53 protein-coding genes, 1 tRNA gene and 2 pseudogenes (1 of these 56 running past the window's edge) are annotated in these 57,671 nt (G+C 44.7%); 28 read left to right on the top strand and 28 right to left on the bottom strand.

Going from position 1 to position 57,671, the window contains the following annotated elements:
* Positions 1–129: 129 nt before the first annotated feature.
* The 3 genes and pseudogenes from RID09_RS10745 to RID09_RS10755 form a co-directional block, all read right to left on the bottom strand.
* Positions 130–339 (bottom strand): high light inducible protein, encoded by a 210-nt coding sequence (locus RID09_RS10745; protein ID WP_446335939.1) that lies wholly within the window; start codon positions 337–339, stop codon positions 130–132.
* Positions 340–661: 322 nt separating this feature from the next.
* The gene (locus RID09_RS10750; protein WP_446335940.1) at positions 662–2,650 is read right to left on the bottom strand and encodes an adenylate/guanylate cyclase domain-containing protein; all 1,989 of its coding nucleotides are present in this window, start codon (positions 2,648–2,650) and stop codon (positions 662–664) included.
* 679 nt (positions 2,651–3,329) lie between these two features.
* Positions 3,330–4,061, bottom strand: a pseudogene (locus tag RID09_RS10755) (RNA-guided endonuclease InsQ/TnpB family protein); the annotation flags it as partial.
* Positions 4,062–4,367: 306 nt separating this feature from the next.
* Here RID09_RS10755 and RID09_RS10760 point away from each other — a divergent pair.
* The 7 genes from RID09_RS10760 to RID09_RS10790 all read left to right on the top strand — a co-directional run bounded on the left by RID09_RS10760 (position 4,368) and on the right by RID09_RS10790 (position 12,898).
* Positions 4,368–5,570 (top strand): argininosuccinate synthase, encoded by a 1,203-nt coding sequence (locus RID09_RS10760; RefSeq protein WP_446335941.1) that lies wholly within the window; start codon positions 4,368–4,370, stop codon positions 5,568–5,570.
* Between the two features lie 241 nt (positions 5,571–5,811).
* A complete protein-coding gene (locus RID09_RS10765; protein ID WP_446335942.1) occupies positions 5,812–6,786 on the top strand; it encodes a M48 family metallopeptidase in 975 nt (324 codons plus the stop codon).
* 327 nt (positions 6,787–7,113) lie between these two features.
* On the top strand, positions 7,114–8,448 hold the full coding sequence (locus RID09_RS10770; RefSeq protein ID WP_446335943.1) for a hypothetical protein: 1,335 nt from the start codon (positions 7,114–7,116) through the stop codon (positions 8,446–8,448).
* A gap of 392 nt (positions 8,449–8,840) precedes the next feature.
* The gene (locus tag RID09_RS10775; RefSeq protein WP_446335944.1) at positions 8,841–9,110 is read left to right on the top strand and encodes a DUF6658 family protein; all 270 of its coding nucleotides are present in this window, start codon (positions 8,841–8,843) and stop codon (positions 9,108–9,110) included.
* A 214-nt stretch (positions 9,111–9,324) separates the two neighbouring features.
* A complete protein-coding gene (locus tag RID09_RS10780; protein WP_446335945.1) occupies positions 9,325–10,029 on the top strand; it encodes a hypothetical protein in 705 nt (234 codons plus the stop codon).
* A 154-nt stretch (positions 10,030–10,183) separates the two neighbouring features.
* Complete coding sequence (locus tag RID09_RS10785) at positions 10,184–11,089, top strand: pentapeptide repeat-containing protein (protein WP_446335946.1); 906 nt, start codon at positions 10,184–10,186, stop codon at positions 11,087–11,089.
* 210 nt (positions 11,090–11,299) lie between these two features.
* Positions 11,300–12,898, top strand: a complete 1,599-nt coding sequence (locus tag RID09_RS10790) for an AAA family ATPase (protein WP_446335947.1) — start codon at positions 11,300–11,302, stop codon at positions 12,896–12,898.
* On the opposite strand, the gene RID09_RS10795 is transcribed toward RID09_RS10790, so the two are convergent.
* The 5 genes and pseudogenes from RID09_RS10795 to RID09_RS10815 form a co-directional block, all read right to left on the bottom strand.
* Positions 12,895–13,500 (bottom strand): hypothetical protein, encoded by a 606-nt coding sequence (locus tag RID09_RS10795; protein WP_446335948.1) that lies wholly within the window; start codon positions 13,498–13,500, stop codon positions 12,895–12,897. The two genes, RID09_RS10790 and RID09_RS10795, sit on opposite strands and share 4 nt — an antisense overlap.
* A 147-nt stretch (positions 13,501–13,647) precedes the next feature.
* Entirely contained in the window at positions 13,648–14,334 is a 687-nt protein-coding gene (locus RID09_RS10800; protein WP_446335949.1) for a Uma2 family endonuclease, read from the bottom strand.
* Positions 14,335–14,733: 399 nt separating this feature from the next.
* Positions 14,734–15,375, bottom strand: coding sequence for a type I restriction endonuclease (locus tag RID09_RS10805; RefSeq protein WP_446335950.1), 642 nt, complete (start codon positions 15,373–15,375; stop codon positions 14,734–14,736).
* 307 nt (positions 15,376–15,682) lie between these two features.
* A complete protein-coding gene (locus tag RID09_RS10810) occupies positions 15,683–17,428 on the bottom strand; it encodes a mechanosensitive ion channel (protein WP_446335951.1) in 1,746 nt (581 codons plus the stop codon).
* Positions 17,429–18,212: 784 nt separating this feature from the next.
* Positions 18,213–19,512, bottom strand: a pseudogene (locus tag RID09_RS10815) (RNA-guided endonuclease InsQ/TnpB family protein).
* A 184-nt stretch (positions 19,513–19,696) separates the two neighbouring features.
* On the opposite strand from RID09_RS10815, the gene RID09_RS10820 reads away from it, so the two are divergent.
* From RID09_RS10820 to RID09_RS10830, 3 genes are all read left to right on the top strand, one after another.
* Positions 19,697–20,155 (top strand): SRPBCC family protein, encoded by a 459-nt coding sequence (locus RID09_RS10820; protein WP_446335952.1) that lies wholly within the window; start codon positions 19,697–19,699, stop codon positions 20,153–20,155.
* Positions 20,156–20,226: 71 nt separating this feature from the next.
* Positions 20,227–22,014 carry an SLC13 family permease gene (locus RID09_RS10825; protein ID WP_446335953.1) on the top strand — a complete coding sequence of 596 codons (1,788 nt, stop codon included), beginning with the start codon at positions 20,227–20,229 and terminating at the stop codon, positions 22,012–22,014.
* Between the two features lie 101 nt (positions 22,015–22,115).
* The gene (locus tag RID09_RS10830; RefSeq protein ID WP_446335954.1) at positions 22,116–23,168 is read left to right on the top strand and encodes a D-alanine--D-alanine ligase family protein; all 1,053 of its coding nucleotides are present in this window, start codon (positions 22,116–22,118) and stop codon (positions 23,166–23,168) included.
* 159 nt (positions 23,169–23,327) lie between these two features.
* On the opposite strand, the gene RID09_RS10835 is transcribed toward RID09_RS10830, so the two are convergent.
* From RID09_RS10835 to RID09_RS10845, 3 genes are all read right to left on the bottom strand, one after another.
* Positions 23,328–23,672: a hypothetical protein gene (locus tag RID09_RS10835; RefSeq protein ID WP_446335955.1), complete on the bottom strand. Its 345-nt coding sequence runs from the start codon at positions 23,670–23,672 to the stop codon at positions 23,328–23,330.
* Between the two features lie 195 nt (positions 23,673–23,867).
* The gene (locus tag RID09_RS10840) at positions 23,868–24,365 is read right to left on the bottom strand and encodes a helix-turn-helix domain-containing protein (RefSeq protein WP_446335956.1); all 498 of its coding nucleotides are present in this window, start codon (positions 24,363–24,365) and stop codon (positions 23,868–23,870) included.
* A 267-nt stretch (positions 24,366–24,632) separates the two neighbouring features.
* Complete coding sequence (locus RID09_RS10845) at positions 24,633–24,761, bottom strand: hypothetical protein (RefSeq protein WP_446335957.1); 129 nt, start codon at positions 24,759–24,761, stop codon at positions 24,633–24,635.
* Between the two features lie 15 nt (positions 24,762–24,776).
* Between RID09_RS10845 and RID09_RS10850 the strand changes: the two genes are divergently transcribed.
* Positions 24,777–25,550, top strand: a complete 774-nt coding sequence (locus tag RID09_RS10850; protein WP_446335958.1) for an ImmA/IrrE family metallo-endopeptidase — start codon at positions 24,777–24,779, stop codon at positions 25,548–25,550.
* Positions 25,551–25,699: 149 nt separating this feature from the next.
* Here the strand turns inward: RID09_RS10850 and RID09_RS10855 are convergent, their stop codons facing one another.
* From RID09_RS10855 to RID09_RS10890, 8 genes are all read right to left on the bottom strand, one after another.
* On the bottom strand, positions 25,700–27,850 hold the full coding sequence (locus tag RID09_RS10855) for a nuclease domain-containing protein (RefSeq protein ID WP_446335959.1): 2,151 nt from the start codon (positions 27,848–27,850) through the stop codon (positions 25,700–25,702).
* Between the two features lie 3 nt (positions 27,851–27,853).
* A complete protein-coding gene (locus tag RID09_RS10860) occupies positions 27,854–28,291 on the bottom strand; it encodes a hypothetical protein (protein WP_446335960.1) in 438 nt (145 codons plus the stop codon).
* Positions 28,292–28,331: 40 nt separating this feature from the next.
* Complete coding sequence (locus tag RID09_RS10865) at positions 28,332–28,967, bottom strand: hypothetical protein (RefSeq protein WP_446335961.1); 636 nt, start codon at positions 28,965–28,967, stop codon at positions 28,332–28,334.
* Positions 28,957–29,097 (bottom strand): hypothetical protein, encoded by a 141-nt coding sequence (locus RID09_RS10870; RefSeq protein ID WP_446335962.1) that lies wholly within the window; start codon positions 29,095–29,097, stop codon positions 28,957–28,959. Before RID09_RS10870 ends, RID09_RS10865 begins: the two co-directional genes overlap by 11 nt.
* 122 nt (positions 29,098–29,219) lie before the next feature.
* Positions 29,220–29,795 (bottom strand): Uma2 family endonuclease, encoded by a 576-nt coding sequence (locus tag RID09_RS10875; RefSeq protein ID WP_446335963.1) that lies wholly within the window; start codon positions 29,793–29,795, stop codon positions 29,220–29,222.
* Positions 29,796–30,070: 275 nt separating this feature from the next.
* The gene (locus tag RID09_RS10880) at positions 30,071–30,547 is read right to left on the bottom strand and encodes a hypothetical protein (protein ID WP_446335964.1); all 477 of its coding nucleotides are present in this window, start codon (positions 30,545–30,547) and stop codon (positions 30,071–30,073) included.
* Between the two features lie 34 nt (positions 30,548–30,581).
* Positions 30,582–31,316, bottom strand: a complete 735-nt coding sequence (locus RID09_RS10885) for a nickel/cobalt transporter (RefSeq protein ID WP_446335965.1) — start codon at positions 31,314–31,316, stop codon at positions 30,582–30,584.
* A gap of 172 nt (positions 31,317–31,488) precedes the next feature.
* Positions 31,489–31,560: transfer RNA gene (locus tag RID09_RS10890), tRNA-Val, on the bottom strand.
* Positions 31,561–31,605: 45 nt separating this feature from the next.
* On the opposite strand from RID09_RS10890, the gene RID09_RS10895 reads away from it, so the two are divergent.
* Positions 31,606–32,169: a metal-binding protein gene (locus RID09_RS10895; RefSeq protein ID WP_446335966.1), complete on the top strand. Its 564-nt coding sequence runs from the start codon at positions 31,606–31,608 to the stop codon at positions 32,167–32,169.
* A gap of 21 nt (positions 32,170–32,190) precedes the next feature.
* Positions 32,191–32,706, top strand: a complete 516-nt coding sequence (locus tag RID09_RS10900) for a DUF6653 family protein (protein ID WP_446335967.1) — start codon at positions 32,191–32,193, stop codon at positions 32,704–32,706.
* A gap of 42 nt (positions 32,707–32,748) precedes the next feature.
* Here RID09_RS10900 and RID09_RS10905 read toward each other — a convergent pair whose 3' ends face one another.
* On the bottom strand, positions 32,749–33,108 hold the full coding sequence (locus tag RID09_RS10905) for a hypothetical protein (protein ID WP_446335968.1): 360 nt from the start codon (positions 33,106–33,108) through the stop codon (positions 32,749–32,751).
* A gap of 371 nt (positions 33,109–33,479) precedes the next feature.
* Between RID09_RS10905 and mazG the strand changes: the two genes are divergently transcribed.
* The 4 genes from mazG to RID09_RS10925 all read left to right on the top strand — a co-directional run bounded on the left by mazG (position 33,480) and on the right by RID09_RS10925 (position 37,333).
* On the top strand, positions 33,480–34,340 hold the full coding sequence (gene mazG / locus RID09_RS10910; protein WP_446335969.1) for a nucleoside triphosphate pyrophosphohydrolase: 861 nt from the start codon (positions 33,480–33,482) through the stop codon (positions 34,338–34,340).
* An 18-nt stretch (positions 34,341–34,358) separates the two neighbouring features.
* A complete protein-coding gene (locus RID09_RS10915; protein WP_446335970.1) occupies positions 34,359–34,484 on the top strand; it encodes a hypothetical protein in 126 nt (41 codons plus the stop codon).
* Positions 34,485–34,565: 81 nt separating this feature from the next.
* Positions 34,566–36,236, top strand: a complete 1,671-nt coding sequence (gene ribBA, locus RID09_RS10920) for a bifunctional 3,4-dihydroxy-2-butanone-4-phosphate synthase/GTP cyclohydrolase II (protein ID WP_446335971.1) — start codon at positions 34,566–34,568, stop codon at positions 36,234–36,236.
* A gap of 449 nt (positions 36,237–36,685) precedes the next feature.
* Entirely contained in the window at positions 36,686–37,333 is a 648-nt protein-coding gene (locus RID09_RS10925; RefSeq protein ID WP_446335972.1) for a Uma2 family endonuclease, read from the top strand.
* Positions 37,334–37,446: 113 nt separating this feature from the next.
* Here the strand turns inward: RID09_RS10925 and RID09_RS10930 are convergent, their stop codons facing one another.
* Entirely contained in the window at positions 37,447–38,175 is a 729-nt protein-coding gene (locus RID09_RS10930; RefSeq protein WP_446335973.1) for a hypothetical protein, read from the bottom strand.
* A gap of 244 nt (positions 38,176–38,419) precedes the next feature.
* On the opposite strand from RID09_RS10930, the gene RID09_RS10935 reads away from it, so the two are divergent.
* The 3 genes from RID09_RS10935 to RID09_RS10945 all read left to right on the top strand — a co-directional run bounded on the left by RID09_RS10935 (position 38,420) and on the right by RID09_RS10945 (position 42,521).
* Positions 38,420–40,039: a DUF2079 domain-containing protein gene (locus RID09_RS10935; protein ID WP_446336037.1), complete on the top strand. Its 1,620-nt coding sequence runs from the start codon at positions 38,420–38,422 to the stop codon at positions 40,037–40,039.
* A 1,265-nt stretch (positions 40,040–41,304) separates the two neighbouring features.
* Positions 41,305–41,883, top strand: coding sequence for a Uma2 family endonuclease (locus RID09_RS10940; RefSeq protein WP_446336038.1), 579 nt, complete (start codon positions 41,305–41,307; stop codon positions 41,881–41,883).
* A gap of 32 nt (positions 41,884–41,915) precedes the next feature.
* Positions 41,916–42,521 carry a hypothetical protein gene (locus RID09_RS10945; RefSeq protein WP_446335974.1) on the top strand — a complete coding sequence of 202 codons (606 nt, stop codon included), beginning with the start codon at positions 41,916–41,918 and terminating at the stop codon, positions 42,519–42,521.
* 120 nt (positions 42,522–42,641) lie between these two features.
* Here RID09_RS10945 and mtnC read toward each other — a convergent pair whose 3' ends face one another.
* From mtnC to RID09_RS10960, 3 genes are read right to left on the bottom strand one after another with little or no spacing between them, the layout of a single operon-like run.
* On the bottom strand, positions 42,642–43,352 hold the full coding sequence (mtnC, locus tag RID09_RS10950) for an acireductone synthase (protein ID WP_446335975.1): 711 nt from the start codon (positions 43,350–43,352) through the stop codon (positions 42,642–42,644).
* Positions 43,349–44,011, bottom strand: coding sequence for a methylthioribulose 1-phosphate dehydratase (gene mtnB, locus RID09_RS10955; RefSeq protein WP_446335976.1), 663 nt, complete (start codon positions 44,009–44,011; stop codon positions 43,349–43,351). Before mtnB ends, mtnC begins: the two co-directional genes overlap by 4 nt.
* 52 nt (positions 44,012–44,063) lie before the next feature.
* A complete protein-coding gene (locus tag RID09_RS10960; protein WP_446335977.1) occupies positions 44,064–45,026 on the bottom strand; it encodes an MDR/zinc-dependent alcohol dehydrogenase-like family protein in 963 nt (320 codons plus the stop codon).
* 58 nt (positions 45,027–45,084) lie between these two features.
* Between RID09_RS10960 and RID09_RS10965 the strand changes: the two genes are divergently transcribed.
* The gene (locus tag RID09_RS10965) at positions 45,085–45,606 is read left to right on the top strand and encodes a hypothetical protein (RefSeq protein ID WP_446335978.1); all 522 of its coding nucleotides are present in this window, start codon (positions 45,085–45,087) and stop codon (positions 45,604–45,606) included.
* 9 nt (positions 45,607–45,615) lie between these two features.
* On the opposite strand, the gene RID09_RS10970 is transcribed toward RID09_RS10965, so the two are convergent.
* The 3 genes from RID09_RS10970 to RID09_RS10980 form a co-directional block, all read right to left on the bottom strand.
* The gene (locus RID09_RS10970) at positions 45,616–46,575 is read right to left on the bottom strand and encodes an Rpn family recombination-promoting nuclease/putative transposase (protein ID WP_446335979.1); all 960 of its coding nucleotides are present in this window, start codon (positions 46,573–46,575) and stop codon (positions 45,616–45,618) included.
* A 110-nt stretch (positions 46,576–46,685) separates the two neighbouring features.
* Entirely contained in the window at positions 46,686–48,587 is a 1,902-nt protein-coding gene (cobJ, locus tag RID09_RS10975; protein WP_446335980.1) for a precorrin-3B C(17)-methyltransferase, read from the bottom strand.
* A 32-nt stretch (positions 48,588–48,619) separates the two neighbouring features.
* Positions 48,620–49,285 carry a Uma2 family endonuclease gene (locus tag RID09_RS10980; RefSeq protein ID WP_446335981.1) on the bottom strand — a complete coding sequence of 222 codons (666 nt, stop codon included), beginning with the start codon at positions 49,283–49,285 and terminating at the stop codon, positions 48,620–48,622.
* A gap of 204 nt (positions 49,286–49,489) precedes the next feature.
* On the opposite strand from RID09_RS10980, the gene RID09_RS10985 reads away from it, so the two are divergent.
* Together RID09_RS10985 and RID09_RS10990 are read left to right on the top strand one after the other, a co-directional pair.
* Entirely contained in the window at positions 49,490–50,332 is an 843-nt protein-coding gene (locus RID09_RS10985) for a DUF5131 family protein (RefSeq protein WP_446335982.1), read from the top strand.
* Between the two features lie 113 nt (positions 50,333–50,445).
* Positions 50,446–51,102, top strand: coding sequence for a Nif11-like leader peptide family natural product precursor (locus tag RID09_RS10990; protein WP_446335983.1), 657 nt, complete (start codon positions 50,446–50,448; stop codon positions 51,100–51,102).
* 55 nt (positions 51,103–51,157) lie between these two features.
* Here the strand turns inward: RID09_RS10990 and RID09_RS10995 are convergent, their stop codons facing one another.
* Complete coding sequence (locus RID09_RS10995; protein ID WP_446335984.1) at positions 51,158–52,120, bottom strand: ABC transporter ATP-binding protein; 963 nt, start codon at positions 52,118–52,120, stop codon at positions 51,158–51,160.
* Positions 52,121–52,228: 108 nt separating this feature from the next.
* Between RID09_RS10995 and RID09_RS11000 the strand changes: the two genes are divergently transcribed.
* From RID09_RS11000 to RID09_RS11020, 5 genes are all read left to right on the top strand, one after another.
* A complete protein-coding gene (locus RID09_RS11000) occupies positions 52,229–53,719 on the top strand; it encodes a lipid-A-disaccharide synthase (protein WP_446335985.1) in 1,491 nt (496 codons plus the stop codon).
* A gap of 144 nt (positions 53,720–53,863) precedes the next feature.
* Positions 53,864–54,412: an Npun_F5560 family protein gene (locus RID09_RS11005; protein ID WP_446335986.1), complete on the top strand. Its 549-nt coding sequence runs from the start codon at positions 53,864–53,866 to the stop codon at positions 54,410–54,412.
* A gap of 434 nt (positions 54,413–54,846) precedes the next feature.
* A complete protein-coding gene (locus RID09_RS11010; protein WP_446335987.1) occupies positions 54,847–56,019 on the top strand; it encodes a baeRF3 domain-containing protein in 1,173 nt (390 codons plus the stop codon).
* A gap of 192 nt (positions 56,020–56,211) precedes the next feature.
* Positions 56,212–57,333, top strand: a complete 1,122-nt coding sequence (gene mraY / locus RID09_RS11015) for a phospho-N-acetylmuramoyl-pentapeptide-transferase (RefSeq protein ID WP_446336039.1) — start codon at positions 56,212–56,214, stop codon at positions 57,331–57,333.
* 210 nt (positions 57,334–57,543) lie between these two features.
* Positions 57,544–57,671, top strand: the 5' portion of a protein-coding gene (locus RID09_RS11020) for an SDR family NAD(P)-dependent oxidoreductase (RefSeq protein ID WP_446335988.1). 118 nt of this gene lie beyond the right edge of the window; the window shows 128 of its 246 coding nt (coding positions 1–128); the start codon lies at positions 57,544–57,546; the stop codon falls past the right edge of the window.

Consider the following 57,671-nt stretch of genomic DNA (forward strand, 5'->3'; position numbering starts at 1 on the left):
ACCTACAAACTCTGTTTTCTCATGTTATTATTATACCTATAATTAGCAATAAAAGCAACTAAAGTTGCTAGGCTAAACGCCTCGCTCGGTTTCATCCCTCGGATAAATCGCGAGGGCTTTCACCATTGCTTATCCTGTAAGCCAGCCAATCAAGCTTTGTCCACTCAGAGCTTCTACCGCCAGGAGTGAGACGAAGCCAATCATGGCTAGACGTCCATTGAGCTTTTCCGCGTATTGTGTCAAACCAGTGCGTGGTGTGTCATCGACATAAACCTTGGGTTCGATCGCAAAGTTATTCAGTCTGTCTCCTTCTTCGAGGCTATAACCGCGTGTCGTCATTTGCTTGTCTCCTTTGTTTTCGTCTTACGTTAACAAATGTAACATAATGTAAATATTTTTTGTAAGTGCTTGACAAAATCAAAGAGTAGTAAAATCCGTACTCAGCACATTAGGTGTTCCCGGTATGGGGGAGATGAGGGAGATGGGCAAGATGAGGGAGATGGGGAGATGGGGCATTTGTAGGGGCGAAGCTTATGCGCCCAGATGTCTCGGTTTTATGCCAACACGCATAGCGCATAAGCTTCGCCCAATTCCCATGGGGAACAGGGGAAGCAGGGGAAGAGGATGACCAATGAACCATGAACAAAGGACAAATCCCCAATCACCCTTTCCCGGTTAGCCAATAGGTGAGCATTTCTCCTTTTCCCTTAACCTCAATGATCCCGCGTTTTTCCAAGATATATTTATCCTTTAACCGTTCGTAAGTTGCCTGAGTGACTTGAATTCCCCCAGAAATTCCTTGAGATTCCATCCGCGAGGCGACATTTACCGTATCCCCCCACAGATCATAAATAAACTTTTTCATACCGATGACTCCAGCAATCACAGGTCCTGTGTTAATACCAATCCGCAGTTGAAACGCTTCCCCGGTATCCATGCGAAATTGAGTAATCACTCGTTGCATCTCTAATGCCATATCCGCGATCGCTTCGGTATGATTGAGTCTAGGTACAGGTAGACCACAGGCAACCATATAAGCATCACCGATGGTTTTAATCTTCTCCAACCCATACTCCTCAGACAGCAAATCGAACGTGGAGATAATGGTTCCGAGTAATTGAACCAATTCCGTCGGTGGCATTCGGCTTGATAAGGGGGTAAACCCTACAATATCTGCAAACAAAATCGTCACATCGTCGAATTGTTCAGCGATGAGGGCTTCCCCATGGTACTTGCCTAGGGCATTGTGGTTTTGTTTCAACTGCTGTGCGATCGCCTCTGGCAAAATATTTAATAATAGGCGTTCTGACTTTTCTTGCTCCGCCCGCAAATCGGCTTCCGCTTGGAGGCGTTGCTTCTCAACTTCAATGCGCTGGGTGATATCTTCTAATACCCCTAAAACGCCAACAACCTTACCTTGGGCATCATGGATGGGGATTTTACTTACATCTAGCCAAACCGTTTGCCCATCGGTGGGGGGTTTTTGTTTGGTTTCGACAACATGGAATTCGGCTTGATTCCGGGTAATAACCCGCAAATCTTGCTGGCGGTAGAGTTCAGCAATGTCTCGACTGGGAAGTAAATCATAGTCTGTTTTCCCCACCACAACCTCTGGATTTTCTAGCCCTGCTGCCTTTGCCCAATTTTTATTGCAACCGAGAAAGACTAAGTTAGTATCTTTCCAAAAGACTTGTTGGGGGATATTATCGATAACTAATCGCAAATATTCCTCTTTTTCTCTCAAGGCTGCTTCGGCTTGCTTGCGTTCTGTCACATCTGTGCCAATTGAGAGAACTTCAATTAATTCACCACCCTGATTAAAAATCGGTTTATTCGCCCAAGTCACCCAAACCGTTTCCCCCGTCTTGTGAATGGTTTCCACGGTTCTGATCCGGTAACGTTCTGGACGTTTGCGGATAGCTCGAATCAAAATAGACAGCATCCGCTGCGATCGCGGCGTATTCGGGACGAGAGTTCCCACCAGATTGCTATTGAGCAGTTGATCGTTATCATAGCCAAAAAATTCCTGACCATAACGATTGATGAATTTAATTTGCCCTTGAACATCCCACCGCAAAATAATGCAATTCGGGGTTTCGACTAAATCTCGATACTGCGCTTCACTTGCTCGCAACGCTTCTAGGGTTTGTTGATGTTCGGTAATATCCCGCGCCACCCAGAGAACGGAGTCTTTTGAGATGGGTGAAATACTGGCTGAAAACCAAACAGTTCGATCAGCCAAGGTGAGACGATACTCAACCTGAACCCTCTGCTGGCTGTCTAAGGCTTGGCGAATATAACCGACAAACTGATCCGCTTGCGATCGCGCCAAAAGATCATACTCAGTTTTGCCCAGCATAGCTTCGACAGGTTGACCTAACAAGTCTGGATTTGTCGAGACAATTTTCAGATAACGTCCTTGGCGATCTTTGACGAAAATCAGTTCCGTCACCGCATCACATAAGGCACGTAATTCTGATTCAGAGTTGAGGGAATTTGTCAACCATTTAGACCGTTGACATAAATGTGAGATCGACTGACGTATCCCAATAAAGATCAACCCAGCGAGTAGGGCGACTAAGCCAAAAGCCCCCAGACAGACAACCAGAATATGACGGGTATAGGGATAAATTGCTGACCAATTGGTCATGGTTTACCGAAAAATTGGGTCTAAAGCTTCGTCCTTTAGGACGACTTTGTGTTAGAATTAACTTAGAGGAAAGGGTATTAAACCTCTTGTAAAACCCTAGTCCGAGAGGCATCGCACCTTGAAAACTAGACTTAGAGGGTTCTGTACAGGAAGGCTGGTACAGGTAAAAAGTCTAAGCAACAAGTACCAGAAAACACATTCTTTCTTGTTTTCAATAAATAGTACGATAGGGCATATCGAAACTAGCTTCTGTAATGGAGCAAAACGCTTCTCTTAGAGATGCTCCTAGTTGAGTGAAATAGGACCCCTGTTTCATAGTAAGAGCGCTTGATGAAAGAAGAATCCTGACGCCTAAAGGCGTGAGGAGTGTCAAGGTAACATCGGTATACATCACCGACCAGGCTTGCCTGTGAATAGTTGCTGAGAAAGATGCTACCCCGATTAAATCTGACACTGTTGCACTGGTTCGGTTCGATATGCCCTTCTTAGCAGACCAAAGGGTGCGATCGCACAAGCCCTACAGCAGGTATTCAAAGACTCCTGCAGGGAGAAAGTGTTTGGGTGTGGCGCACCCATCCCATCAGTCTGTCTTAGGGACGGATTCTATGATAGTGATAGACGGAGAATCCTTCGTTGATTTCGATCAACCATTACCATAGACATTCTGTGTTAAACAGTAATGCTCGCTTCCAAATAACGACGGTACTTTGAGGCGATTCTTAGAACCTTTATTTGTGCGAGCAACCCGTTTTTGTGCCCTTTTTAAGGCTTTTTCTGCTTTCCTCAAAAATCTAGGGTTCTCTACTTTGTTTCCCTCTGAGTCAGTGTAGAAATGGTTTAAACCGACATCTATGCCCACCATTCGATTAGTGGGTTCGTGATATTCATTGCGCACCTTCTTGATGGAAAACTGAACATAATATCCATCAGCCCGACGCACAACACGCACTCGCTTAATTTGCTCTTTTTGGTAAAAGTGCAAGTCGCGAGTACCCCACATTTTAAAGGTTCCAGCCTTAAAGCCATCCCTAAATGTAATGGTTAATCGGTCATCCGACAACACCCAACCATCAACTTTGTACTCTACTGAGGAAGGTGTTTGGTGTTTGCGAAACTTGGGAAAGCCTTTCTTGCCTGGAACCTTTTTCTTGCACTTATCAAAGAACCTAGCAATGGCGCTCCATGCTCTTTCGGCACTAGCTTGACAAGCTTGAGCTGAAAGCTTCTTGCACCATTCAAATTGTTCTCTAAGTACCCGGCAATATTTATTGAGGTCATATTTGTTGACCCCAATGTTATCCATCCAGTAACGGAGGCAAGAATTACGCACAAAACGAGCAGTACGAATCATCTCATCTAAGATGGCGTACTGCTCGTCTGTTCCTCGTAATTTCGCCTCGAATACTAGCATTGTTAACTCAACTCTATGCCAAGCATTTTAGCATAGACCATGAGATAGTGCAAAAAGCAGGTATATTGAATACCTGCTTTTTGCCTGGGGGAGTGAAGGCACCCCCACCCTACTCCACTTCGTTCCTTCGTTCCTTTGAGAGCGGGGTTCTATCGCTCCCCCAGTCCCCCACGTCTCGATAGACGCAACTGCCCAGCCGGACATGATCAAACCATATCCTATGAGCGAAACGAAGGGTCAAAACTCAAAACTCCACTCGTTTCGGATTAGAATGATGTCCTGGTTGTTTCCCAGGGTGAGAAATTCATGGGTCGTGCTGAAAAAGTTGTACTAGCCTACTCAGGAGGAGTCGATACCTCCGTCTGTATCCCTTATCTCAAAGAGGAGTGGGGTGTTAAAGAGGTGATCACGCTAGCCGCCGATTTGGGTCAAGGTGATGAGCTCTCCCCCATCAAAGAAAAAGCGTTGAAATCCGGTGCCGCCGAATCCCTGGTGGTAGACGCGACTGAACAGTTTGTCAAAGATTACGCCTTTCCAGCGATTCAGGCAAATACGCTGTATGAAAATCGCTATCCCTTGTCCACAGCACTGGCGCGTCCGCTGATTGCTAAATTATTGGTAGAAGCTGCCCAAGAGTATGGTGCAGATGCCGTGGCTCACGGTTGCACGGGTAAAGGGAATGACCAAGTGCGGTTTGATGTGTCGATTACCGCACTCAACCCTAACTTGAAAGTTCTAGCACCAGCGAGGGAGTGGGGGTTTAGCCGGGAAGAGACGATTGCCTACGGGGAACGTTTTGGGATTCCTTCTCCGGTGAAAAAGTCCTCCCCCTATAGTATTGACCGTAATTTGCTCGGTCGCAGTATTGAGGCGGGGATTCTCGAAGATCCCATGGCTGAACCGCCCGAAGAAATCTATCTGATGACCAAAGCGATCGCGGATACTCCCAATGATCCAGAATACGTGGATATTGGCTTTGAGCGAGGAATTCCGATCTCGCTGAATGGTCAAGCACTTGACTCTGTATCCCTGATTACTCAGCTTAACCAGATAGCCGGAAATCATGGGGTTGGGCGGATTGATATGATTGAGAATCGGGTTGTCGGCATTAAATCCAGAGAGATTTATGAAGTCCCGGCTCTGTTAACCTTAATCCACGCCCATCGCGACTTAGAAAGCCTGACGTTGACCGCTGATGTGAGCCAGTATAAGCGAGGGATTGAAGATACCTATAGCCAACTGATTTACAAGGGGTTATGGTACTCTCCCCTAAAAGATGCCCTAGATGCCTTCATTCAGCAAACTCAGGAGCGAGTTTCAGGAAGCGTGCGGGTCAAATTCTTCAAAGGTAATGCCACAATTGTTGGACGAACATCCAGCAATTCCCTCTATACCCCAGAACTGGCAACCTATACCTCTGAAGATCAGTTTGACCACAAAGCCGCTGAAGGCTTTATCTACATTTGGGGATTACCCACTCGCGTTTGGTCAGCCAAAACCAGAGGTTAAACCCAGTAGGGTGGGCATTGCCCACCAGCCTTAATTCGGTTCCGCCGGAGAGACCTTGGGAGCATGGAGCGTGAAAGCACAAAATGTTTAGGCTAGCGATGGCGTTGGGTTGCGTCCCAAGGGCCCAACCTACTTGCATTGACATGCATCCGAGTTCCACCGGAGAGACGTTCCACCGGAACGTCTCTACAAATCGCTAGCATAGAAAGACAAACGTCCACGTTGTAGCTTCAATCCCCCTATGCCCACCTATCCTGGAATTTCTAGCGACGCCTTCCGACATCCCCTTGACCAACAAGCCGAGGATGCCTTGCGGAGTGTTCCTGGATTTAACCTGGTTGCCCGCAAATTCGTCGAATTTATCTACGAACGTCCCCAATTCGTCTATCTGATGGGCAACAGTATCCAAGTAGGACCGCGCCAATATTCCACGATTTACAGCTTATTCCGCGAATGTGTGCGAGATTTAGATATCCATCCAGAACCCACCCTATTTGTCAGTCAAAACCCCCAAGTGAATAGCTATGCCTTGGGACAAGACAATCCGTATATTGTGTTGAATACAGGGTTGTTAGACTTACTCAGTGAAGTCGAAATTCGCACCGTTTTGGCACATGAACTCGGACATATCAAATGCGGTCACACGATTTTAATTCAGATGGGAATCTGGGCGATGGGTGCGGCTGCCTTCCTGGGAGATCTAACCTTTGGTATTGGTAATATTGTCAGCAGTGGTTTACTCTTCGCCTTTTATGAATGGCGGCGTAAAGCGGAGTTATCGTCAGATCGGGCGGCTTTACTGGTTATCGATGATATCAATATTGTAATGAAAACGATGATGAAACTCTCGGGGGGTTCTCATGCTTATGGTCATGAGTGCAGCCTTGATGAATTCATCCGCCAATCTGAACGGTTTCAAGACCTTGACCAAGATAGTCTTAATCAAATTTATAAATTTTTATTATACAACGGTGGGAATGGTTCTTTTCTCACCCATCCTTTTCCAGTTGAACGCTTGCGCTATCTGCGAGAGTGGGTCAAATCAGAAGAGTATCGTCAAATTCGTCAGGGCAATTATCGACGAGTGACGGATGAAGGAGCGGTAGATGTGCCATCACAAGCGGCTCAAAACCAGGAAGCGCAACGATTAAAGCGTCAACTTGACGAATTGCAACGGGAAATTAATCGGATTAAGTCTGAGTCTGATCATTCTTAAGGTTCGTCTGTAGTAAGCGCTGTCTTCGCTATCAACCCTCGTCGCGCTGACTTAAGCGGACTATCGCCACGTTAAACGCTTCCCCAGCTCCCCCAGCTCCCCCAGCTCCCCCAGCTCCCCCAGCTCCCCCTGCTGCTCTATCCTTTGCAGTAGGGGAACAGATGTGTCTATATATTTTCGCGAAAATATATATGATGAGTTTATGCCAATATCAATTTTGAGATCGTCAAGCTGAACACGCCGATGAGCGGTAGCCTTGACGCAGGGTGTCATCAACTTGCTACTATTAGACCTTCAGTAAGGGCGTAAGCGTCCTTTAGGATTTTCATGATCAGGGAAGTTATCTTAGACACTCATCATACTGAGTCTCGTACTCAACCCAACCCGCTAGGATTCCCTATTCAGCAGGCACAGGATGTTATCTATCAATTTTTACTAGATACGGTTAGACAGCAACCTCCAGAAACCGTTCTGCAAGAATTTAAGTTGTTATTTATTGACTATAATGCTTCAGAAGGTAATCCGGAAGCAATTAAAGCCTTATCAGAAATTATTTTTGCTAATGATGAAAAAGAATTCCAAAATACGGTTAAACGATCCTGTTATATTCTTATCAATAATTGGTATATCTTAAGGGATTTTAATGCTAGTCAAGACTTAATTAGTCTATTCTCTAATGTTCAACTTACTCGAAAAAGATTATCACCCACATTAAGCCGTCAAAGAACGTGGCTGTTAAATTTTATCAACAGTCCAGACTATCACGAACTTCAATTATTTATTACTCAACAAGGAACTTCAGATCCAGGTCATTGGAGTAACCGTTATATATCTTATCTACTTGTTCCTCAATATACAAATCCACACAACCCGGTGGAGCAGCGTGAAGCCGCCAGAATCTTGTCCAAAAAGCTCAAAGATCAGTTCAAGTTTGATTTGGCGATGTATACGGCGCACTCTCAATCAGCAATCCACCGGGAACCAATCCATCAAAATCCTACAGGTTTAGGAGATAAAGTTCTTGATTTAGTTAAAAAGATTGTCGTTAAACATGGGCTGTTTAGTTATAAAAATGTAGCTAATATATTTCTAGAGCAAACCCAAGAGTTAAACTATAGAAAGTTTAAAAGAAGTTTACAAAGTTATTTAATATTCTCAGTAAAAAAGAAAGAATTGGTTGAGTCTTTAAATCAAACCTTAACCGAAAAATTAAATAATCTTTATCAAGATTACCATGAGGCAACGATAGAGGCGGCATTACTCCTGAGAACCTGTAACCGTTTAATTGATTATTTTACTACGGAAAATCAAGATGAGCCGTCACCACTCTTTATTCTGCTCATGTCTCAAGGTCATCACTTAACTCTGGCGATGCTCTTACTGAAAATTATTATGATTTGTCCCAATTCGCGCAACCACCTAGAAAATTGTATTGCTAAATTGATTCAATATTATACCAAGTATCCGGAAGATGAATGTAGTTGGGTGATTACATTTTTTGAAGTGTTTAAAATAACCTTTGCCGTTCATACAGATAATGTTCAATATAATCTGATAAAAATGGATAATAATATAAGTTCAGAATTTAAGCTAGATGCTTACCGAGTGTTTTCTCAGCTTCGGGACTATGCCAATTTGGAAGAGAAACCTGACAATCAGTAGACCGAAAAGTTTGCGGTTGAGATGGAGAGCACAGGAGGAGCGGAAATACTTGAGCCGCTTTGGATATACTCCCGGAGCAATGTTCCAGACGTGCCATAATACCATAAGTAGGTTAGTGGAAATCAACCCAAGTATATTAAGTTTTGTAAATATTTCGCAAACCCTTACAAATAACAATTGACAATTGACGTAGCTTGCTTCTCGCTCCCTTGAGTATGACGATCCCCAGTTAGTAGGGGTAGTTTCCGTCCCTATGTTTGTTTTTCTCTGTCTTGAGTTAGAGACGAGCCACTTACACGATAAAGTAGAATGTCACCTTGGCTAGAGACAACGATCGCCTGGATACTGATAAGCTGGGCAATCGTTAGGTGCATATCGATTAGGAGTATAGCGTGAAACGACTGAGTGAGTTTTGGCGACAGATAGTAACGTTGGTTTTAGCCAGCGTGATCCTATTGATTGGCACAGCCTGTAGTAGTACAGCCGTGCAAAGTGGGCGTCCAGAAAATCCTCCTGTTCAAGCGGGAGGCGCTAATAATCCGTACAAACAGGGGGGAGACGGTTACACTGACAACAATATGTCTCTAAATCCTGATTTCAGCAGTAGGTTCAATGTATCCAACAACTCAGTAGGGCAACCTGAATCAGTTAGATTAATTTGAGAACGGTGACTTATAGAGTGCGATAACCGTAACTTGAGTATAGGGGATTGCACTCATCTGGACGCTTTGAGTCGTTCCGAGATATTGTATGCCATTTTGCTAAAGTGTTGAATTAAATGATTCTAGACAAGGGAAGGGTTTGAAACCTATCCTGTCTATTACTGCTTTAGACAATTGGGATAACTCTTTGACAACATAATGCAGGAGATTTTTTATGAGCAGAGTGATAGCTTGGCTAAAACGGAAGCGGTTGACTCAATTATTAACCGTGGCTCTGGCTGGCATTTTTGTATTCATCAGTACAGGATGCAATAGTGGAGTATCGGCGAAGACGGCTGATGATGTGACAAAAAATGTTACTGAAGTTCTCACGCCTACAGGCGAAGTGAAGGACTATCAGGGGCTAGATTCTCCGAAAGCGTCTCGACAGGCAAAAGATAATCCTGATAAACTAATTGAGAACGCGGAGAAAAATCTGGAGAAGAGGGCGGATACTCCTGAAAAGTTTATCGAAAATTATCGAGAAGGAGCGCCGCTTAATAAGCGAGTCGAGCGACTTGGCAAAGATGTGAAGGAGTCAGCCACTAATGTGACTGAGGGTTTGACTGAGGGAACTCAGAGAGGCGTTAAAAATCTCAAAGAAAATACGACGAATGCGGCTGAAGATGTAAGCCAGTCTGCTAAGCGTTCGGCAAAAGAGGCGAAAGAAAAAGCCGAGGATGTTGCTGAAGATGTAGCTAAGTCTACCAAACGTTCAGCCGAAGACACGAAAGAAAAGGTACAAGAAACTGGTGAAAATATAGCCAAAAAGACGAAACGCGCCGCAGAAGATACAGCCGATGTCGTGCAAGATAAAGCAAGTAAAGCCAGTAAATCGACGCAGCGAGCATTAGAAGATGCTGGGGATGCGATTGATTAGTGCAGCTTGACATAAGTTCTAAAGTAGTGTAATAGATCAGGGTTTATTGTTGATTCTTGATGGCAATAAACCCTGAACGACACAAAAAGGGTACGGTATTATCGTGTCCTTATTTTATTGTCTATGCCAGCGCGATCACACCAACCCCAACTCTATGACAGCTTATCCAAATCAACCTCAAGACACTGATGTGGTTTTGGGCGGTTCAACCTCCAGAGGAGACGCCGTATTAGGCGGAATTGAAGGAGTAAAACAGCAGTTGAGTCAGAACCCCCCATCCTCTCCCCTATCCCTGAATGCCAAAATAGCCGCCCTCCATAACGCTCTTAATTATCGGCAAAAGGGCATAAACATACTCATGCAAGCCTTAGAGGATGAATTGTGGGAGATTCACCAAACCGCCTATTCTCTTCTGGAAAAACACGCCGCCACTCAAGCAGAATCAGCCTTAACCCAATACATCATCCGATTAGCCAAGGAACTCCTCAACCGTTATGAAGCCGGAAATCGGGCGTTTTCAGAGGCAAATTTAAGCGGGATTTGTTTACAGTGGGAAATCTTAAGCGAGATTGATTTAAGTCATGCTAATCTCAGTGGGGCATATCTAAATCGAGTGGATTTAACTGGGGCAATCCTCAAGGGCGCTAACTTCAACCAAACTATCCTCAAGGGTGTAGAATTCTCTCAAGCAAATCTCAGTCATGCTAATCTAACTGGTGTTTCCCTAAGCGAGGGAAACCTCAATCAAGCTGAACTCATGGGGGTCAATCTCAGAGGGGCAGATTTGACTAATGCTAACCTGCAAGAGGCTAATTTGACCCAAGGGATTATCAGTTGGGCAAACCTGAGTTACGCGAATTTAAGCCAAGCTAATTTTACCCACGCCAATCTAGTGGGCGCAAATCTAACGGGAGCAGATTTGAGTGACGCCAACTTGAGGGGCGCTAAACTAAGAGGGGTGAATCTGACAAACGCTAATTTAGACAAGGCTGATTATGATGAGCATACAGACTTTCCCGTTGGATTTAGTGACTACGATAAATTAAGAAAAAATATGTAGGGGCGGGTTTCATCACCTCGTTTCCAAGCTCCGCCTGGAAATGCTAGTAGGGAGGCTCTGCCTCCCATAAAATGTGTAGGGGCGGGTTTCACGACTACCGTGTCTTCCCTCACCCAGATATCACTAAACCCGCCCCCGTCTAAATTATGAATTATGGCTTTTAATTCCCTATTCCCTATTCCCTATTCCCTATTCCCTGTTTCCTGACAAATGACCAATACATTTAATCCCCATCAAACCTTAGTCGAACAATTAGATTTAATGATCCGGGCGCGTTATCCGTTGCTTTATATCGTAGCGGTTGAAGAAGAGCCGGTGGAAGAAGTATTGCTATCAGTGGCTACCCAATCGCAACCGGAACGCCAAGTTTTACTCTGGGATATTGTGCGGGGATGGGAGGATAATGGGGCAGATAAGGGTTCAGTGATGGGGGCGCTGCATCGGATTCGGAAGACTGATCCTCAGGAAAATACCTTGTTTGTCCTCCGGGATCTGCATTTTATCTTGAAAAATTCTCAGAGCGATCGCAACGCGCCAGTGATCCGAGAATTGAAGAACCTAACCAAGGAACTTAAGCGTTCTCGCAAAACTTTAATCCTAACAAGTCATACTTTAGAAGTGCCAGCGGAGTTGAGTGAGGAAGTTACGGTTATTGATTTCCCCTTGCCCAATACTCAGGAAATTGATTACCTAATTAATATTCTGGTTAAACCGGAAAACTTAAATGTAACTGGATTAGCGCGGGAACAGTTAGTTAAAGCCTGTCAGGGATTGAGTCGTGCCAGAATTGCCCGGGTACTGGCAAAGGCATTAGCCGCCAAACAACAGGTGAATGAAACGGATATTGATGGAGTATTAGGGGAGAAAAAACAAGCCATTCGCCAAACTGGAATTTTAGACTTTTTTACCGCCCAGGAATCGTTGAAAAATGTCGGCGGATTGGAGAATCTCAAGCAATGGGTACGAATGCGCCAAGATGCATTTACAGAAGAGGCGCGACGCTATGGAATTCCCAATCCCAAGGGAATTTTGCTAGTGGGAATTCAGGGAACAGGGAAATCCCTATCCGCGAAAACCATTGCCCATGAATGGCGTTTACCCTTATTGCGGTTGGATACAGGACGATTATTTGGCGGAATTGTCGGGGAAAGTGAAAGTCGGGTGCGCCAAATGATTCAAATTAGTGAAGCGATCGCGCCTTGTGTATTATGGATAGATGAGATTGATAAGGCGTTTGGTAATATTAGCGCTGGTGTTGATGGGGATTCGGGAACATCGAGACGGGTATTTGGCACCCTGATTACCTGGATGCAGGAAAAGACGAGTCCTGTGTTTATTGTGGCGACGGCTAATAATGTACAGATTTTGCCGGCGGAGTTATTGCGTAAAGGCAGATTTGATGAAATCTTCTTTTTGAATTTGCCTACGGAAGCCGAACGCAAGGATATTTTTAAGGTTCATTTGCAACCCTTACGCCCTTCTCGCTTACGGGATTTTGATGTAGGGCGATTAGCACGACTTGCAAAGAATTTTAGTGGTGCGGAGATTGAACAGGTGATTATTGATGCCATGCATCGGGCTTATGGTACGGTGGTGAATGGACAACGGCGAGATTTTACCACAGATGATATTGTGCGGGCGATCGAGGAGACTGTACCCTTAGCCGCGATCGCACGGGAGCAAATTGAAGCGCTGAAACAATGGGCAGCCCAAGCGGGGGCTAGAACGGCGTCGAATGATAGTCAGTTGGTGGAGGAGTTAAAGCATTTTACCACACAGAAGGGGATTGGACCGTTGGAAGTGGATTAATGGTCTGTAACCAAAGCATTTAACAGACCCAGTAGTTCATCAATAGGAGTCAAATAGCGATCGTTGAGATCGATAAAGACTTCAAGGTGAGTTGTCAGGGATAAAAACCGCCAAATTTGACCTGTCGTAACCGTACCATAGACCGTTTTTGCAGCCATATCAGCGTCGCGTCGGTTAACTAAATAAGCGGCATACATGGTGGCAATACATTGAGCTAAACCTGCATTAATGTTTTCATTCTTGGCTTCAATGACGGTAACAACGGGCGCTTTAATCGTCAGCTTGTCAGGGTTAGCGGTGAACAAAAAATCAACAAAGCCGTTGAGTCCGAGACTGGGATCAGCCGTAAAGTTTTTGCCCGAAAATAAGGAAACCGTGGGATTAAGCATGACCAGTTCACTCAAAAGGGGAGCAATTAAATACTCAGACCGAGCCTTTTCGGTGTTGATGGCAGTCGCTAGGGGTACGAATCGTTTTAAGGCTTCGGTTAAGAAGCTACTGGGAACGATCGGCTCAAAATCGATAAGTTTCTCCACGGGAGTAACCTGGCTAATGCCTAAAGGAATGAGTTGGTCTAATGAGGTGAAATCGCTGTAAGCCATAATGTTAACCTTTATGCTTTCAAATTATGTAAAGACGTAGCCTGCTACGTCTCTACACAGTCAATTTTAGGTTGTACTAGAAACATCAGCTTAAGAGGGTCGCGATCGCTAAATTTTTCCCACCTATCTACAGACAGTTGGGCATGATTATTCGTTAGCTAATTTCTGGACAAATGCCCTGTGTTCTGGAGATTGCCAACCTGCTTGTAAAACCGTTAATACGGGTGGCATATTCCCCGCTAATAACTCGGCAACGGCTAACCACAACCCCGGAAAAACTTGACTTCGCATAATTCCATCGTTATCAGCCGATAATTCCAGATACTCGCCCTCTTTCAGATAGAACCAGCTCAATTTGCGATCAAGAACTTGCCAGACGATATATTCTTTGACTCCATTGCGGCGATATGCCTGTTTTTTAGCATGAAGGTCAATGGCAACGCTACTGGCAGCAATTTCGACAATTAACTCTGGCGCTCCTTCAATATAATCATCATCACTTAGTTGTGTTTGACCACCTGATTCTGGGTTGATCAAGAGAACGACATCGGGTTGAGGTTCGTTATCGAGATCTAAACGAACTGTTGGGTTGTCTCCCATGGAAATATTAGGAGTCATGGCTGCATAAGTTCCGAGCCAAGTGATAATTTGACCATGAGGTTCACCGTGGCTCTTAAATCGTAAGGCAGCAGCCATGTAGACAATTCCTTCAATCAATTCGGCTTTTTTCAGGTGAGGCATGGCATTGTAGCGACGCTCGAATTCATAGCGGGTGAGCTTGTCGCCATTTACCAAAGGGGGAGTGGTCAAATGCGGTAAGGGTGCTTTTACCATGACGATTATACTTGAGATGATCTTCTGCTGATCCTACCGAATTAGGGATTGAGACTGTACTTGAACGCACCCCACTCAAATCGAAGATTCTGAGTGGGGATTCTTATGCTAGGCTTGAAAATTCCCTTGCAGCAGAGCTACAATCGCATTTGTATCCAACAAGTAGCGATTACCATTCATCCCGTAGCGCCCTCTGCATCGCTACCCCATCTCCCTGCCAAGTTAACCGTCCTACCAAATCGGAGAAATCATAACTGAATTTGTGATTATTCTAGCGTGATCGCCGCTGTTTAAAACTAAATCCTCCAAGAGTGCTCCCCGCGTCACCTCAACTCTACCACTCTTAACCCAAGCCAGCTCAAGGCTCTACCGAAATAAGAGGTGCGATAGCATTTCTCTCTAGAAATGCTGAATCAGTACGCCAATTCGTTTCATTACCCGCAGAACTTCGTACAACTCATTTTGCGGACGAGCAAAGATCGAAAAATCTGTTGACAAGTCGTACAAAGCAACAGGTTCCTTAACTAACTTGATAAACATAAAACTGTCACCATTCGTCACTAAACCAAAAGTCGGTCGATCGGGAGCAGGATTTGCCATCATGTAAGCTAGAGCTTGGGGAATGGCAACTGAGAAAGAAAACTTGGTTTGTTTAGATTCAACCAAGGTTAACCAAAACTGATTTTGTAAAACCAGAGCATCAATCCGTCCTCTGTAGATTTCATCTCGTTCTTCAACCGAAATCTCAATCGACTTTTCACCCCGCAGCTTATAAGGAGGGTCGCAGAAACCCGCTAAATATAACAGAGGAGACACTAGAAGCAAATTGACTGTAGCCTCCGTCATAGCTCCATCCGCACTGTTGTACAGGTAGCTATTCTTAACCCGGTCTAATGTTTCCCGTTCTCCTTGAGAAAGTTCCGGCAGAGTTTCCTGCCACTCCGAGAAAAACTGGAGGTCAGTCGTTCGGCTCAAATTAAACCGAGATTGGGCTTCATTAAGGGAAGTGATTACTTCAGTAACGGCTAGGGTTTTACTCATAATTACAAACTATCCTCCATTTCTATTATGCAACTATTGCCCTCAGACAATAAGCTATAAAATCCCAAAAAGCACAATTAATAATTTCCTAAAATAAAGGCATCTACCCTAATTTCATGTACTACAAATAGATGAGCGCTAATTTTTAAGCACATACTGCACCACAGCTTGCGCTTCTACCTCGTCCATTTACGGATATAGGCGGATTTGGTATGAAAACCTACTGTGATAATGGGTGATAAAAATCAGAATCCCCTGCCACAAAATGCAGGGGATCGAATTCAAAGCTGTTCGATTCTCTTTCCCGTTATTGGTAGGGTCCGGGGGGTCTATCTTCTTTGAATGAGGCTAACCACTCGCGAACTTGACCCGCCGCAATGTCACGAGTTCCGAGTCCAAACGCCAGAGCGATCGCGACAGCAACGGCGCCCAAGAGTAAACCAAAGGCTAAGTTGACAATATCGCCAGCGATACCCATTTGTTGTAGCGCCATCGCCACGGAAAAGGCAATAATCGCAATCCGAGCCGCTTGTGCCAGAATTTGGGATTGGCGCGATCGCGAGCTGGTAATCAAGTTAAAGGCAAGATTCGCAAAGTATAAGCCAACAGCAAATACGATTAACCCCGCCAGAATTTGACCCGCGATGATAATAATCCCGGTGACAATCGTGGTTAAGGCTTCAAACTGCAAGACATTCGTTGCGGCAACTGTGGCAAACAAAAGGATGGCGACGAATACAATAATACCCACCAGTTCTGACGGTGTGCGAATGGAGGGAGTTGATTCCGCTTGAAGCCGGGTTTGGGCTCCACTCCCCGGAGTAGGTATGCCTAAATCGGGCTGTTCGGCAGGGGGGGGAGTGGGCGCAGGACGACTGGGGCTAGGTTCTGGTACACCGATCCAGCGATAAACATTGTTAAAGCCAATGCTGGTGAGAATATTGGTGACTAAATCCTTGACAAACTGACCCAATACATAAGCAATAAACAGAATCAAGGCTGCCGTAAAGATTTTGGGCAGAGCATTGAGAATCTGATTTAACATCGCGATCGCCGGCTCTGAGATCGCATCAATCTTTAAGGCATTCAGTGCGGCAATGGCAACGGGGATCAAAATCAAGACATAAACTATCGTGCCAATAATCCAGGACAGTGATTTCCCTCCGGGCGCACTTTGCAGTCCAAATCGCGCTCCGAGTTGATCTGTTCCAGCGGCTGACAAAAGATTGGTGACGATGCGACGCACAACCTGAGCCACTAACCAACCCGCCGCAGCAATTACAAGTGCTGCCAAGATATCTGGTAGGATTGCCAGAATTTCATTGAGCAACTCTTGCACCGGTCGCAGGGTTCCTTCCAAGCCCAAAGTGCTGAGAATGGAGGGTAGAAATACCAGAAAAATGAACCAGTACAGAGCATTCCCGATCGTTTCACTTAGGGAGAACTGATTGGTTTGCCGTTGAGTCTCACCTGCTCCGGAACGGGGTGTCTCATTGAATTGTTCACCCAAACGCTCATCTAAACCCAATGCCCGTAATCCTCGGGTTGTGATCAGCTTGACCAAGCTTGCCAATAACCAAGCCACCCCCAACAGAATTGCCGCTGCGAAAAGCTTGGGCAAGAAGCTCAGGATTTGGTCGAGGAAATTATTCAGGGGTTGAGAAACCACCTCGAGATTCAACGTCTGTAGAACCGCTACCACCGTAAAGATGATGATAATCCAGTACACGGCACCGGCTATCCATTTCTCGATCGGCGGAGCTTCTGCCCCCTGTTGACCACCAGCGAACCACTCCGCAATTTTATTGTCGATACGGGTACGATTGAGCAGTCCTTTGGTAATTGACTTGGCAATCAAGGCAATGATAATACCGACGACTAGGATGAGAATCGCGGCAATGAGATTGGGAACAAAGCGACTCAGATCTTGCAAAATTCCCTGAATACCAGTCTGAGCTTCTTGGATGGGTTCTGGTGTTTCCTGGGCTAAGAGGGGATGCACCCAAGGGGGCACACCTCCGATTGGGATAATTCCTTGCCACGTTTGGTTCATAGTCTTCCTTATCTAATAGTCTCTAACAGTAAACGCTCTCACAAACAATCTGTGACTTTCGGGCTACAACTCATCGAGTATCTATATCCTCTCAATCCATCGATATCTTTGTCTCCACGTTTTTGTGCCAATGCCAGATTTTTCACCTCAGCTCGTCATAGCTAACGGTGTACCGCTAATTACGGCGTTACCTCTATCTTTATGGGGAATTTGGGGGGAAAAATCAAGCTTATGTTGGTTTTTCTCCCTCAAATCAGCTTTTTTTGGCGTTCCTCAGGGTACAGGATATCTCTTTTTGGCATTCCCATGTCTAAAGACGAGGGGATAATAGGTGGAGCAAGTGAAGCAGCTCGGAAGACAACACTCCTTCGGTTTACCGTCTGGCGATAAAACTGGAACTCGTAGCATGGTGATAAACCTCACGAGTAAGTGGTTAGTCCCCTCGACCACCGTTAACAAGATGTCCTTTCCGCAAGCACCTATGACAAGTAGGTTTGTAGATAGCCCAGACTGGGGAAGTATCTGGTAGTACGTGCCAGTTAACGGCTTTCATTGGTCTATTCAACTCTTACGTTGCCAGTCCTGTCCTGGCAATCCCTAATCTCAAGCGATAGCTAGATTAGGGTTGTTGAACCCTGATGTGGTATTGCCAGGAGTCTCCCTATCCCCGATTTGCCTCGTCTTCCTCCCTTTTTGCACAATAGAGGAGATTTGATCCGGATTGAGTCAGACACGGCGAGCTGACACTGTATTGACTTCTCCCCCGGTTGAAACGCGGGGGATTCTAAGAGGATACTACAGGACGGGCTAAAGCCGCGTCCCGACCTTTTATCTTCTTAGAGTTCCAGAGGAGAACTCTGGATGGCGCAGTCAAAAACACCCTACTGACGCAAGGCTCAATCAAGACCTAGCTGTATCTCTACTTTGCGGAGGATATTGGCAGCACCATTAGCATCGGCGTTGACAAAATCTCCATTTTTTGTGCGGTACATTCCTCGTTTTACTCGCTTCCCACTCGGCATCCACCCTTCCGGGCCTGAGCCGAATACAGGTAGAGGATCGTTGTCGATAAAACTCGCTTTAGAGGTATAGCTTTCTTCAGTTTCTACGAACTGAATTCCATATTGTTCGCACAGTTGCTCAATCCTATTTTTAAGACGAGCAGTAGGAATTTGAACAAACTCCTGGTTCGTCTTTTTCCCTAACTCAATCCCATCTTTATTGCGTCGATTCCAACCGAAAACAACTGTTCCAATTCGATGTTGGAGACAATGGTTGACAACAACACGAGCGGCTTTGTTAACCGCATCTCTTGCTTGCCTATTGCGCTTTTCTGTGAGAGAGGCTAATTCTTCATCCCAAAATCCTTGAGCTTTCCCCAACTTAATGGTTGCCACCCGTTTGTTGTAGAGCTGATTAAGACTCTTTAGTTTACGTCCATCAACAATAAAGCTGGTCTCTACGTTAGAAACGCAGGTCATCCAGTTGTCGAGTCCGGGGTCGATTCCTAGCACCCGTGAGGAGTCTACATCTGCTGTTACAGAAGGCAGGAGGTAGACAAACTCAGCATAGAAGCAACCGTTGCGGGGAAGGATTCTCAGCTCTTTAATGTCTTTGAAGGCAAGATTAGATGGCTTATGAATAAAGAAATCCGCTATCTTGAACCATGTCTTGACTAGCGTTCCTAGCGGTATTCTAATTTGACCATCTTTAATCTTCAAAGCTTGTTTAGGATAACTGACAACAGAAAGACCGCCTTTCTTTAAATACTTAGGTAGTCTAGGATTGTCCGCTATCTTTCCTTTTCTGAACGCCTTCATCAACCCATCAAACGACTTGAAAGATTCGCTAACCGTTCTTAGCGCTTGTTGAGCTGCCTGAGAATAGAGGGCTTGGAAATGTTTGTTATTTTTATACTCCTTTTCTAAGTCATATTTACCGATAGTCCGCCGACACTTAAACCAGACTTGACGAGCATAATAAATACCACAGTTCATTAAGTTATTCGCTTCGGTGCAAATAAACTCTAGAACTGCAGTTAGCTCTTGATCTGGATTTAATAGTAATTGCTGACAACCGTACAATAACATCACCTCCAATTTTATGGTTATATTATATTACTTAAGGGGATTATTGCGGGATAAATCCCGCTGTCTTTACGACTTGCTCGGTTTCATCCCCCGACTGAAGTACGGGGGAGCCTGCACCATCGCTCATGCTGTAATAAGAGTCAGATTACCAGCTATCGACACCCTATTATCGGTTTAAATGTCCAATTCTCAAGTTTTTGAACAATCCATCCCCATTAAAGCCAGCGCCACCACCGTTGAGCGCTGCATCACGGATCTGACGCTGATGCACCGTTGGCTCAATCCAGCCCTGCGCTGCTATCCGGTGGGTGAGTGGAGTACAGATATTGGTAGTCGCAGTCGCTTTGTGATTCAAATTCCTTTAGTACAGCCTACCCTCTACAGTATCGTTGTGGAACGCGAACCCGGTTTAGTCGTTTGGCAATTCCAAGGATTTTTCCGAGGGCGCGATCGCTGGGAATGTCAACCCACGATTCTAGGTACGAGGCTGCTGAATCGTTTTGAGTTTGAAATTCCCAATCCTCTCGTCAGTTGGGGCTTTAATACCTTTGCCACAACCTGGACACAGCAGGATATGAAAGCCCAGCTACGGCGTCTGAAACGAGTCGCTGAGGAGATTTATCAAGGAATGACTTAATAGTTTTAGCGAGTATATTAGATTCAGCGTTAACTAAACCGCGATTTGCCGCTTAATGCATCTTACCCGCTATGACGACGATTCTTCTCACCCTTGGTGTTATCGTACTAACTCTGATTTTATTTATCAGCGAATGGTTGCCCGTTGATATTACCGCACTCAGCATCATGGTGCTGCTGATTGTGCTGGGATTAGTCACCCCTGAGGAAGGAATATCCGGGTTTAGTAGTTCAGCTACAATCACCGTGATGGCAATGTTTATCCTCAGTGCGGGAATTGCCCGCACTGGCGCTATTCAATTCATCAGTGAACTCCTCTTGAAGTGGGGAGGTAAAACGTCCTCCCAGCAGATTTTAGCGTTGGGGGCAATTGCCGGTCCGATTAGTAGTGTAATCAATAATACGGCTGTCCTGGCTGTCTTTCTGCCGATTGTGGAAGATTTGTGTCGCCAAAAGCGGATTTCTCCCTCCAAACTGCTTATTCCCCTGTCTTACGCTACGATTTTAGGGGGAATGATTACTGTAATTGGCACTTCGACCAACATTTTGGCGAGTGGTTTGTCGGATAAATTGGGGTACGGCACATTCAGTTTATTTGAATTCACCAAACTAGGATTGCTCACCTTCACGATTGGCTTGACCTATCTGGTTTTAATTGCTCCCCGATTACTACCCAATCGCAAAATCTCCAGTAGTGATACTCAAGAGTATGGACTTCAGGACTATGTGAGTGAAATTGTGATTCCCCCAGGTTCCAGCTTGGTCGGAAAAACCCTACGTTCGACTCAAATTCAGCGCAAATTTGATATGGACGTGCTGGAGATCATCCGTAACGACAGCCGTTTCGCCCAACCTCTTGCAGACAAAGTGTTGCAGGCTGGGGATATTTTAATTGTGCGGGGAAGGCGAGAATGTTTGCTGAATATTAAAGATGAACGGGGAATCGATATTTTTCCAGATGTAGAATTTAGTAAACAATCAATTGAAGAAAATCTGACATCCGGGGAAGATACGATTGCCGAAGTCTTAATTTTGTCGAACTCTGATTTGCTCGGATCGACCCTCAAAGAATTTCGCTTTCGGCAACGCTATAACTTGACTGTATTAGCCATTCGTCGTGGACAAGAATTCGTCCGGGAACGTTTGGGTAGAGTTCCGTTACGGTTTGGTGATTTGCTTTTGGTACAAGGACCTAAGCAAAGCTTTGTCGGATTACAAACCAGTCGAGATTTGTTGGTCTTTGAGCAACGAGACATGGAAACGTTTCGGCGAGAAAAAGCCGGAATTGCTGTGGCAATTGGTGTGGGAGTTGTACTGGTTGCTGCGTTTAACCTATTGCCGATTTTGGTCAGTGCCTTAGCAGGAGTCGTTTTAATGGTACTCACGGGCTGTCTGAAGCCAGGGGAACTGTATGGTGCGGTGCGCTGGGATATTATCTTTCTCTTAGCCGGATTAATTCCTTTGGGAATTGCCATGGAAAATTCGGGAACGACTAAATGGTTAGCTGACAATCTTGTCGCCCTTGGTAGTAGTTTCTCTCCCTATTGGATACTGACGTTTTTCTTTCTGATTACAGCGTTGTTGACCGAAATTTTATCTAATAACGCTTCGGTGGTTTTACTCTTACCCGTTGCGGTGCAAGTGGCTCAGACTTTGGAACTCAATCCTTTTGCCTTTATGTTTGCTGTCACCTTTGCGGCGTCGAATAGCTTTATGACACCGATTGGTTATCAAACCAATACCATGGTCTACAGTGCAGGAGGTTATAGGTTCCTCGACTTTTTCCGCGTGGGCGCTCCCCTGAGTCTTTTGATGACTATTGTTATTCCTCCTTTGATTATTCTGCTTTATGGTTTATGAGTCATTTGTCATTGGTAGGGGAGTCAACCCGAATTTGGTATTACGAAATTCACCCTGACCAAGTACGATAAGTCTTTGACCCATCAACAATCAACGAAAACATGACAAAAGTACGGATCGGACTGCTATTTGGGGGGCGCTCAGGAGAACACGAGGTTTCGATTTGTTCAGCACAAGCGATCGCGAAAGCATTAAGTACGCCGCCGAATACGGATAAGTACGAGGTTTTACCCGTTTATATTCAAAAAGATGGTATCTGGCAACCCCCAGACATCGCCGAGCAGGTTTTGGCTTCGGGAACGCCTCTAGAAGCCAATGGAGACGGAAACCTCTGGCAATTTCCGCCTCAGGTAGCTGAGGTGGATGTTTGGTTTCCTATCTTGCACGGACCCAATGGCGAAGATGGCACGATTCAAGGCTTGTTAACGTTAATGCAGGTTCCCTGTGTGGGTTCGGGTGTATTAGGTTCGGCAATGGCGATGGATAAGATTGCCATGAAACAGGTATTTGATCAAGTGGGACTCGCCCAGGTGAAGTATAAGGGATTGAGTCGCGCTCAGGTATGGTCAAATCCCTGCGTTTTCCCGAAACTGTGTGATCAGATTGAGGAAACGTTGGGGTATCCCTGTTTTGTTAAACCTGCTAATTTAGGATCATCGGTGGGTATTGCCAAAGTGCGATCGCGAAGTGAATTGGAAGCAGCTTTAGATAGTGCAGCCAGTTATGATCGCCGAATTATTGTGGAAGCGGGAGTCGTGGCGCGGGAAGTGGAATGTGCGGTTTTAGGCAATGATAATCCTAAAGCATCTGTGGTGGGTGAAATTAGTTATACCAGCGATTTCTACGACTATGAAACTAAATATACAGAAGGTCGTGCCACGTTATCCATTCCTGCACCCTTACCTGATGTCGTAAGTCGTCAGATTCAGGAGATGGCACTCCAAGCATTTGCGGCGGTAGATGCAGCGGGTTTGTCACGGGTGGATTTCTTTTATGTGGAGGCGACTGGAGAAGTTTTAATTAATGAAATTAATACTTTACCGGGTTTCACCGCCACCAGTATGTATCCTCAACTTTGGGAAGCCACTGGTGTGCCGTTTCCTCAATTAGTTGATCAGTTGATTCAATTCGCCCAAGAACGGCACGGTTCCTAAATCTGTGGACATTAAAGTGAACGGTTGAGAACTCGCTTCCCTTGAGAAGCAAGCTACGTCATTTGTCATTTGTCATTTGTCATTTGTCATTTGTCATTTGGAAACTGTAGGGGTTTGGTTACCAAACCCCTACTACCGTGGCTTGTGATTTTAGGTTTTTTAGCGGTTGGATAAATAGACATATCGCTGCTGGTAGATTATTTCAAGTCGGGATAATGCCTCTGGTGTATAGCGTTGGGCTTCAATACAGATTGATTGCCACAGGCGATCAAGGGCGTCGAGGTTGGGACAATAGCGTATGAGTGTGCGACAAGCAGCAATCCACTGTTCAATTTGGCGATAACTGACGAAGTAACCGCCGATTCCTTTGATATGCACCCAAAGGACGTTATGCCATTTTTCCCAGTTGAGGATGCGCTCTTGGGGGATTCTCAGGTGTTTGGCGATTTGTCGAAGGGTGATGACGAAGGTGTTGGGGTTGATGCGATGGCGTATAGGTTGCATGGTAGATTATTGTGAACGGCTTGGCGGTTGAAACCGTAGCTATACAAACCAAACCTGACGGGAGCAGGTTTAAACTTCAATAAGCGCAGCGATAGCGGTGGTTTGGGAAATTTTTGGGTTGTTGAGGCTTGACTATTGTCAGCTCCAACGACCATTATGACAATATAGTAAACGAGTTACTCCTGTGTCAATACCCTACTCCAAATTTTCTGACCCTTCCTCGTATCTGAATCCAGCTAGTTGAGCAACCAATTCTAGATGTTTAGAAGTAGACAGAGGCGGATCATATAGACCAATTTCCCAATTACTGACAGTTTTCTGTTGCACACCAAGCCTTTGGGCAAACTCTACCTGGGTTAAACCCATGTGGCGGCGCAGTGCTTTGATGAGTTGAGCGTTCCACAGTACAGTGTCACCCAGGCGCTGAACTTTAAGTTTTGCCGTAGGTTGGCGAAATGTCACCCGTTGCTGCTCAAAATCAACATCCTCAACCCGATATCCGGCTTCCATCCAAGCTGAAGCTTGCAGTGCGCCTTTGCTGCGATTGCTCCACCATGCCCGTTTTTTGCGTGCTGAGTCGGGTAAGGTGTCATTCATGAGTTCCTCAATTTCTGCAAAGGTGAGAATGACTTCCTCTTGATTGCTCTGTTGCAGAAATTCTAGGAGTGGCTGGTACTTGCTATCTGGCTTCATGCTGCAAAACCTCTACGCCAATCAACGTCTGTGGGTTGAGATGCTGGTGGGACTTCTTTGTTGGTGCAGTGGGAAAGGGGCATGAAGCTGTTCTAGGGGACAGGTAATCATCTCTAGGATGCCAGAAAATTGGGGCGTGCGATCGCTCTCTCCTGCCAAATTGCCATTAGTAATCGAATCCAGCCTGATCAGTGACTAACAGAAGAGGTGAATGTAGGGGCGCAAGGCTTGCGCCCTCACCCCCTGCATCTATCCTGATGAGAAACGCTATAATCGCTGTCGCAGTTGTTCTTCAAAGCTCCGTTTCAACCTAAATTGAGCGTTAGCCATGCCTTCAATTAGGGTATTGAGTTCTGCTTGCGGTGGCTTCTTCGTTTGCACCCAAGTTTCAATCATATCGGGCAAAGTCAGATGGGAAACTTGCCGGAAACCGAGACAGCAGTATTGGCGGCTCAAAAGGCTCGATATCACTACAACTTGGGAATGGCTCCTCTAGTTAATTTGCGAAGCTTCTTAGAGGCTCAAGGATTAATGATATTTACCATTCCCTTTGGCAACGAGCAAAATGCTATTTCTGGGCTATTTTTGTCTCATTCTAAACTGGGAAATATTATTGCCATTAACCAAGCCCCGGCTGATACTCGTCTCTCTTTTAGCTTGGCTCATGGATTAGCTCATTGTCTCTATCAACATGACCAACCCGCTATTCTTTGTCACCATGGAGTTACTAATCCGTTGGAATGTTTTGCTGAACGATTTGCGGCTTATTTCCTGATTCCTTCAGCAGCATTGCAGGAACGTTTACATAGTTTGGGCGTCAAACGGGTGAGGCATCCGGCGGAAGTTGTGCATCTAGCCCACTACTTTGGCGTTAGCTACGAAGAAATGTTAATTCGATTGGATTTGGAACATCAACTCGCAGGTTCTCAGGAAGACTTTAAGCTGATTCAGCCCGCACGTTTATCTCAAAACTTGGGTTATAGTTCTTCCTTTGAGGAGAGCGGAGGGCGCTTTCTTCCCTTGGAAAAACGTTTACCTAGAATTTTCCTAGAACTTGCCTATCGAGCTGTTCTAGCGGACAAGTTATCCCTGCGGCGGGTAGCGGAAATGTTGGGTATTAGCGATATTGAATTAGAGGAGCGTCTGTTTACGAGTGAGCAAACACTTGAAGAAATTGCCAGCTAATCAACGGGTGTGTATGGAGTGCGATCGCGCTGTTGTGCCAAAGTGAAGGCACGGCGGTGCGTTCTTAATCGGGCTAAAGGTAATTGCTCCTAAAATTCTATATCAATAAACTCGTCATTATACCTAATCGGTAAGTCGTCTGAATCGACTCAAAGCTTATCACCGCAGACAGGGCAATCATATAACCATTTATCAGAATTTAAATCCGATTTTTTGTGAAAACTGTCTTTGAATTTAAGAAGACGATGATGCCGATTTCCCTGACAGTGAGATACCACCCAAAAATCACCGCATTGTTTACAAGAACAGTATAGTATGGTTTTCAATCTAGGATTACACGCTAAAGAATCATCAATAAGTTCCGTTTCGCTGTATTTTTTGGCTATCCAGCTAGTCCGAACTTCAACTTCGTATTTAAGTTGATGACTACAAGCAATGCAGACTGTTTTTAGGGAACCATGATATTGCAGTAAAAGCCGAATGAGCTTTTTAAGCTGTCTTTCTGTATCTTGTTTGGGTCTTAATGAAATCGCGCCATACTTATGACCACTATAACCAGAGCCATCAGAAAAATGCTCGTTTTTAGTAATTAACGGATAACTATTATAGTTGTTTGCATCTTTACCTGATATATTTACTAGAGAATTTATTTCTATATTAAAATGTTTCTGAAGGATCTGATTAAAAGGAACTTCTCCCCAATAATCTATTGATTCATCTGTATGTAAAATAAAACTAGCATCTGAATTTAGATAATTAAGATATTTGTCTCTTGCCACTCCAAGTACATCTTCAACAAAAGTATTATGACCTTGTTGTTGATAGTTTTTATATTTAGCATCAAAGCAATATTGTTTGAGTTCATTTCCTATGGATATCTCAATTCTGATATCTGGCTTTTTCCCTTTGAACCAATTATTATACCAAAAGGAAACCGTGATTTCATTAGCTTTATCAATATGTCCTTGCAATTGAAATATACTATTATCAGGAAGTTTAAGACCTTCAGAAGTTGAATTTAACTTTTCAAAAACAAAATCCTTATCACGAGGAGGCTTCATATTAACGTATAAAATAAATGCACTATATAATCTGACAAAACACCAAAGTTCATAAATTTCCCAAGTGGTACGAACTCGACCTTCATAAATACACTTAAATAAATATAAAACCCTCTCAATTGGCTGAAGCTGAGAAACATTTCCTTTACAGTTATAAAATTTGGTGAAGATAGAACCGTAAGTAGGTGATCCTCTTAATCGCCAAGATGCTGGAGGTGGTTCATTGGGAGTATTAACTGTTTTTATAAACTCGGAATTTCGCGCTTTAGTTGCCCAAACAGAACAATCTCGAAGCTGTAAAATTCTCTTTTGAATACATCTCCTCAGTTTTTCCCTCTCCCCATTACGGCGTCGTGCTAGTCTTGTTGACTGTTGTTTAAATTGACTAAATTCATTCTCTTCTTTTCTCTGTCGTGGATGTACCTGAAAAATTAATGATTCATCAATATTTTCTAAATCCAAGGAGTCAAGACTATCGGCTATACCATTGGCTAGATCTTTAAGATAAACATCTAAAACATAACAAATAAATTCATTTTCAGGACATTGAGTAGATTCAACATGAGCAAATGCCAGTATTTTTTGCTTAGCAGGTTCTACTTTAGCTCGAATAAGAGATTGTGGTGAGAGTTTAATCTTGTGTCTATTCACTAGCTCTGCTTTAGCCACAAAAGTTTTTAATGGGCGTTTTTCCAAAACATTCCAATTGTTTTTAACCACTTCAGCTAACTCTAATAAAGAAGTTGCAGTAGTTAATAAACCTTGGCTAGGATGCCATTTTAGTCCAACACCTTCTATTCCATAACCTTCACCCTGACCTCCTTCAAGATTTCTATATACACAACTGGCGGTAGCAAGTGCCAGTTGACCAATTTCTTTGATCATCTGCTCTAACTCTTTCTCAGTAACATTACTAGGAAATACTAAAAGTGTCCCTTGACAAAGAATTTTATCTGTTTGGTCGAGTAGTTTGGCTGTTATGTAACCAGCACCCGTAACCTTTTTCCTATCCTCGAATGATATGTTATCGGGTAATTCCCAATCATTATCATTACTACTTCCATTAATTTTATCGAGAGGATACCCTGGACTTCCATCCAGTACGACTCTACCCTGAGATTCTCCCTGTATCCTAACGCGCCATCGCTCATTGTATTGCTTTATATACTGGATTCCATCTTCATTTTTTTCAAGTTCCCTCCCTTTACTGTCAATAAAATAAAGTATTGGATAATTCATAGATTATGTCCAGTAGTTAATATTCTGTCTTTGTGGGTCAGTAACTTGTTCCTTAAAATTATCAATGATATTTGCTGGATCGTAGTTAGTATACTTTTGAATATCTAGCTCTTTTAACCATTCATTAAATAATTTAACTCTATCTTCGCTGACAAAGAAAAAAATCCTAGGCATCACATTAATAAACAGGAAATGGGCAAAACATTCATCGTTTGGAATATCTAATATTTTTGCCGCAGCACTAAACACTATATAATCTTCTTTAGCTCTGTATCCGAGGGGTCTACCAAGTTTGCCTTTGCAAAAGTATTTTTCATTCCAATGTACAATATTGTTCCAATCTTTTATGTCAAAATTTTGTTCATCTTCATCACCATTATCACTATTCTTTTCAATATCATTTTTAATCTTAGGAATAACTTCTGCAATTTTTTCTTTCAATAATTTAATTGAAATAGTTTTTAGTTCAGTTTCATTAGTATTAGATTGGAATTTCAATAGCGTAAGGTTGTAAATAATTTAATTTATAAGCAATTTCATTGTTTCGCTTATCTAGAGAATCCTTTAATTCTTTAATTTCATCTTCCCTTTGCTGGAGCTTAGTCAGTTTTTCTTCCAACTGTCTACGCAGTTCAGTAGCTATCTCGTCTTTGATTTGTTTAGCTAACTCTTCTGCCTTTTCTGGGGTTTCTCTTTTTACCTCTATAGCTTTTGGATCACTAGGTGTTCCGTCTTTGCGTGGAGCTCGTCGTTCACCAGGTTTATCCCAACTAAATGTCACATGATCACCTTCTTTAAGATCAGTATCTTCTACATCTACATAACAAGCAAAAGCAATAAATTTTTCAATTTTTGTTTTGTCTGTCCATGGAATATTAGGGACTAAAGGTTCTATTTCATAGCCTCCTTTATGAAGTTTTTTACTTATTTTTCCAGGAAGTCTCTTTATAAGTGTATAAATCCATCTATCGGCTTCACAAGGTTTATCTGAGCTACCTGTCATATAATTATTTGTTTTCTCAGTATGCTTCGACATATTCCCATAGATCTGTGGGTTCTCCGAATGGGTCAACCCCTCTTCTTCTGCCTCCTTCCTATCCATTATCTTATAGTTCATCAGCAATAATCAAATCAATCATCTGATTCCGATTCTGCCGATAAACCCGAAAATCGCTATCTAGGGTTAACACACAACTCCCTTTGATCAACTCACTCATCCTGACAAAACACCCATCAGTTAATGACATTGGAACATTCTGATCCTGATTCATCAACTCTCTAACTCTTCGTATTTCATCACTAAGTTGATGAGGGCGTTTTTAACGGTATCATGGTAGATATCTATGGCTGGCATAGGAAGAACTGACTGTTAACTCCCCAAAACCACCTGTAAGTCCAGTACAAATCCCGGTAAAACATCTTCCCCTGATAAACTCACAGGCGAAATTAAAACCTCAACCTCCCGATTCGGTCGATAAATTTCAACCCTTTTATTCTTCGCATCAATCAACCACCCCAAACGCAACCCATTGTCTAAATATTCCTGCATCTTTTTGCGTAAAGGTTCCATGTTGTCACTCTTAGAACGCAATTCGATCGCAAAATCCGGACACAGTGGTGGAAATGCTTCCTGTTGTTTGGGTGTCAAAGCCTCCCATCGTTCTTGACTCACCCACGATGCATCAGGAGAACGATCTGCACCATTAGGAAGCCGAAACGCTGTCGAAGAATCAAAAGCAACTCCCAAACCAGCCTGACGGTTCCATGATTGAAGCTGAAACGCGATATCAATATTTCGTTTTCCGGTAATTCCCCCAGTGGGTGGCATAATAATTAATTCTCCTATAGCCGTTCGTTCGAGTCGCACATCGCGATTAGCCGCAGCGAGTTCCTCAAACTGCTCCTGAGTAACTTTTAGGGTTTGTGGGATAATAATTGGAATCATTGTTCGTCACAAGTCAAAATTGCGATCGCCTGTTTTTCTGCCTGTGGGCGCACGTCTGTCATCCGTGTCAACTTAAGAGTTTGTATGACTACCGCTCAAAGTTTAGATCCCCCTAAATCCCCCTTAAAAAGGGGGACTTTGATTAATTTCTGGTTCCCCCCTTTTCCCCCCTTTCAAAGGGGGGCTAGGGGGGATGGGGTCTAGGGGGGATCTCTGATTAAATAAGGGTTTCAGCCTTAAGTTGATACTAATGACGTCAGTGCGCCCCTACGAGGCTAATTCTTAAATTTATGGCTGATAAATTGACTACCAATGCCACAACCAATGGCAAGCACCACGACAATAATTTGACTGGCAAGATAATGATGATGGTGAGGATGATCCTCCTGAATCTGGCTGATCGCCTCGACATCAATTCCGCGATCGCTAACCGGAATCACTAACATATCCCAATGACTATCCTCACCAATCTCCACCTCCCACTCTCCACTGACGGAGTAATCGGGTTCAAAGACAAACATCCCTTGTTCGTTTGTCCTTCCTGCAATCGGCGCATAGTCTGAACCCGCAGGAGGATGGACAATCACAGGTGCATCTTGAAACGCTTCCCCTGTGCTGAACACAGATTGAATTTCTAGGGAATTAATCTTTAAGTGATAGTTGGTTTCCACTCCATGGGCTAGTGCTTGGCTGGGAAAGCCCAAAAGACTGATAAGTACCAGTAGGACAACAAAAAACTGTTTTACTTTCATTGGATATCTGTAAAAGGTTGTGATTGATTTTGCCTTATAGAGAGGTAGTGATTGAAACAAATGTTATACCAAAGCCAATGACCATGATAACGATCGCACTCAAAATTGATAACTTTTGCAACACTTGATCCGTTTGCGGTAATCGCTCTAGCCACTGGCGAGCATAAATGGCGACGACACCCAAAATAACCAACACTGATGCTAACCCCAGACTAAACCCGCCCACCAAAAACAGCCCATAGCTGATCTGGTGTAATGCAACGGCACTCAATAACATTACCAAAGCTGAAGGACAAGGAATTAATCCCCCCGCAATCCCTAATTTAACCAGGGATGAAAGGCTAGTGGGTGAGTGGGTGTGTGAATGTGAATGGGAATGGGAATGGGAATGCAGCCGCTTTCTCAGTAGGCTCAATCCGAGGATACCAATGGTTAACCCGCTCACGAAACTCAGCACCGGATAGGATTGTTCAGGCAAAAAGTATTGAGACGCAAACAGCGCGATCGCACCCAACAGAAAAATACTCAGTGTATGAGTAAAGGTTATGGTTAATCCCAGTAAAACAGCCTGCTGTGCAGTGCCTTGAGAGCCAATAAAATAGGCGCTTACAAGGGTTTTACCATGTCCAGGGGACAGTGCATGAACCGCACCGAATCCAAACGCGATCGCGATCCCGACTAAAACCGTGCTTAACGTGGGTTCAGATGCGATCAGGTTCGGTACTGAGGATGTGTGACTCAAGTGAGCTAAAATACACGCTTGTGACATGGAAAAACGGGGTGGGTAAATTAGGCGATTATATCAAAACGATACAACAGACACCCCCCCCCCGCTTAATCGTTTCCATTGACTCGGTATGAGCTTGAAATGCCCAAAAAAAATTGGTAGTTTTGGACGCTAAGTCTTTAAAACTGACAAATAGCTCTTTAATGGTCAAAAATGGGCAGTACTGGATTCGAACCAGTGACATCCTGCTTGTAAGGCAGGCGCTCTACCGCTGAGCTAACCGCCCGGTATGTATCATACTTACTTAGATTAACACAAAATTACCAAAAATATGCCCTCTGGTCAAATACACGATCGCATTACCTTATGGAGTCTCCCCCTTATAACCGCTGTAACCCGCATCATGACTAGGAATGGGGACTTAACCCTGATCGTATCTGGAGGCTTTTTTTTTAGTGGACTCATGTTCAGTCCCGACTTAGATCTCTACTCACGCCCCTTTAAACGCTGGGGGTGGCTGCGCTGGATTTGGCTACCCTACCAAAAGGTGATGCGCCACCGCTCTATTTTTTCCCACGGCTTTATCCTAGGGACTACGATTCGTATCCTCTATCTGGGGAGTTGGATCATCGCGCTGGCGGGAGTAGGATTTGTGATTATGTACTTATTCCAGGCTGTACCTTGGACTGGGGAAGAGTTAAAACAACATATCACGCGATCGCTCCTCGATTATCAAGCCCACTGGATTGCTTTATTTATCGGCTTAGAACTCGGCGCTATCCTCCACTCCGTCAGTGATTGGACAAGTTCCACCTACAAGCGCTACCAGCGTCGAAAGCAAACGCCGCGCCGTAAATCCACCAAACGCCAGCGAACCTCAAATCGACGAACTTGACGCTTCTGGGATATAACAACCATGACCCTAGAAAACAAAATTGCTCAACTGTTTCAGATGAATGAAGCCACATGGACACGTCATGCTAATCCCTGGAGTGTCTGGACGCGCAACACTGTATTACCTTTGCTCATCCTAGCCATCTGGAGTCGAGTTTGGCTGGGCTGGTGGTCTTTGCTTTTGGTTGCAGTGGCGTTACTTTGGAATTGGGTAAACCCGCGCCTATTTGCTAAACCGGAAACGACTGATAACTGGGCGTCTAAAGCTGTATTTGGCGAACGGGTTTGGATGAATCGAGATAAAATTCCCGTCCCCGCCCGACACCATATCATGCCTAATATCCTAACTACAGTAGCGGCGATTGGTACAGGGTTTGTGGCTTGGGGCGTCATTGAACTTGCCATTTGGATTACTCTGTTTGGTGCAGCGCTGACTTATGCAGGAAAGCTGTGGTTTCTGGATCGCATGGTATGGCTTTATGAAGATATGAAAGACGCTAATCCTGAATATCAAAGCTGGCTTTATTCACCCAAATAAATTTAAGTTTGGGGAACAGAGAACAGGGAACAGAATTTATACTCAAATTGATGACGCTTGTGCTTGCTGAATGCGTTCTGCCCAAAATTCATTTTGGTCTAACGTCAGGACAATTTTCTGGTAGGGTTCATCTTGTAGTGCTAGTACCAGGTAATTGCGATCGCTAGTCACATACCAAAATTCTTTCCCCCTAGAACTGTAGTAGGTTCCCGCCTTAATCACTCCCGGTAAAGCTGTACCTGGGGCGCGAATTTCTGTCCAACTGCTAGGAGGTTCATCAGTAGTGACACTGGTAATATGGTTGAGGGGGATTTCCCACCCTTTATCTAAGGTGAACGCCCAGAGTTGCTCGTACCATTCCAGTTCGATGCGGAGTTTTTGATCAACAATAGTGAGATTCATGGTTACCTGATTAAAGAAAAAGGTGAGCGTTGCTCACCCCCTATAGGTTGTTTCGTTTGAGATTTAGTCTCCAATCCTTGATAGGAAACTCGAACTACCCATTTACCTAAGTTTATCATCAAAACGAACACCATCATTAAACGCTAATTTTAACTATCCCTCATTAGGTGCTTCACCAGAATAGCTAGATTTTAGGCGAGGGCACAAGATTACGGGTATCAAAATGGCAATTCCCCGGCGCTTGACCCTTACAGGGATAAACCAAGGAATTCATAGTAATAAAAACTTAGGGCATGAATGAGGATAGCGCTAGATTGGCACAAATCGACAATTTCGTTAAGAATAGTTACGTGGTTGTTGCATAGCCCCTGATGTCCAATTCCCCAGACACTGCCCAAACCTCCCCTCAAGCCTCGGTATTAGCTGCCCTACAACAGCTTATCGATGTGGTTGCTCAGTTGCGATCGCCAGATGGAGGCTGTCCTTGGGATCTTGCCCAAACGCCGGAGACGTTGACCCCTTATGTGATTGAAGAAGCTTATGAAGTTGTCGATGCCATTCGCAGTGGCGATCCCCAAGCGATCGCGGAAGAATTGGGCGATTTACTGCTTCAGGTTGTCTTACAAGCCCAAATCGCCGCCGAAGTCGGTCACTTTACCCTAAAAGAGGTGGCGGATGGCATTACCGAAAAACTCATCCGTCGTCATCCCCACGTCTTCGGCGATGTCAATGTGCAAGACGCCGAAGAAGTCCGTTACAATTGGCAGCAAATCAAAGCTGCTGAAAAAGGAGAAACTTCAGCCGAAGCACAACGGTTGAGTCGTAAACTCCAGGGATACGCCCGGAAACTCCCCCCCTTAATGGCAGGGATGAAAATTTCCCAAAAAGCCGCAGCAGACGGATTTGAATGGAATGATGTGGATGGGGTTTGGGCAAAATTTGAGGAAGAATTAGCCGAATTCCATCAGGCAATCGACCAAGAAGGGAAAGAGGAGCAGCTCTCAGAACTGGGGGACTTATTGTTTACACTAATTAATGTCGCCCGTTGGTATGAGCTTGACCCAGCCACAGCGCTGCAAGATACCAACCAACGGTTTATCCAGCGTTTGTCAGGTATGGAAGCGATCGCAACTCGTTCCTTGTCTGAGTATACCCTGGATGAATTAGAGCAGCTTTGGCAGCAAGCGAAAGCGGCATTAAAGCAGTCACAGATGGGGGAGATGGGAGAGTAAGGGCAGTAGAGACGTAGCATGCTACGTCTGGAAGCTGGGGAAGATGGGGTAGAAAAAATTTATCCGAGCATTATGGAAACCCGCCCCTGCACTCAAGACGCGCCATGGCACGTCTCTACACAAAAAACTCTTTCACCCCGATAATTCTTTGCCCAGATAAACGGGATACAATCAAAAAGTAACTCACGCTATAAATCTTAAGGATCTAGCACTCGCGCTTTTGACGTGGAATCGCCTGAAACTGTTTTGTTTGAATTCAACTCGATTGATGAAGCCCTAGCTGACCTCAAAGCCGGTCGCGCTTTGGTGGTGGTTGACGATGAAAACCGAGAAAACGAAGGGGACGTAATTTGCGCTGCCCAATTTGCTACACCAGATATGATTAATTTCATGGCGGTGGAAGCAAGGGGTTTGATTTGTCTGGCGCTGATGGGAGAACGTCTCGATGCCCTCGATTTGCCGTTAATGGTTACCAAAAATACCGATAGCAATCAAACGGCTTTCACGATTAGTATTGATGCAGCATCCCATCTGGGGGTGACAACGGGTATCTCGGCAGAAGACCGGGCGCGAACCATCCAAATTGCGATTAACCCCCAGACTCAACCCTTTGATTTACGTCGTCCGGGTCATATTTTCCCGATCCGCGCTAGAGAAGGAGGTGTCCTCAAGCGGGCGGGTCATACGGAAGCGGCGGTGGATTTACCGCGATTGGCAGGTTTATACCCAGCCGGGGTGATCTGTGAGATCCAAAATCCCGATGGGTCGATGGCGCGTTTGCCGCAGTTGATTCAGTATGCTAAACAGCATAATCTTAAACTGATTAGCATTGCCGATTTAATTAGTTACCGCCTAGAACATGATCGCTTCGTCTACCGGGAAACGGTGGCTAAATTGCCGACGGAGTTTGGCACGTTTAAAATTTATGGCTATCGCAATACCTTGGACAATTCAGAACATGTGGCAATTGTCAAGGGAGATCCGGAAAAGTTTCAAGACCAACCTGTGATGGTACGGATGCACTCGGAATGTCTCACGGGAGATGCTTTGGGTTCCCTGCGCTGTGATTGTCGCCAGCAACTCGAAGCCGCGTTAAAAATGATTGAGGCGGCGGGTCAAGGGGTGTTGGTGTATTTGCGCCAAGAGGGACGGGGAATTGGTTTGGTGAATAAGCTGAAAGCCTATTCACTTCAGGATATGGGACTCGATACCGTGGAAGCGAATGAACGCTTGGGATTTCCGGCGGATCTGCGTAACTATGGTATGGGAGCGCAAATGCTCAATGATATTGGCGTCAAAAAAATTCGCCTGATTACCAATAATCCGCGTAAGATTGCTGGATTAAGGGGATATGGGATTGAGGTGGTTGATCGCGTCCCCCTGCTGATTGAAGCGAATGACTATAACTCTACCTACTTGGCAACTAAGGCACAGAAACTGGGTCACCTGTTGCTACAAACCTATTTAGTTACTGTGGGAATTCATTGGCTAGATGCGCCCCAACCGGTGACGGAACGGTATGAACGACTGGAAAAACTGCGACATTTAGCCCAAAGCCATAACTTACTATTACAGGAAGAAGCCCGTCCTGTGGCGATCGCACTTTTTAGTAAACCGTCCTTAATTGTTCACCTCGGCTTTGATCAAGCTAACCTGGCAGAAGCCGACTGGTACAAGGATAGCAATCATCCCTACTCAATCGCGATCGCAAAAATTCTAGATACACTCAGTACCTGGTCGCAACTGGGACGCCTAGAATTTCTCGTCTCTACCGGGGTCGATCCCCTGAGTACTTTGCAAGTTCAGCTTGATCGGCAAATGTTCTCTCTGAATCAGTGTCCCTCCCGTGTATTTGAACATTTAACCACGCAAAAAATCTACAGTTTTGAGCGGTAAGGGTTATTTGTCCTTTGTCTTATGTCATTTGTCCTTTGTTAAAGAGTTATCAATGGATAATTAATAATTGATAATTGACAATTGATTAATTGGGTCTAAGACCTCTTCGTTTACGAAGAAATTAAAAAAGATTTTCCTTAATTTCAATCCTCTTCTTTTAAGGAAAGGTCATTATCCATTGTTCATTATCAATTGTCAATTTGTGAATTAAGTATTCCTAAATAGCATTGAGATATATTCTAGCGTTGCGTTGCGCAGGGGGTCTGGGGGGCTGGTTCCCCCAGATAAAACTGCTATCTTTGACCCTATCTGTGAAAAGAAGAAATGGTCTAAAAGCAGGACGGCTCAACACAACAGAAAAGCTTGTCACCCCGTGAGCTGTGCAGGTTTTAGGACAGGTGAAGTGATTGCCCTAAAATAGAAGCAGGTTAACCCGAAGGTAACTATAAATGGTAACATTACAACTCAAACAGTTAAGTGTTCCTCTAGGACAGCGGATTATTTTGACTGATGTAAACTGGTCAAAATTCGTGGATATTTTGCAAGAACTCGGTGAAAAACGAGCGACTAGAGTAGCTTACTATCACAATCAATTAGAAATTAGGATGCCATTACCAGAACATGAGTTTGATAAAGAAATTATTGGTGACATGGTAAAGATTTTGCTAGAAGAACTGGAGATTGACCGCGAATGTTACGGTTCAACGACGTTCAAGCGCAAGGATATGGCAGCAGGAATCGAGCCAGATAACTGTTTTTATATTCAAAATCATCGTTTAATGATTGGCAAAAGACGATTAGATTTAACGGTAGATCCCCCCCCTGATCTCGCCATTGAAGTTGATGTTACCTCCAAAACACAACTGAGTGCTTATGCCGCTTTGGGAGTACCGGAGTTATGGCAGTTTTCTCAGGGAACTTTAAAAATTAATGTCCTGCAAGCGGGTGATTATGTTGAGTCTTCTTTGAGTCCTACTTTTGAGAATTTCCCGATGATTGAGGGGGTTTCACAATTTGTCCAAATGAGTTTGACGCAAGGTTCTAGTGCGGCTTTAAGAGCTTTTCGGAAGTGGATTAGGGAGAGAATTGATCGATGATACTTTATCGGGGCGGGTTTAGTCACATCTTTTGTGCAACCAAAAAGATAATAGTGAAACCCGCCCCTACATATACGCCAGGTGGGTGTATATCTACGTTGTAGGTTGGGGATTTAAAACCGATAATTGGCTAAACTAGCCGGGTAGGATTGAGCCGAAACTTTTACAATACGACCATCAAGCTTTTGGGCAACATCACCAACTTGAATTAATGGCATTTGTCCATTCATATACATTACCCCAGTGAACGCAACCATTCCACCTCGGCGAAAGGTTGCCATGTCTAATTGTAGAGGTGTTCCTTCCATATCTATACCTAAGGTAAAGCCTGTGGAAGTATCTGCCAAATTATTCAATTCTGGGAGGGGTTTGTATTCCAATAGGTTTATTTTTCCCATTCCTTGCAATCGTTGCTTCAGTTGGCTAACCAGCAACTGTTGAATTTCGGGTTGCTGTAACTGTTGTACAGTGGTATCAAAGTTTACCCAATCCTGTTCGCTAGACAGGGGACTGGTAAACCCCAGAACAATTTGGAAGCTTTCGGGATTGACAAAGGCGAATAAATTTTCTGGGTTCAGGTTGGCTTGCTGGAATTGCTGGGTTAGGAGTCTAAACTGAGAGGCAAGTGAGGCGGCTAATTCGGGGGGGAGTTCCTGAAATCCCTCTGGCAAGTCTTCTAGTAACAGCTTGACATTGGCAGAGGTGGAGGCTTGGGAAATCCTTTGGGGAACTGTTGGGGATGCATTGGAGACTTGAGTTAGGGGTATATCAGCATTAACCGGATTGCCTGTGAATAGGATGCCACTCAACAAGCACAAGCTTAAGGGAATTGTCTTGATCATCTTACAATCAGCAAGGGGACTCCCGCTATGGTAGCAAAATGGGGAACGGAGAACAGGGAACCGGGAACCGGGAACAGAATCTGTTGATTTACGATACAATTTGTCTCTTGGTCTAATGGGTGGGTGAGTGATGCCAACTCCGATGAAGTCACCCCCTTTATCTCTTGGGTACTTTTTCCTTGGAACCTTCTGCCATCTGCCTTGTCCCTACCTAAAAGGGGGTAGTTAACCCGGATTTAGTATGATGCGATTAAAATTTTCTCAGGTATCTCTATCAAGTTTAGCGATTAAGGCGGCACTCGCCTTTTTTTGTATTACCTTAATTTTAGGCTTACATCGACACTATACTTTTTACTCTTCCTACGACCAAGGCATTTTTAATCAGGTCTTCTGGAATAACCTGCACGGACGTTTTTTTGAGAGTTCTCTATCCTCTCAACTTTCGACTAATGTGGTTCATCAGGGAGAAGTTCCTACGGTGAATTATCATCGTTTGGGACAACATTTTACCCCAGCGTTGTTACTGTGGTTACCGCTGTATGCTTTATTTCCCACACCCGCCACATTAACCGTATTGCAGGTAACCTTCGTCACGGCGGCGGGTTTAGTTCTGTATGTTCTCGCACGAGAGTATCTGGAACCAACCTTAGCTGGGATGATTACGGTTAGCTTTTACTGTGCTAATGCGGTTATTGCTCCAACTTTATCGAACTTTCATGATATTTCCCAGATTCCCTTATTTGTTTTCGGACTGCTGCTAGCCATGGAAAAACGCTGCTGGTGGCTGTTTTGGCTATTAGCCGTTTTACTTTTAGCCGTGCGCGAAGATGCGGGAATCGGATTATTTGGTGTGGGAGTGTACCTAATCCTGAGTCGGCGATATCCCCGCATTGGGTTAGGGGTTTGTAGCCTAAGTTTTGGCTATATGATTCTGTTGACGAATCTAGTTATGCCGTTATTTTCTGAGGATATTTCTCAACGGTTTATGATGGAACGATTCGGTCAATATGCTTCAGGGGATGAGGCTTCGACCTTGGAAATCATCTGGGGAATGGTGAGTAATCCGGGGCGGGTGTTGGTGGAATTGGTTACACCCTTTGGTCGCACGTTGAATTATTTATTGGGACAATGGTTACCCTTGGCATTTGTGCCAGCTATTTCACCCGCGTCTTGGATGATAGCTGGATTTCCCTTACTTAAGTTATTTTTAGGTCAGGGAGAATCAGTTCTCGCGATTAATATTCGCTATGCAATGACGGTAGTGCCCGGTATATTTTATGGGGCGATTCTTTGGTGGTCACAGCATCAAGATTTATATAAGCGATCGCTATTTCGATATTTTTGGATTTTTTGTATTAGTTTGACTCTAATTTTTTCCTATACATCCAGTGCTTCGGCATTAAATCGTGCCTTTTATTTTATCTTACCCGATTCCTTTGATCCGTGGGTACATATATCATTACCCCAACAGTGGCAACATGTGCAACAAATACGTCCTTTAGTTGCCCAAATTCCACCGGATGCGAGTGTTTCGGCGACGACTTATATTATTCCTCATCTCTCTAGTCGCCGTGAAATTATCCGCTTACCGGATTTAAGGTTACGCAATGATCAGCAGGAGGTAATTAATGTAGACTATATGATTGCTGATCTTTGGCGGTTGCAGCAATATCAGGTAGCTTTTGATCAGGAACGAGGACTCTTGGAAATGCTGGTATCTCTCATCGATACGGTAACGGCAAAGCAGGAGTATGGCATTATTGGCTTTGAGGATGGGGTAATTTTATTGCAGGAAGGGGTAGACTCTAATTCTGATGCTATGGAAAAATGGCTGGTGTTTCGGAAACAGTTGGTTAACCGTTGATCGAGATAAAAAGTCTGATGTAGGACATCGGTAATAGCGCCAACATTCATCTATGTACCCTTAAGGCTGAAACCCTGGCTCCTCACAACTTACCTCCCTTTGTTGCGCCAGATGCCGTGAAAACTAAGAACACCTACCCATGTCCAAAACAATGATCGCGTTCTATCTCTTCCCTCTAATCCAGTCACTCGTTCCTCAATTTTGGCTCAAGCAGAGATCCAATTATCTCGGTCATACGCGATCGCACTTCCTCTAACTCCTACCGATTTGCATTCCTATTCCCCCCAGTTGTCCCTTTTTAATTAAACGTCATATCCATAAAAGGGCTTTTTTGTCAAATTTGCCTCGGTCTGAGTCGATAAAATTGGGTAATTTGACACTCCCCCGCTTAAAAGACGGGGGATTCTTGAGCTAATCACTGCCCTTTCGAGTCACCTCTAATTAGGTCTTACACGATTATGTTCTACCCGAAGTCAACTAGAATATCACTTAATATCTAATCTAGAACCCCTCTTTTTTGGGTAGCTCTCCAAGCTTTTACCTGAGTTAATCAGGAAGTTTCCGTATGCCCTACGGTACTTGTTAATTATTAAGTTTTTTACAAAAAGTGCTATTCCGACTGAGAAAATCGGCATTGTACGAATTTTGGCTCGTTTGAAATCCTAGCAAGACCAATTACACCATTTATGTTTTTCAGGAGGTTTTTATATGTACAGAGTAATCACCTACAAACTCTGTTTCTCATGTTACTATTGTACCCAAAGTTGACAAGAAAAGCAACTAAAGTTGCCCTTGCTGAACGCAATCCTTAAGTTTCATCCCTCGGTTAAACACGCCCTCGAACGAAGTGAAGGGACGCGAGGTCTTTCACCATCGCTATTCTGTAAGATGCTTGTCGTGTTTCAAGTTTGCCGCAGCGATACGGGACAAAATAACGTATTTATAAGGGTTTGAAGCGTTTAAGGTTAAAAAATTGCCATAGAAATAGCACAATACAGGATTAAGTTAACATTGTACTACAACCTCAAACCCCGATCAAATCAGGATTGACCCGTGACGTTTTCTGCCTGTGTTAAATTTGATTAACTTTAAATGATTAAAACGTAAGCGTAAAGAGTAAAAGTTTTCCTTATCTCAGTCGGGTGGTGGGAAGAAGTTAGGGGATAAGGGGGAAACGTGCGATCGCGAGTCTAACTCCTATCTGCTAATATGAGAGGATATGCCAGTTTCAACGGGTCGGTATTCTAGGAGTTTATGGCATGGCAATGATTACTTCAACTCCAGTAATTCTAAACTTAGAAAAGGTTGGCTTAAGCGATGAGCAATTTTACCAACTCTGCCAAGCCAATAAAAATTGGCAACTCGAACGAACGGCTAAAGGAGAATTAATTATTATGCCTCCCGTCGGTGGAGTGAGTGGAAATCGAGAAGCTGATTTGAACGGTCAAGTTTGGTTGTGGAATCGCCAAAATCAACTGGGAAGAGTCTTTAGTTCGTCTACCATATTTCGCTTACCTAATGGCGGAGATCGTTCTCCCGATGTTGCTTGGGTTGCCAATGAACGCTGGAAATCGCTAACCCTAGAAGCACAAGAAAAATTTCCGCCAATTTGTCCTGATTTTGTTATCGAATTGCGTTCTCGCACCGATTCCCTGCCAGAATTACAAGGCAAAATGCAGGAATACCTCAATAGCGGTTTGCGTTTAGGTTGGTTGATTAATCCTCAAGCACAACAGGTCGAAATTTATCGTTCCCATCAGACTGTTGAGATTGTCCAATTACCTGCGAGTTTGTCAGGAGAAGATGTTTTACCCGGATTTGTTTTAGATTTATCGGTTTTCTGAGGTGCGAACTGATTTGATCAGATAGGACAACCATGCCATACAGCCAATTCACTACTCTGGCTAAAGCCAAAGAAGCCTTCAACCTCACGACAGTAGAGAATATCAGATTTCTGCCGGAAATTGAACCGATTCAACCCAGTTCTACCTTAGCCGCAGTTCTGGAAGAAAATCTCCCTCTAGCCGTGGCTACAGGGAGTGAAAAAGCCAGATCCGAATTAATTATTAGCCCGGTTTTAGTAGAAGTGCGGCGCATTTTGAACCGTCAAATTAGTTTATTTTCTGGCGAAGAGTTTAACGTCGATGAATCACTGGGACTCAATGGACGTTGTGACTTCCTCCTCAGTCGTTCCCCCGAACTTTTAGACATTGAAGCCCCGGCGGTTGTGATTGTGGAGGCTAAACAAGCCAACCTCAAATCAGGAATTGGTCAATGTGTTGCTGAAATGGTTGCTGCCCAAAAATTTAACATCGCTAAAGAAAAACCGCTTCAGAGTATATATGGTACTGTTAGTAATGGCAACCAATGGCAATTTCTCAAACTAGAAGCCACAACAGTCACGATTGATTTGGTAATTTATCCCCTCCCACCCGTTGAGCAAATTTTAGCCTTTTTGGTGTGGATGATACAGCAGGGGTAAAGTAAGAAGATTTGTTTTAGATTTACCTATGTTTTGAGGCGTGAACTGATTTTGTGAGATAGGACAACAATGCCGTATCAGATGAATCGGGCGCAAGACGAGACGCCCCTACAATTTCGGCTAACTTTGTGATGGGGATATTTCTTGAAAAGATTCTACTTCTGGCACGTCAGACCAAGATTCTGTTCCCTCTCGCTTGACATGAACCACTTGTAAACCTTTCTCTCGCGCCGCTACTAATTCGGCTGGAACGTCGGAAAAGAAGACGATTTTATTGGGGGGTAATCCTAAAACATCGATAATCTGTTCGTAACTAATCGCTTCTTTTTTACTCCCCGTTGTTAAATCGAAATAGTTAGAAAACAGTGGGGTTAGATCTCCCTCTACTGTATGGCTGAAGAACATTTTTTGAGTTACAATCGAACCCGATGAATATATGCCTAACTTTAACCCCGATCGCGTCCATTCTTCTAACTTTGCCTTGACATCCGGATAAAGATGTGCTTTAAATGCCTCCGTCTCGAACCCTTCTTTCCAAATTAGTCCTTGAATCGATTTCAGGGCGGGGTGTTTGCGATCGCCATCAATCCATTCGAGTAATGTCGCGATCGCGCCCTCTAAATCAATGTCTTGTCCGGTTTCACCTTTAACCGTTTGCTGCGTCAGGTTAATCGCCTCAACTACCTCCTCTAAATTATTATGGGTTAAAACAAACTGTTCCAACCGTTCTCTAGAGTAAGGAAACATCACCTTATGGACAAATTGAATATCGGAGGTTGTGCCTTCAATATCCAACAAAATATACTTGATATTGGGTAGCGTAACACTCATCCAATCCTTAACTCCAATAAACGACACTCGAACAGAAATTCCCAGGCTTCAACATGGCGTTTCGCCGCCTGAATCGTTTTTCCCCATGTATATAAACCATGACCCGCGATCGCGAATCCAAATAACTCGTCACTCCGGGCTAAATATCGATCCAAATTCTCTGCAAATTCTACCATATTTTGGGAATTGGGAAAAACGGGAAGCGTCACGGTTGTGTCGTGGGTGTAAATTCCGTCAAAGGCTTTTTTAATTTCGTAGCCAGTAAAGGTCATTTCACCAGAATGGGCAAAATCAGTCCCAGATCCAGCATATTTCATCGATAACACGGTAGACGCCGGAGAATGGGTATGCAGGACACATTCAACGGGTTGCCATTTATAAAGACTCAGGTGAATTAAGGTTTCGGCTGAGGGTTTTGCCTCTTTGGGTGCAATAGCTTGACCTCGTTCGTCGATTAGCATTAAGTGATTGGGTTTAAACTGGCTTTTATCCTGTCCAGAACGAGAAATAACAAAGGTTTTTTGTTCCTGATCCTTTACAAATGAAAAATTAGAACTGGTGGCTGGTGTCCAACCGCGATTGGCAAAATAACGAATAACATTTGTCAGTTCAATTGCCTTTGCCCGCGTCTGTTTATCTTCTAACCATCCGATTTGCACCCGACTTGAACCTCCCTGTTTTGATCATGAAAACCCTTACGAATGACAAAATTTAACCCCCTTCACTCATATCCAATAAAACCTTTAACATACCCTTGGTTTTTGCCTGTTCAACCGCTTTGAGTCCGTCTCGTAAGGGATAATGACCCTGAATTAGGGGTTTCACATCCACTTGTCCTGACGCCAGTAGCTCAAGGGCGGGGGCAAAAGGACCACAACGCGACCCAATCAGGGTAATTTCGTCTACAACTAGAGAAGAGGCATCAAAGGTTAAGTGACCCGCATAAGTACTTTTAAGGACTAAAATACCTCGTGGATGCAAAGCGCGGCGGGCGAGTTCAAATCCAGCCGGATTGCCTGTACACTCTACAGATATATCAAAGGATCGTTTAGCGATCGCATCGGCAAATCCAACTTTAATTCCTCGTGCAGATAAATTTGCCAACTTATCTGGATAACGTCCAATCACGAAAAGGTCACATCCGGTTAGGGCAAGGGTTTGGGCGACTAATTGCCCCAGTTTACCATCTCCAACCACTAATACCCGTTCCCTCGAACTCACCGTGACTTGCTGCTGAATTTCCAAGGCGGCGGCGACGGGTTCGGTAAAGGTAGCCAAATCTGTGGCTAAATTATCGGGAACTCGATGCAAATTCTCTATCGGCAAACAGAGATAGTCGGCAAAAGCACCATGGCGGTTGACAATTCCGAGTACGGTGCGGTTTTCGCAATGGGTTGACTGTCCATTCTGACAATATTGACATTGCCCACAGACGGCGTTAATCTCGCCAACGACTCGTTGTCCCTGCAACTGTGTCGATCCTTGCTCGACTACACCCACAAATTCATGACCTAAAATACCCTTGTAGGGATAATAGCCTCGAATTAATTCCAAATCCGTGTTGCAGATACCCGCCCGGATAACGCGCACCAAGGCTTCCCCTGATGGTGGTTGAGGAATGGGGATATCTTGGCGGAGTTGCAGTTGATTGTTTTCCAGCCAAAGTGCTTGCATTAGGATTAATTTTGGATCAAGATAACTTGATTAGCATTTTATTACGAGATGGAATCAGGTGGATATTCCAGAAGACGTTACCTTTGAAGACGCGATCGCACTTACTCAGTCGTTGATGACGCAACTGTCATCCGGTGAACTCTCCCCCGTAGAAGCCGGTGATGCAATCGCCCAATTGGTGCAAACCAAAAACGGTGCTAGAGGGTTCTTTGTCACCTACCTCACGGCTGACGATAGTTTAGCCGATCATCCCTCACCAGAAGTGATTCAAGCCCTGCAATCCTCACCGGATACCGTTGCTGAATTGTTGGTGAAAAATTTAGCTATGTCAGCAGCGATGGCGATTACCCACCGTCGTAATCAGAATGAAGATATGGCGCAAGGATCAGATCGAGTGCGAATACGAGCGATTCATTTAATTGAAAGAGTTAATTTGCCTCAAGTTCAGGAAAAAGCGGTGGCGTTACGAGAAAGTGCTATAACCGGAGAGGGTAATTATAAGGCATTTCTGGAACGTTGGCAATATGATGCTGAACAACGGGAGATTATGTGGCAAACGCTGGATCGGGTGATTGATTAAGAGTGATTGTCATTTGTCATTCGTCATTTGTCTCCCCTGCTTACCCGGCTTTTCCGCTGAAGTACGCCCCTCCAGCCAATTGACCAAATCGTCTAGACTGGTGAAGTCTAGGAAATCTTCTCCTAAATTTTCCAACTCTGCCAAAGGTAAGTCTTCAACTTGGCTAGTTATTGCCGCTGAGATTTCTCCAAAACGCTTGTTGAGTTGACGTATCACTAGCGCGATCGTTTGTTGAAGTCGTCCTTCTTCTTTTCCTTCTTCTTTGGCATAAGTAATCCGCCCTTTTTCATCTTGCAAGAGCATACCCCGTCGATCAACGATATCTAACTCTTCTGGAGTCATGGTTGCTTGGTTAGCCAGATTTAAAGCCAATTCTATTTCCGATACTTGCCCTAACGTTTCAGGGATATCCTCTAAAGTGGCTGCTTCTTTCAGAAAATAAATCCATTTATCGCTTAAACTGTTTAACTCAGAGAGGGTTTTCTGGAATTTGGGTAATTCCACAAAGATTAACTGCAATTCTTGATCGAGAATTTCAAATTTTTTGGTTTTTTCTTGAAACCCAAATTGGTTGATTACGTCCGCTGTTTGTTTAAACAGGATAAAATCGGTAATCGTTACCGCTATGGCTGGATTAAGCAGCGGGTAATCCTCTCCGGTAGTCAACTGATTCGCGTAGGCTTTGGCGAGGTTGTAAGCCACTCGTTTGTTAAACGCCGTCATTGATGCGACTTGCATTTCGATGACGACAATAGAACCATCCGCTAAAATAGCTTTGACATCTAAATACGTATCTTTTAAACTGAGTATCTGACCGGGATTATAAGGGTTAACAATGGTTAAGGATTGAATAACTGTCTCGCCATCATAAATGATGGCATTGAGAAAGCTGATTAAGATCTCTTTGCTTTGTTCGGAACCAAATATTTTTTTAAAGGCATAATCGACCTTTGGATTAATAAATCTCATAAGTTTCTCCCGATTGAGCATGAAGTGAGGGAAGATAGTTTAATTCTATCTTTAAACGAATAACCCCGACAATTATTCTGTAGAGACGTTGCATGCAACGTCTCTACATCTCATTCATCGTTCACCAAATATCCCCGTGGTGTAATCATCCAATCTCCGTGAAGACGGGTACTTTGATTGCCAATGAGTACAGTGGTGAGCATATCAATGGGGATATCGAGTAATTTGTCAAGTGTGGAAAGGGTGATTTCTTCATCCTCTCGATAAGCCGATCGCACGATCGCGACAGGGGTTTGGGGGGAACGGTGTTGGAGTAAGATGCTATGGGCAATTGCTAATTGTTCGATCCGGGTGCGCGATCGCGGATTATATAAGGCAATGACGAAATCCGCTTGGGCAGCAGCGTTCAGCCGCTTTTCAATCACATCCCAAGGGGTCAACAAGTTACTTAAACTAATCGCACAAAAATCATGCATCAGGGGCGCACCCACGCGAGACGCCGCCGCTTGCAGGGCGGTAATGCCGGGAAAGACTTGTACCCCTGGCATTTTCCCATCCCAACCTTGGGCTTTGAGTTCCTCCAAAACTAATCCCGCCATCCCATAAATACCGCAATCCCCCGACGACACAACCGCCACCGTTAGTCCCCACCGGGCTAACTCAATCGCCCGTTGCGCCCGTTGGCGTTCCTGAGTAATTGGCAGGCGTTCAATAATTTGTCCGGGATGCAAAATTGGAGTAATTAAATCAATATAGAGAGAATAACCGATTACCGCATCAGCCTGAGAGAGTGCCGTTTTTGCTGCTGGCGTTATTTGATCCAACTGTCCAGGTCCTGTACCCACCAAAAACAGTTGTCCAATTCTACCCGTATATTCTCGTTGTGCCACAGCAATCGCCACTGTCACCGCCCCCGGTTGATTGTCCGCCCGCACAATTTGTTTTTGCACCAGTAGGTTCGTAGTCGGCACTTTAGTGCCAGAAGCGCTAAAGCGCTCACTACAAACCAAGGCGGCGGCTTCTGCCACACTGGGAGTACCCACTTCCTGATTCACCACCGTTGAAGGCGTAGGCACATTTACCGAACGCAACACCTCCGCCGGAAAGGTTCGCAAGGGCAAATCACGGGCTTGACAAAATTCCACCAATCCCACTTCCGAGGCTTTAATATCAATCGTGGCAATTCCTGCGATCGCATCTACAGCTAGATGATAACGTTGACAGGTTTGGATTATCGCCGTTTCAATTAATTCTCTCGATGTTCCCCGTTCACAACCAATCCCCACCCATAATACCCGTGGATGCCATTGAATCTTGGGCAAATCAGAGTCTGGAGAAAAGCGACGCTGAGTAAAACTAATCCAAATCCGGGCATTGGCTGAGTTAGAATCAACCGCTTTGTCGCCCCCATCGAATACAAACGGATGTCCTGGGGGGAGGTGCTGTTGCCACAAAGTAGAACCCACCTCTTGGATCACCTCAACCCGTTCACCTTTAGCTACGGCGGCGCTGACACCTGTCCAATCTCCCTCACCCCGTTGCCAACCGAAGGGAATGCCCACCATATCAATAGCGGGTAAATTTAACCCAGTAGAACCCCCGGTTAAAACAGGAGTCGCCCCTAGTTGCAAGGCAATCATCCTCGCCAGTTGATCGGCTTTACCTTGATGTCCACTACATAGACTAATCACAAATTGCCCAGTTTCATCAACAACGATAACCGCTGGATCAGAGGATTTATCCTTTAAAAGCGGGGCGATAAGGCGCACCACCGCCCCCGTTGCCAAACAGAAAATAAAAGCGCGGTGGTTTTGCCAGAGGGAGGCGATGTGGGATTTCAGAGAACCCTGGTAGAACGACTCGGTGGGAACATCCTTCCGTTCAGGGGTATGAACAGACTCAGGAAGCCACAACATCAACCGGGCTGTATGGCACAGAGGCTGTAGGGTTTGGGCGGCGGTAGGAGTCGTTGCGATCGCAACTAGAGGGTGAAAGTCTTGAAATAGCAACACAGCGTCTTTAGAATATCAACATCAGGACAACTTTAATCATTTTCTGGCAACTCACCAAACTGTTCTTGATAACGCGCTAACAATTCCTCTGGCGTTAAAATCCGATTTCCTCTCTCGTCAAACCAATACAACCACTCGCGCTGCAATCCTCGATGACTGCCGATTCCCCGACCAATTCCCAACCCAATTTCTGGCATCCAGAATGGTTCACCAATTTGACGTTGATACCTGCTATTAACTAAGCGATAAACTTCAAATGTCTCCTGTTGATCTCTGCGCCAAAAATCGGGATTATAGATGACGTAATATAAAACCCCCAACTTGGAATAAATTGATAATTTATCATCATACTCTCCCCCTGGTGTTTGAGAGACGATTTCTAAAATAAAAATCGGAATGATATCATTTTCTTCCCACACCACATAACTTTTACGTAGCTGATTTGCTCGAATCCGTTCAACGCCCAAACTCAAAAAACCATCCGGCACAATCGGAACTCTGGGATTGATTCCAGTCGTATGGTAAATTCCCATATTCACCCCAAAGAACCAATCAAAGCGCTGACCCCATAAGAAACCGAGAATCAACCCTAATAAATTGGTCACGAGAGTATGAAGTTCATTATCCACAGGCAACCCATCAGAGTCAGGCAATTCATCGCTCGTTGGTAAGCGGAGCTTGGAGTCAGATTTTACCATACCCGTATCCCTCTCAACTCTGCTTTTATCTTAACTTAAAGACTGAATTTATCTCCACCGACCTAATTAAATAAAATATAGTCGCTTCATCTGATGTCAAGGATATTTTTAATAAAAAATCAATCTGGACATTTTTACAATACATAGGTACTATAAAAAATAAGCGGAAATAAAGATTATTAATGTTAGGGGTAGACTGAGAATATGGCTAGCACTCATACAGGTATCGAGTGGACAGACCGAACATGGAACCCCACAACTGGCTGCAACAAAGTTAGTCCTGGTTGTACCCATTGTTATGCTGAAGCACTAACTAAACGGTTTCATCATAATTTTCCTAATGGATTTGATTTAACCCTGCATCGGGAACGAATAAAAGAACCCTTGCGTTGGCGCAAGCCAAGTCGCATTTTTGTCAACTCGATGAGTGATCTTTTTCACAAAGACGTACCTATCGAATTTCTCAAAGACGTGTTTGATGTGATGGGTCAAACGCCTCAGCATATCTATCAAATTTTGACCAAACGACATGAACGTTTAGTTGAGTTGGCTCCTCAGTTAGAATGGCATAAAAATATTTGGATGGGGGTATCGGTTGAAAATCAGGACTATATTCACCGGGTTGATTTCCTGCGAAAAGTTCCAGCAAACGTGCGCTTTCTCTCTTGTGAACCGCTTCTGGGTGATTTACATCTTGATTTAACGGATATTCATTGGGTTATTGTTGGTGGCGAATCGGGAAATAGATATCGTCCGATGAAGTTAGAGTGGGCGCAAAGTATTCGTGACCAATGTCAGAGGTTTGGTGTGGCATTTTTCTTTAAACAATGGGGAGGTAGAACTCCAAAAGCTGGAGGAAGAGAACTAGATGGAAAGATTTGGGATGAGATACCGTTAGCTTGGAAACAACACCAACAGCAATGGGGGGAAGACAGTAGAATATGCGGTACATCGATAAGGGCGCAAGCCTTGCGCCCCTACATTCATTCCGGTGTACCTCACCTGCAGAGGAACCGCTATAATAGTTTGTTAACAATGGGATTTTAGCTCAAATCCATGCTACTCTAATAGCCAGTATCTACAGATGAAATAAGCTTATTCGGCTAAACTCATCTTGAACAGGCTGCTCTACCAATAGTCAGACTGAGTAGAGATTACCTATGCATTATAATATTTGGGATTTTTTCTGTACAGAAGAAAATTATCCCTATTGGCAGGAGCAAATTCAACAGTCTCAGGAATTTAATCGGATAACCTGGGAAAAAATCCGTGATTTTTTGTGTGTTATAGAGCGACATAACCCGTTGAGTCATCAATTGTTACAAGCTCATAACCTTGAGCAGTTTATCCAAATTGCTAGAAATAACGGTTATCAGTTGACTCAAGAAGAACTTGCCTGGTTTGTGATTATTCAGAAACAAATCTGGGATTGTTTAGCCCTGGCGCAAAAAACACCTTCTCTGAAGAAACAGCTACTATCTAGCCAGAATCCAGATGAGTTTATCCAAATTGCAGTCGAGCAGGGTTATTATTTTACTCAAAAAGAGTTAGCTTGGTTATTGATAGATATCAAATCATCGTCAAGTCTAGTTAGTATAAATAACAGCACAGGGGATGCTTTTTTTATAGCCAATATTGGCAGAATCGTAATGGGATCTTGGATGGGACTTGCGGAAAGGTGGGGATTAGTGCCACCCTTATGTAATATGAAGCAACCTGGAAATGGAATATTTGGAGATGAAAATGACCCTTTCTTTTTAGATCGCTGTTTCCTACCTAGCGGATATTTAAACCAACGCTTAATGATAAACTATTGAGCAAAAAACCGAAAATAGGGTCAGGTTAGTAAAGTTAATCATTGGTAAAGTCCTATTATTTTCTACCCATTTTAGCGGCTTGTTGAATCGTCTCTAGGGTTAACACCCCGATCACTTTTCCTTCATCCATGACAGACAATCTCTGACTACCTGTCTGTAAGAGGAGGGATAAAGCCTGACGCAAATTCTCGTGAGGCGCGATCGCACGCTCCCCCTGATGCGGATAATCTGAAGAAACTCGCTGCATTGCCGCCTCCACCCGCCGTAAACTTAACTGACGAAACAGATCATCAGCCCCCATTAACTCCCGGACGAAATCATTAGCAGGACTTGTCAGAATATTTAACGGCGTATCAAATTGTAAAATCTTACCTTTTTGCAAAATCATAATCTTATCCCCCAGACGCAGCGCTTCCTCAACATCATGGGAGACAAACAGAATTGTTTTGTGTACCTTCCGCTGAATTCGTAAGATTTCGTCTTGCAGAGATTGGCGAGTAATCGCGTCAATAGCACCAAAAGGTTCATCCATTAACATGAATTTAGGATCACCAGCCAACGCCCGCGCCACACCAACGCGCTGCTGCTGTCCTCCAGATAGCTGTGCCGGATACCGATTCCGGTAAACTTGAGGGGGTAGTTCGACTAGCTGCAATAACTCATCAACACGAGACTGGTATTTTGGGCGTGACCATCCCAAAAGCTTGGGAACAACTGCAATATTCTCCGCCACCGTTTTATGGGGAAATAAGCCCGACTGCTGAATCACATAGCCAATTTGCTGACGCAGCTTCGTGACTTTCATTTGGCGGATGTTGACCCCATCCAGATAAATCGCGCCGGATGTAGGTTCATACAGTCGATTGACCATCTTGAGAACGGTAGTTTTACCACACCCCGATGGACCTAAAATTACCACCAGTTGACCCGCTTCAATGTCGCAGGTTACTCCATTTACGGCGGGTTGGGGTGTCCCTGGAAATTGGAGACGAACTTGATCAAAACGAATAGCACTCACTGATTTGGCTGATTTTTGTTAAAGTTAGCTCATTCCATTTGACAAATTACAAATGATAAATGACCAATGACCAATGACCAATGACCAATGACCAATGACCAATGACCAATGACCAATGATATTTTAATTCTCTCCAATGGTCCGGGTGAAGTCACCACATGGGTACGTCCTGTGGTCAAAGCATTGCGCCAGCAGCTAGGATGCGATCGCGCATTGATCCGAATCTCGGTTATCCTGTCTCCTTGTCCCAACGCCACAGGCAAAGAAGCCCAGATTGTTCAATCCTATCCCGAAGTAGACCGAGTGCAAGGGGCACAGCATTTCTTTGGCTTCTTACTCTGGGGGAAAACTGCCGAAAACTGGGACTGGCGCGATCGCGGCGTGGTGGTATTCTTAGGCGGCGACCAATTTTTCCCCGTCGTGATTGGCTCTCGCTTAGGATATCGTACCGTTGTTTATGCCGAATGGGATGCCCGTTGGCATCGCTGGATTGATCGGTTTGGCGTGATGAAACCCGATATCATTACCAAAGCCCCAAAAAAGTATCGCCACAAGTTAACCGTAGTCGGAGATTTAATGGCAGATGTGGCATTCGTAGGGGCTGTAGGGGCGAAGCATTCGCGCCCGGGTTTCTCGGTTTTATGCCAACACAAGAGCGCGAATGCTTCGCCCAATCACCAATCACCAATCACCAATCACCAATCCCCAATCACCAATCCCCAATCACCAATCCCCAATCCCCAATCCCCAATCCCCAATCCCCAATCCCCAATCCCCAATCCCCAATCCCCAATCCCCAATCACCAATCACCAATCCCCAATCCCCAATCATCAATCCCCAATCCCCAATCCCCAATTGAATGGATTGGGTTACTTCCAGGGTCAAAACCTGCCAAACTGATTCAGGGAGTACCGCTAGGGTTAGCTATTGCTGAACACATTCACAAAGCTAGACCCCAAACCCGTTTTGTGATTCCTGTTGCACCAACCTTAGATTTAGTCACCCTAGCCCGTTTTGCTGATCCCCAGGAAAATCCCTTGATTCAGAAATTAGGATGGGGAGCGGCGAGATTGGTGATCCGAGATGAAGCAGATACTACAGACGCGACACTCATAATGGCGAGTGGTTTAACGGTAGAACTGACAACCGAATTTCCCGCCCATGACATATTATCCCAATGCTGTTTGTGCTTAACCACAGTGGGAGCAAATACGGCAGAATTAGGTTCCCTTGGTGTACCGATGATCGTGTTATTACCCACCCAGCAACTGGATGCAATGCGGGCTTGGGATGGATTAGCCGGATTATTCGCCCGGTTACCTGGGGTAGGGACAAGCAATGCTAAGCTGATTAATTGGCTGATTCTGCAACAAGGACGCCTATTTGCGTGGCCCAATATTTGGGCAAAAGCAGAAATTGTGCCAGAAGTCGTGGGTCAACTGAAACCCCAGGATGTGGCACAATTAGTACTTGAGTATTTAGAGCATCCCGAAAAACTCGAACAGATGCGATCGCGCCTGCGGGCAGTTCGGGGTGAATCGGGTGCAGCCCAAAAGTTAGCGCAATTGGTGCAAGAGGAACTCACCCATGACAAATGACAAATTACTATTTTGGAGTTAACGTGTCAACCATAACCCTAGTAGTGATATCATCCTCCTACAGGGTAATCACATCACCGACCGACGTTGCCCATCGTCTTCTGCTATTGGGAGTCCCCTATTGTATTGGAGCTGTAAGCTATCGTGAACGCGACTGAAACCCAAACCCTACCAGCGCTGCAAACTGAAGTGTCTCGGCTTCGGGAAGAGTTACATCTGAGAGATCAGCTCGTGCAGCAGCTCTCTCAAGAGCTATTTCGCTTGGTTAAAGGCAATGCGAACTTCAAACCGCCAGCCGAGGTTTCTGAGCGTCATCAAGCCCAAATGCGAGTCTTGCGAGAACAGTTGCAAGATGTGGAGCAGCAAGTTAGATTTTACCAAGAGCAGATTACGACTCGCGATCAAGAAATTTATCAGTTGCGCCAGTCCGTGCAAGAATTAACCGATCGTTCTCGTATGTTGGAGCAGGTGGTTCAGGAGCTACCCCAAATTTATCGTCAGAAGTTTGCTGAACGCATGGCGCCTGTGAGAGAGAAGGTGAGCAGACTACAACGGGAGAATCGCCAACTTCATGCTGAGTTGCAAAGTGTCAGCTATCGGCTAGCGGTCAAGAATCGCAATATTACCCATGTTGACTTACCCAGTTTCGGTCGTCCCAGTAATAGCCCAATTCCTACGTTTGGTAGCATCTAATATAAAAAATAAGGCTGCATTTGTTTCTGATATCTGCTTTGGCAAGCTTGTTAAGTGATGGGTATTTGAAGCCGCACTTGACGTAACTACAGTTATAGCAGTAGACACATAACTTAGGAAAAATCAACTGCGGTAGAGACGTTGCGGCAAAACGTCTCTACTCAATAATCTGTTCTAACCAATACCAGCAGTTGCTATTATTTCCATCACATATTCTTTTGCAAGGGGAGCATAACTTTCCTATCGTAAGGCAGATGTATTGGACATACTACCTTCGTTGAAATGAAGGCAGGCAAGATCCGAGCTTTTGGGCTAAACGGCAGCCCAACCCAAAAAATAGTCAGAGATTTAGCCTCTAACCGTTACGGTTAGCTGGCTAACTTGCCTGTTCGTTTAATTTTTTTCAATTGAAGAGAAGATAGGAGTTCAACTTCATGCCATTACTATCCACAGAAGAACTCAAAACTCTGGTTACACAGCCAGAAGGATTGTGTGTTTCTATTTTTATGCCTACCCATACGGCAGGTCCGCAAATCAAACAAGATCCCATTCGTTTCAAGAATCTCATGGGGAAAGCTGAAGCCCAGCTAGTTGAGCAGGGTATGCGCTCAGCCGATGCCCAAGAAATGCTTAAAAGCGCTCAAGAGTTGGATCGTGATCACTTTTGGCGTCATCAGAATCAGGGACTTGCTCTGTTCATCGCCCCCAATTTCTTTCGCTATTACCGTCTACCCCTGGATTTTGAGGAGTTAGTCGTAGTCGGTGAGCAATTTCACCTCAAGCCACTGATGCCACTGCTGACGGGCGATGGGCGTTTCTATATTTTGGCACTGAGTCAAAAGAAGGTGCGACTTTTAGTAGGAGGGCGCGATCGCATTCGGGAAATTCAGCCTGAGGAGGTTGACAATCTGCCAGAAAGTCTGATGAGTGTGCTTCAGTATGAGGATTCTGAAAATCAGACCCAATTCATGTCCTCACAAACCTATTCCCCTGGTGGATTACCGGGTTCAGATCCGGGAACACTCCATGGACGAGGTGTGGATGAAGATCACGAAAATCAGATTGTGCGCTTTTTGAGCAAAGTGAATAAAGGGATACGGGAGTTTCTACAGGATGAGACTGTCCCGCTAGTGCTAGCCGGTGTAGATTATCTCCTCCCGATTTATAAACGAGTGAATTCTTACCCCCATCTTCTGGAAGAAGGCATTACGGGCAATCCAGACCTCTCCAAGCCAGAAGAACTCCATACTCAAGCCTGGGCAATCGTTCAGCCTACGTTTCAACAGGCAGAGAAAGAGGCAATTGACCGCTTCAGAGAATTTTCTGGAAATAATCAGGAACAAGCCTCTGATGCCCTGAAAGAAGTAGTGCAGGCGGCTTATAATCGACGCATTGATTCGTTGTTTGTCGCCCTAGACCATCAGCAGTGGGGTAGCTTTGACCCACAGAGCAATACGGTGCAGCTACATGAGCAACACCAGGCTGGTGACCAAGATTTATTGGATTTAGCCGCGGTTTATACCGTTTTGAATGGTGGAACTGTCTTTGCTGTAGAACCAGATCGAGTGCCAGCTCAATCACCGATAGCTGCAGTTTTCCGTTATTAATGGCTTGGTCGTTAGCGCTCGTGATGAATCATCGGGCAACAATAAGTAAATTTGCTTGCTTGAAGGATTGATTGAAAGTACCCTATTGATGTTACGATTCCCATCAGTGCCGTGGGTCACACGGGAATCGTCAAGACGCCATGCGTCGCATTGTGTGTGAGGAAGTTCGATAAAGGGATGTTTTTGTCCGTGATAGACGCAAAATTAACTTCTGGGCGCTCGTTTAATTTAACGGGTTCGAGCCTCTTGACGTTACTAGCCGTTGGCTTGAGTCTGGGATCACTCATTCTAGATGGGTTGGGGGAACGCTCCCTTTTCGCCGGAGTCTCCATAACCTTGCCGTTGTTGATTTGTGCCGTACTGAGTTCGGCGCTGGGATATTGGGTTGTTCCTTTTCTGCAAAGGCTGAAAATGGGTCAGATTGTCCGGGAGGATGGTCCGCAAACCCATTTACAAAAAGCTGGCACCCCAACCATGGGTGGGGTGTTTTTTGTACCCGTGGCGGTAATGGTGGCTCTATTTTGGTCGGGATTGGCACTGGGAGGGCAAGAGTTTGTCAACGTCCTCGTTGTATCCGTTGTGACCCTGGCTTATGGGATGATTGGCTGGTTGGATGATTGGCAAATTATCCGCCGCCGTTCTAATAAAGGGATTTCCCCTCGCCTAAAATTGGCACTGCAAATCAGCGTGGGGTTGATGTTTTGTATCTGGCTAGCGGCAAGTCAACCGATTAGTATTACCGCGATCGCACTGCCGTTTGGTATCGTTTTACCCTTAGGATTACTGTTTTGGCCCCTAGCCCTGTTTGTTCTGGCGGCGGAAAGTAATGCCACGAATCTTACCGATGGGGTAGATGGATTAGCTGGAGGGACTTGTGCGATCGCGCTTTTGGCATTGGCTGCGATCGTTTCCCCAACTTCACCGGGTTTAATGGTGTTCTGTGCCTGTCTCAGTGGTAGTTGTCTGGGGTTTGTCGCACATAATCGCCACCCAGCCGCTGTGTTTATGGGAGATACGGGTTCCCTCGCTTTAGGCGGCGCCCTGGCGGCGGTAGGACTATTGAGTCAGAATCTCTGGTGTTTATTTGTTCTCAGTGGCATTTTCTGTTGGGAATCGATCTCTGTGATTGCCCAAGTTGCCTATTACAAAGCCACAAAAGATGATGCTGGGATAGGCAAACGGCTGTTTAAAATGTCACCGTTTCATAACCATTTGGAATTAAGCGGTTGGTCAGAAACCCAAATTGTGGGTGCGTTTTATTTGACAGGTGGGCTGTTAGCGTTGATGGCTTTAGGATTGCAGTCCGGCTTTTGAGCGATGGTTAAGTCAATCTGTAACCAGGCTTTTTAATCAGGGCGGGTTTTGTTGTTCAGTTATTTCAGCAATGCGGAGTGTAGTTCCTAAACCCGCCCCTACAATGGACTGATTACCTATTGTGAGCGCTAGCTTTAGTGACGTTAGCACACAGTATCAGGTCAAGTTTTGGCACAATCAAAAACAGATGAACTTACCCATTCAGTGCTTATGGCTTCCACTGTTGTGATTACTGGCGCGTCTCAAGGTAGCGGTAAAGCCACTGCCAATCTATTTGCCCAAAACGGCTATTCTGTTGTTCTCGCCGCCCGTCAACCTGAGCGATTAGAGGCGGTAGC

It is taken from the genome of Coleofasciculus sp. G1-WW12-02, from assembly GCF_040219735.1.
GTDB lineage: Bacteria > Cyanobacteriota > Cyanobacteriia > Cyanobacteriales > Coleofasciculaceae > Coleofasciculus.

Excerpts from the sequence above, each read along its gene's own strand:
- RID09_RS10845 (WP_446335957.1), bottom strand. The coding sequence starts at position 24,761 with ATGATTGAAACTTGGGTGCAAACGAAGAAGCCACCGCAAGCAGAACTC.
- RID09_RS10880 (WP_446335964.1), bottom strand. The coding sequence starts at position 30,547 with ATGAAAGTAAAACAGTTTTTTGTTGTCCTACTGGTACTTATCAGTCTT.
- RID09_RS10750 (WP_446335940.1), bottom strand. The coding sequence starts at position 2,650 with ATGACCAATTGGTCAGCAATTTATCCCTATACCCGTCATATTCTGGTT.
- RID09_RS10875 (WP_446335963.1), bottom strand. The coding sequence starts at position 29,795 with ATGATTCCAATTATTATCCCACAAACCCTAAAAGTTACTCAGGAGCAG.
- RID09_RS10930 (WP_446335973.1), bottom strand. The coding sequence starts at position 38,175 with ATGATCAAGACAATTCCCTTAAGCTTGTGCTTGTTGAGTGGCATCCTA.
- RID09_RS10885 (WP_446335965.1), bottom strand. The coding sequence starts at position 31,316 with ATGTCACAAGCGTGTATTTTAGCTCACTTGAGTCACACATCCTCAGTA.
- RID09_RS10790 (WP_446335947.1), top strand. The coding sequence starts at position 11,300 with ATGACCAATACATTTAATCCCCATCAAACCTTAGTCGAACAATTAGAT.
- RID09_RS10765 (WP_446335942.1), top strand. The coding sequence starts at position 5,812 with ATGCCCACCTATCCTGGAATTTCTAGCGACGCCTTCCGACATCCCCTT.
- mtnC (WP_446335975.1), bottom strand. The coding sequence starts at position 43,352 with ATGAGTGTTACGCTACCCAATATCAAGTATATTTTGTTGGATATTGAA.
- RID09_RS10915 (WP_446335970.1), top strand. The coding sequence starts at position 34,359 with ATGCTACGTCTGGAAGCTGGGGAAGATGGGGTAGAAAAAATTTATCCG.
- RID09_RS10900 (WP_446335967.1), top strand. The coding sequence starts at position 32,191 with ATGACCCTAGAAAACAAAATTGCTCAACTGTTTCAGATGAATGAAGCC.
- RID09_RS10835 (WP_446335955.1), bottom strand. The coding sequence starts at position 23,672 with ATGCAACCTATACGCCATCGCATCAACCCCAACACCTTCGTCATCACC.
- RID09_RS10825 (WP_446335953.1), top strand. The coding sequence starts at position 20,227 with ATGACGACGATTCTTCTCACCCTTGGTGTTATCGTACTAACTCTGATT.
- RID09_RS10810 (WP_446335951.1), bottom strand. The coding sequence starts at position 17,428 with ATGAACCAAACGTGGCAAGGAATTATCCCAATCGGAGGTGTGCCCCCT.
- RID09_RS10865 (WP_446335961.1), bottom strand. The coding sequence starts at position 28,967 with ATGAACTATAAGATAATGGATAGGAAGGAGGCAGAAGAAGAGGGGTTG.
- RID09_RS10850 (WP_446335958.1), top strand. The coding sequence starts at position 24,777 with ATGGGAAACTTGCCGGAAACCGAGACAGCAGTATTGGCGGCTCAAAAG.
- RID09_RS10905 (WP_446335968.1), bottom strand. The coding sequence starts at position 33,108 with ATGAATCTCACTATTGTTGATCAAAAACTCCGCATCGAACTGGAATGG.
- RID09_RS10855 (WP_446335959.1), bottom strand. The coding sequence starts at position 27,850 with ATGAATTATCCAATACTTTATTTTATTGACAGTAAAGGGAGGGAACTT.
- RID09_RS10800 (WP_446335949.1), bottom strand. The coding sequence starts at position 14,334 with ATGGTAAAAGCACCCTTACCGCATTTGACCACTCCCCCTTTGGTAAAT.
- RID09_RS10985 (WP_446335982.1), top strand. The coding sequence starts at position 49,490 with ATGGCTAGCACTCATACAGGTATCGAGTGGACAGACCGAACATGGAAC.
- RID09_RS10935 (WP_446336037.1), top strand. The coding sequence starts at position 38,420 with ATGCGATTAAAATTTTCTCAGGTATCTCTATCAAGTTTAGCGATTAAG.
- mazG (WP_446335969.1), top strand. The coding sequence starts at position 33,480 with ATGTCCAATTCCCCAGACACTGCCCAAACCTCCCCTCAAGCCTCGGTA.
- RID09_RS10980 (WP_446335981.1), bottom strand. The coding sequence starts at position 49,285 with ATGGTAAAATCTGACTCCAAGCTCCGCTTACCAACGAGCGATGAATTG.
- RID09_RS11000 (WP_446335985.1), top strand. The coding sequence starts at position 52,229 with ATGACCAATGATATTTTAATTCTCTCCAATGGTCCGGGTGAAGTCACC.
- RID09_RS10785 (WP_446335946.1), top strand. The coding sequence starts at position 10,184 with ATGACAGCTTATCCAAATCAACCTCAAGACACTGATGTGGTTTTGGGC.
- RID09_RS10840 (WP_446335956.1), bottom strand. The coding sequence starts at position 24,365 with ATGAAGCCAGATAGCAAGTACCAGCCACTCCTAGAATTTCTGCAACAG.
- RID09_RS10970 (WP_446335979.1), bottom strand. The coding sequence starts at position 46,575 with ATGAGATTTATTAATCCAAAGGTCGATTATGCCTTTAAAAAAATATTT.
- RID09_RS10830 (WP_446335954.1), top strand. The coding sequence starts at position 22,116 with ATGACAAAAGTACGGATCGGACTGCTATTTGGGGGGCGCTCAGGAGAA.
- RID09_RS10925 (WP_446335972.1), top strand. The coding sequence starts at position 36,686 with ATGGTAACATTACAACTCAAACAGTTAAGTGTTCCTCTAGGACAGCGG.
- RID09_RS10770 (WP_446335943.1), top strand. The coding sequence starts at position 7,114 with ATGATCAGGGAAGTTATCTTAGACACTCATCATACTGAGTCTCGTACT.
- RID09_RS10745 (WP_446335939.1), bottom strand. The coding sequence starts at position 339 with ATGACGACACGCGGTTATAGCCTCGAAGAAGGAGACAGACTGAATAAC.
- RID09_RS10895 (WP_446335966.1), top strand. The coding sequence starts at position 31,606 with ATGCCCTCTGGTCAAATACACGATCGCATTACCTTATGGAGTCTCCCC.
- RID09_RS10780 (WP_446335945.1), top strand. The coding sequence starts at position 9,325 with ATGAGCAGAGTGATAGCTTGGCTAAAACGGAAGCGGTTGACTCAATTA.
- RID09_RS10820 (WP_446335952.1), top strand. The coding sequence starts at position 19,697 with ATGTCCAATTCTCAAGTTTTTGAACAATCCATCCCCATTAAAGCCAGC.
- RID09_RS11010 (WP_446335987.1), top strand. The coding sequence starts at position 54,847 with ATGCCATTACTATCCACAGAAGAACTCAAAACTCTGGTTACACAGCCA.
- RID09_RS10990 (WP_446335983.1), top strand. The coding sequence starts at position 50,446 with ATGCATTATAATATTTGGGATTTTTTCTGTACAGAAGAAAATTATCCC.
- RID09_RS10940 (WP_446336038.1), top strand. The coding sequence starts at position 41,305 with ATGATTACTTCAACTCCAGTAATTCTAAACTTAGAAAAGGTTGGCTTA.
- RID09_RS10805 (WP_446335950.1), bottom strand. The coding sequence starts at position 15,375 with ATGAGTAAAACCCTAGCCGTTACTGAAGTAATCACTTCCCTTAATGAA.
- RID09_RS10795 (WP_446335948.1), bottom strand. The coding sequence starts at position 13,500 with ATGGCTTACAGCGATTTCACCTCATTAGACCAACTCATTCCTTTAGGC.
- RID09_RS10870 (WP_446335962.1), bottom strand. The coding sequence starts at position 29,097 with ATGTCATTAACTGATGGGTGTTTTGTCAGGATGAGTGAGTTGATCAAA.
- RID09_RS10945 (WP_446335974.1), top strand. The coding sequence starts at position 41,916 with ATGCCATACAGCCAATTCACTACTCTGGCTAAAGCCAAAGAAGCCTTC.
- RID09_RS10960 (WP_446335977.1), bottom strand. The coding sequence starts at position 45,026 with ATGCAAGCACTTTGGCTGGAAAACAATCAACTGCAACTCCGCCAAGAT.
- RID09_RS10760 (WP_446335941.1), top strand. The coding sequence starts at position 4,368 with ATGGGTCGTGCTGAAAAAGTTGTACTAGCCTACTCAGGAGGAGTCGAT.